Source organism: Vibrio ostreicida (assembly GCF_013074385.2).
Taxonomy (GTDB): Bacteria; Pseudomonadota; Gammaproteobacteria; order Enterobacterales; family Vibrionaceae; genus Vibrio; species Vibrio ostreicida.
Window position 1 is genome coordinate 57672 of the sequence record NZ_JABEYA020000004.1, and the last position, 57671, is coordinate 115342.

General features: G+C 46.6%; 55 protein-coding genes. 38 read left to right on the plus strand and 17 right to left on the minus strand.

The annotated features are described in order from the left end of the window. Positions 1–147: 147 nt before the first annotated feature. The 8 genes from HLM86_RS08380 to HLM86_RS08415 form a co-directional block, all read right to left on the minus strand. Positions 148–825: a hypothetical protein gene (locus tag HLM86_RS08380; RefSeq protein ID WP_170882592.1), complete on the minus strand. Its 678-nt coding sequence runs from the start codon at positions 823–825 to the stop codon at positions 148–150. Then, positions 812–1708, minus strand: coding sequence for a hypothetical protein (locus HLM86_RS08385; RefSeq protein ID WP_076589583.1), 897 nt, complete (start codon positions 1706–1708; stop codon positions 812–814). The genes HLM86_RS08380 and HLM86_RS08385 overlap by 14 nt, the downstream gene beginning before the upstream one ends. A 7-nt stretch (positions 1709–1715) precedes the next feature. After that, the gene (locus tag HLM86_RS08390; RefSeq protein ID WP_076589584.1) at positions 1716–2387 is read right to left on the minus strand and encodes a hypothetical protein; all 672 of its coding nucleotides are present in this window, start codon (positions 2385–2387) and stop codon (positions 1716–1718) included. A gap of 91 nt (positions 2388–2478) precedes the next feature. After that, positions 2479–3783, minus strand: a complete 1305-nt coding sequence (locus tag HLM86_RS08395) for an alpha/beta fold hydrolase (RefSeq protein ID WP_170882593.1) — start codon at positions 3781–3783, stop codon at positions 2479–2481. 155 nt (positions 3784–3938) lie between these two features. Then, on the minus strand, positions 3939–6134 hold the full coding sequence (locus HLM86_RS08400) for an ATP-binding protein (protein WP_245798224.1): 2196 nt from the start codon (positions 6132–6134) through the stop codon (positions 3939–3941). 15 nt (positions 6135–6149) lie between these two features. Next, the gene (locus HLM86_RS08405; protein ID WP_170882594.1) at positions 6150–8366 is read right to left on the minus strand and encodes a putative bifunctional diguanylate cyclase/phosphodiesterase; all 2217 of its coding nucleotides are present in this window, start codon (positions 8364–8366) and stop codon (positions 6150–6152) included. 226 nt (positions 8367–8592) lie between these two features. Next, positions 8593–10560, minus strand: a complete 1968-nt coding sequence (locus HLM86_RS08410; RefSeq protein WP_170882595.1) for an alkyl/aryl-sulfatase — start codon at positions 10558–10560, stop codon at positions 8593–8595. 135 nt (positions 10561–10695) lie between these two features. After that, a complete protein-coding gene (locus HLM86_RS08415) occupies positions 10696–11601 on the minus strand; it encodes a LysR substrate-binding domain-containing protein (RefSeq protein WP_076589588.1) in 906 nt (301 codons plus the stop codon). A 153-nt stretch (positions 11602–11754) separates the two neighbouring features. Here HLM86_RS08415 and catB point away from each other — a divergent pair, with 153 nt between their 5' ends. The 36 genes from catB (at position 11755) to HLM86_RS08595 (ending at position 44037) form a co-directional block, all read left to right on the plus strand. After that, positions 11755–12387 carry a type B chloramphenicol O-acetyltransferase gene (gene catB / locus HLM86_RS08420; RefSeq protein WP_076589589.1) on the plus strand — a complete coding sequence of 211 codons (633 nt, stop codon included), beginning with the start codon at positions 11755–11757 and terminating at the stop codon, positions 12385–12387. Positions 12388–13012: 625 nt separating this feature from the next. Then, positions 13013–13180 (plus strand): hypothetical protein, encoded by a 168-nt coding sequence (locus tag HLM86_RS08425; RefSeq protein WP_170882596.1) that lies wholly within the window; start codon positions 13013–13015, stop codon positions 13178–13180. Beyond that, positions 13165–14403, plus strand: coding sequence for a TcdA/TcdB catalytic glycosyltransferase domain-containing protein (locus HLM86_RS08430; RefSeq protein WP_170882597.1), 1239 nt, complete (start codon positions 13165–13167; stop codon positions 14401–14403). Before HLM86_RS08425 ends, HLM86_RS08430 begins: the two co-directional genes overlap by 16 nt. A 234-nt stretch (positions 14404–14637) precedes the next feature. After that, positions 14638–14886, plus strand: coding sequence for an EscI/YscI/HrpB family type III secretion system inner rod protein (locus HLM86_RS08435; protein ID WP_076589592.1), 249 nt, complete (start codon positions 14638–14640; stop codon positions 14884–14886). Next, the gene (locus tag HLM86_RS08440; protein WP_076589593.1) at positions 14886–15431 is read left to right on the plus strand and encodes a type III secretion protein; all 546 of its coding nucleotides are present in this window, start codon (positions 14886–14888) and stop codon (positions 15429–15431) included. The genes HLM86_RS08435 and HLM86_RS08440 overlap by 1 nt, the downstream gene beginning before the upstream one ends. Beyond that, positions 15418–15945, plus strand: coding sequence for a hypothetical protein (locus HLM86_RS08445; RefSeq protein WP_076589594.1), 528 nt, complete (start codon positions 15418–15420; stop codon positions 15943–15945). Before HLM86_RS08440 ends, HLM86_RS08445 begins: the two co-directional genes overlap by 14 nt. Then, positions 15926–16414 carry a tetratricopeptide repeat protein gene (locus HLM86_RS08450; protein ID WP_076589595.1) on the plus strand — a complete coding sequence of 163 codons (489 nt, stop codon included), beginning with the start codon at positions 15926–15928 and terminating at the stop codon, positions 16412–16414. Before HLM86_RS08445 ends, HLM86_RS08450 begins: the two co-directional genes overlap by 20 nt. 29 nt (positions 16415–16443) lie before the next feature. Next, positions 16444–17604, plus strand: coding sequence for a hypothetical protein (locus HLM86_RS08455; RefSeq protein ID WP_170882598.1), 1161 nt, complete (start codon positions 16444–16446; stop codon positions 17602–17604). Positions 17605–17612: 8 nt separating this feature from the next. Then, positions 17613–18800, plus strand: coding sequence for a hypothetical protein (locus HLM86_RS08460; RefSeq protein WP_076589597.1), 1188 nt, complete (start codon positions 17613–17615; stop codon positions 18798–18800). Positions 18801–18940: 140 nt separating this feature from the next. Then, the gene (locus HLM86_RS08465; RefSeq protein WP_170882599.1) at positions 18941–20413 is read left to right on the plus strand and encodes an MlaD family protein; all 1473 of its coding nucleotides are present in this window, start codon (positions 18941–18943) and stop codon (positions 20411–20413) included. Positions 20414–20427: 14 nt separating this feature from the next. Further along, a complete protein-coding gene (locus HLM86_RS08470) occupies positions 20428–21156 on the plus strand; it encodes a type III secretion system protein (RefSeq protein ID WP_076589599.1) in 729 nt (242 codons plus the stop codon). Positions 21157–21191: 35 nt separating this feature from the next. Then, entirely contained in the window at positions 21192–21779 is a 588-nt protein-coding gene (locus HLM86_RS08475) for a hypothetical protein (protein ID WP_076589600.1), read from the plus strand. Continuing rightward, on the plus strand, positions 21748–22158 hold the full coding sequence (locus tag HLM86_RS08480) for a hypothetical protein (RefSeq protein ID WP_076589601.1): 411 nt from the start codon (positions 21748–21750) through the stop codon (positions 22156–22158). The genes HLM86_RS08475 and HLM86_RS08480 overlap by 32 nt, the downstream gene beginning before the upstream one ends. A gap of 5 nt (positions 22159–22163) precedes the next feature. Next, positions 22164–22736: a hypothetical protein gene (locus tag HLM86_RS08485; RefSeq protein ID WP_170882600.1), complete on the plus strand. Its 573-nt coding sequence runs from the start codon at positions 22164–22166 to the stop codon at positions 22734–22736. Further along, on the plus strand, positions 22737–23033 hold the full coding sequence (locus tag HLM86_RS08490; RefSeq protein WP_076589602.1) for a hypothetical protein: 297 nt from the start codon (positions 22737–22739) through the stop codon (positions 23031–23033). Position 23034: 1 nt separating this feature from the next. Next, positions 23035–25956, plus strand: coding sequence for a hypothetical protein (locus HLM86_RS08495; RefSeq protein WP_170882601.1), 2922 nt, complete (start codon positions 23035–23037; stop codon positions 25954–25956). Between the two features lie 124 nt (positions 25957–26080). Beyond that, the gene (locus HLM86_RS08500; RefSeq protein ID WP_170882602.1) at positions 26081–26677 is read left to right on the plus strand and encodes a hypothetical protein; all 597 of its coding nucleotides are present in this window, start codon (positions 26081–26083) and stop codon (positions 26675–26677) included. Continuing rightward, positions 26674–28563 (plus strand): FHIPEP family type III secretion protein, encoded by a 1890-nt coding sequence (locus tag HLM86_RS08505; RefSeq protein ID WP_076589605.1) that lies wholly within the window; start codon positions 26674–26676, stop codon positions 28561–28563. The genes HLM86_RS08500 and HLM86_RS08505 overlap by 4 nt, the downstream gene beginning before the upstream one ends. A 10-nt stretch (positions 28564–28573) precedes the next feature. After that, a complete protein-coding gene (locus tag HLM86_RS08510) occupies positions 28574–29614 on the plus strand; it encodes an EscU/YscU/HrcU family type III secretion system export apparatus switch protein (RefSeq protein ID WP_076589606.1) in 1041 nt (346 codons plus the stop codon). After that, on the plus strand, positions 29601–30359 hold the full coding sequence (locus tag HLM86_RS08515) for an OmpA family protein (protein ID WP_076589607.1): 759 nt from the start codon (positions 29601–29603) through the stop codon (positions 30357–30359). Before HLM86_RS08510 ends, HLM86_RS08515 begins: the two co-directional genes overlap by 14 nt. Next, on the plus strand, positions 30349–30744 hold the full coding sequence (locus tag HLM86_RS08520; protein WP_076589608.1) for a hypothetical protein: 396 nt from the start codon (positions 30349–30351) through the stop codon (positions 30742–30744). The genes HLM86_RS08515 and HLM86_RS08520 overlap by 11 nt, the downstream gene beginning before the upstream one ends. Further along, on the plus strand, positions 30731–31735 hold the full coding sequence (locus HLM86_RS08525; RefSeq protein WP_076589609.1) for a hypothetical protein: 1005 nt from the start codon (positions 30731–30733) through the stop codon (positions 31733–31735). The genes HLM86_RS08520 and HLM86_RS08525 overlap by 14 nt, the downstream gene beginning before the upstream one ends. 14 nt (positions 31736–31749) lie before the next feature. Continuing rightward, positions 31750–32388: a hypothetical protein gene (locus HLM86_RS08530; protein ID WP_076589610.1), complete on the plus strand. Its 639-nt coding sequence runs from the start codon at positions 31750–31752 to the stop codon at positions 32386–32388. A gap of 3 nt (positions 32389–32391) precedes the next feature. Next, a complete protein-coding gene (locus HLM86_RS08535) occupies positions 32392–32607 on the plus strand; it encodes a FliM/FliN family flagellar motor C-terminal domain-containing protein (protein ID WP_076589611.1) in 216 nt (71 codons plus the stop codon). A gap of 319 nt (positions 32608–32926) precedes the next feature. Continuing rightward, a complete protein-coding gene (locus HLM86_RS08540) occupies positions 32927–33472 on the plus strand; it encodes a winged helix-turn-helix domain-containing protein (RefSeq protein WP_076589657.1) in 546 nt (181 codons plus the stop codon). A gap of 239 nt (positions 33473–33711) precedes the next feature. Continuing rightward, the gene (locus tag HLM86_RS08545; protein WP_170882603.1) at positions 33712–37170 is read left to right on the plus strand and encodes a hypothetical protein; all 3459 of its coding nucleotides are present in this window, start codon (positions 33712–33714) and stop codon (positions 37168–37170) included. Positions 37171–37312: 142 nt separating this feature from the next. Next, positions 37313–37588 carry a hypothetical protein gene (locus HLM86_RS08550; RefSeq protein ID WP_076589613.1) on the plus strand — a complete coding sequence of 92 codons (276 nt, stop codon included), beginning with the start codon at positions 37313–37315 and terminating at the stop codon, positions 37586–37588. A gap of 56 nt (positions 37589–37644) precedes the next feature. Next, positions 37645–38331 (plus strand): flagellar type III secretion system pore protein FliP, encoded by a 687-nt coding sequence (locus tag HLM86_RS08555; protein ID WP_076589614.1) that lies wholly within the window; start codon positions 37645–37647, stop codon positions 38329–38331. Between the two features lies 1 nt (position 38332). Further along, on the plus strand, positions 38333–39016 hold the full coding sequence (locus HLM86_RS08560; RefSeq protein ID WP_076589615.1) for a type III secretion system apparatus protein VscT2: 684 nt from the start codon (positions 38333–38335) through the stop codon (positions 39014–39016). Then, positions 39009–39263, plus strand: coding sequence for a hypothetical protein (locus HLM86_RS08565; protein WP_076589616.1), 255 nt, complete (start codon positions 39009–39011; stop codon positions 39261–39263). Before HLM86_RS08560 ends, HLM86_RS08565 begins: the two co-directional genes overlap by 8 nt. Beyond that, on the plus strand, positions 39253–40719 hold the full coding sequence (locus tag HLM86_RS08570) for a secretin GspD/PilQ domain-containing protein (RefSeq protein WP_076589617.1): 1467 nt from the start codon (positions 39253–39255) through the stop codon (positions 40717–40719). The genes HLM86_RS08565 and HLM86_RS08570 overlap by 11 nt, the downstream gene beginning before the upstream one ends. Next, a complete protein-coding gene (gene vscN2 / locus HLM86_RS08575; protein WP_076589618.1) occupies positions 40719–41981 on the plus strand; it encodes a type III secretion system ATPase VscN2 in 1263 nt (420 codons plus the stop codon). The genes HLM86_RS08570 and vscN2 overlap by 1 nt, the downstream gene beginning before the upstream one ends. Beyond that, positions 41935–42336, plus strand: coding sequence for a hypothetical protein (locus HLM86_RS08580; RefSeq protein WP_076589619.1), 402 nt, complete (start codon positions 41935–41937; stop codon positions 42334–42336). Before vscN2 ends, HLM86_RS08580 begins: the two co-directional genes overlap by 47 nt. Continuing rightward, positions 42333–43394, plus strand: a complete 1062-nt coding sequence (locus tag HLM86_RS20210) for a hypothetical protein (protein ID WP_076589620.1) — start codon at positions 42333–42335, stop codon at positions 43392–43394. The genes HLM86_RS08580 and HLM86_RS20210 overlap by 4 nt, the downstream gene beginning before the upstream one ends. Further along, positions 43381–43614: a flagellar biosynthetic protein FliQ gene (locus tag HLM86_RS08590; RefSeq protein ID WP_076589621.1), complete on the plus strand. Its 234-nt coding sequence runs from the start codon at positions 43381–43383 to the stop codon at positions 43612–43614. The genes HLM86_RS20210 and HLM86_RS08590 overlap by 14 nt, the downstream gene beginning before the upstream one ends. A gap of 48 nt (positions 43615–43662) precedes the next feature. Continuing rightward, complete coding sequence (locus HLM86_RS08595; RefSeq protein ID WP_076589622.1) at positions 43663–44037, plus strand: hypothetical protein; 375 nt, start codon at positions 43663–43665, stop codon at positions 44035–44037. 85 nt (positions 44038–44122) lie between these two features. Here the strand turns inward: HLM86_RS08595 and HLM86_RS08600 are convergent, their stop codons facing one another. Together HLM86_RS08600 and HLM86_RS08605 are read right to left on the minus strand one after the other, a co-directional pair. After that, complete coding sequence (locus HLM86_RS08600; RefSeq protein WP_076589623.1) at positions 44123–44599, minus strand: hypothetical protein; 477 nt, start codon at positions 44597–44599, stop codon at positions 44123–44125. Next, a complete protein-coding gene (locus HLM86_RS08605; RefSeq protein ID WP_076589624.1) occupies positions 44586–45419 on the minus strand; it encodes a transcriptional regulator in 834 nt (277 codons plus the stop codon). The genes HLM86_RS08600 and HLM86_RS08605 overlap by 14 nt, the downstream gene beginning before the upstream one ends. 434 nt (positions 45420–45853) lie before the next feature. Between HLM86_RS08605 and HLM86_RS08610 the strand changes: the two genes are divergently transcribed. After that, positions 45854–47206 (plus strand): aerolysin family beta-barrel pore-forming toxin, encoded by a 1353-nt coding sequence (locus HLM86_RS08610; protein ID WP_076589625.1) that lies wholly within the window; start codon positions 45854–45856, stop codon positions 47204–47206. Positions 47207–47342: 136 nt separating this feature from the next. On the opposite strand, the gene copI is transcribed toward HLM86_RS08610, so the two are convergent. From copI to HLM86_RS08640, 6 genes are all read right to left on the minus strand, one after another. Next, the gene (gene copI, locus HLM86_RS08615) at positions 47343–47870 is read right to left on the minus strand and encodes a copper-resistant cuproprotein CopI (RefSeq protein ID WP_170882604.1); all 528 of its coding nucleotides are present in this window, start codon (positions 47868–47870) and stop codon (positions 47343–47345) included. Next, positions 47867–51052: an efflux RND transporter permease subunit gene (locus HLM86_RS08620; RefSeq protein ID WP_170882605.1), complete on the minus strand. Its 3186-nt coding sequence runs from the start codon at positions 51050–51052 to the stop codon at positions 47867–47869. The genes copI and HLM86_RS08620 overlap by 4 nt, the downstream gene beginning before the upstream one ends. Further along, positions 51049–52752, minus strand: coding sequence for an efflux RND transporter periplasmic adaptor subunit (locus HLM86_RS08625; protein ID WP_170882606.1), 1704 nt, complete (start codon positions 52750–52752; stop codon positions 51049–51051). The genes HLM86_RS08620 and HLM86_RS08625 overlap by 4 nt, the downstream gene beginning before the upstream one ends. Positions 52753–52762: 10 nt before the next feature. After that, the gene (locus tag HLM86_RS08630) at positions 52763–54106 is read right to left on the minus strand and encodes a TolC family protein (RefSeq protein ID WP_390225354.1); all 1344 of its coding nucleotides are present in this window, start codon (positions 54104–54106) and stop codon (positions 52763–52765) included. A gap of 104 nt (positions 54107–54210) precedes the next feature. Beyond that, positions 54211–54579 (minus strand): hypothetical protein, encoded by a 369-nt coding sequence (locus HLM86_RS08635; protein WP_076589628.1) that lies wholly within the window; start codon positions 54577–54579, stop codon positions 54211–54213. A gap of 75 nt (positions 54580–54654) precedes the next feature. Continuing rightward, positions 54655–55086 (minus strand): acyl-CoA thioesterase, encoded by a 432-nt coding sequence (locus tag HLM86_RS08640; RefSeq protein WP_076589629.1) that lies wholly within the window; start codon positions 55084–55086, stop codon positions 54655–54657. Between the two features lie 167 nt (positions 55087–55253). On the opposite strand from HLM86_RS08640, the gene HLM86_RS08645 reads away from it, so the two are divergent. Next, the gene (locus tag HLM86_RS08645; RefSeq protein ID WP_076589630.1) at positions 55254–56018 is read left to right on the plus strand and encodes a ferredoxin--NADP reductase; all 765 of its coding nucleotides are present in this window, start codon (positions 55254–55256) and stop codon (positions 56016–56018) included. Between the two features lie 73 nt (positions 56019–56091). Here the strand turns inward: HLM86_RS08645 and HLM86_RS08650 are convergent, their stop codons facing one another. Beyond that, complete coding sequence (locus HLM86_RS08650; RefSeq protein WP_076589631.1) at positions 56092–57462, minus strand: YjiH family protein; 1371 nt, start codon at positions 57460–57462, stop codon at positions 56092–56094. Positions 57463–57671: the final 209 nt, after the last annotated feature.

Genomic DNA, 57671 nt, shown 5'->3' on the forward strand with positions numbered 1-57671 from the left:
TGCTATACCTGCGGCTCTGCTGGTGAGTTCTCAGTGGTCGTTCAGTCAATATGGATGGGTTGCTATTATCGCCGATACGAAAAGAATATGATCGGTTTGAGGATTACAACAGGGTGGGCCGCTCTTTGCTCGAGAGAAGCCCAGCTTTTATTCCCAAGAATAGGCGGTTGTTTTATTTGGCTTACGTTTTTTTTCGATGTTTGTTGCACATAGAAAATCTTCTCGAAAATCAGGGTTGTGCTGCATTTCCTGAGGAACAAGTAGTCGGATTTGGGTGCCCGCGACGACCACGGTTTTATGCCCCATCACGGCGATGTTACCTCGATGCAAACGTACCCCTTTCATTGTCTGAACCGCCTTTGGTGATGCACTGAGCACAATCGGATAACCAAACAGGGTTAAGGCTTGATCGAAGACAGTGACGGTTTCCTTAAAAGTGATCTGCAAGTACAAGGTGTCAGATTGAATAATACTCTCGAGTTCACGGACTTTGCTTTCTACCGAGCTAGAGAACACCCATTGCCCCAGTATTGTTTCCCATTTTCCGCCTAAACATAGGCACTTTTTATAGATGAATTGGTTTTTTTTACCACTGCTTAAGGTGCAGATATCAATTGAACTTTGTTGTTCAATAGGTAAGGTCAATTTAAAGATCGCTTCATTTGAGTAATATTGATACTTGTTGGACACCTCTTCCACATGCAGGTCTATTTCACCAAGAGCCAATTCACGGCTGTAATCGTCAATAATGATTTTGCAGTGACTACGGCCAGTGGAAGCAAGGAAGAAATCGCGCTCCCTTTTGAGTATGTTAAAGGTTCTCATTATCGCCGCTTGTTTGAGTTAAAATTTGTTTCATTAATGCCTGTTGCTCGCGTTCTATTTTTTGTTGGCTTTTGTCAGTCGCATTTTCCATGGGTTTGACCTCACTGGTGCGTAGTTGGTCAATTCGATTGAGCAAAGCGCCGACCTGTCCACCCGGACGGATGCCAAGCTCTGCGCGCCGAGCGACTTCTCGGTCCGTGTCTGTCTGTTTGACTTTAAGCACGTTTTGCTCAACGTCTTTTTCTCGTTGATCTAAGGTTTGATCAAGGTTGTTTTGCACTTCTTGGTAGGCGTTAATGTAGAGAACCTTAAACTCTTCGGCGAGGTTTCTTTCCGACAGGGATCTCAGGTAGCTGTTTTTACGATTAAAGATGTACTTTTCTACGCGGGTTTGTGGCTCTTTTTTGATCAGGATCCGGTGGCGAGCCTCGAGGATTTCATTATTGAGCGGTAAATCTTTGAGCATGGACAAGAGTGCCAACGCAGGCGGCCACTCTTTACCCGCGACTAAGCGCTCGCGCAGATGATGCACAATACGCTCGACGTCCTCAAGGGATAATTCGGCTGCGAATGCGGCAAATTCATCATCGGGCTCTGAACCGTACATATGCGTGAACTGTGTGGAGAAGTTCTCCTGCATTTTGCCAAAAAAAGCCATGATATGTTTGCGCTGTTCTACCGAATAGGGCCGCAGGACATCTTTGAGATTGCGGTTGAATTCATCGCCTTGCAGTGTGGAAGCGGCCGCCATCGGTTTTGGAGCAGCAGGGGGCTGATTGGTCGACACTGGCGCGACAGCGTTTGGTGCTGGCTGTGTCGGTGGGTTTTGATTTGTCTGATTTTTCTCCCTCCAAGAAGAGGTCAGTTGGTTTATATCTTTCATCGTTTACCTAATCATCAAAATCAAAGTTGAATTTTGCCATCTTATTTTTGAAGGCCTGATTGGGCGACATTTTGCTCGCCGTTTTGTGGGTGCTCAACCCTTTGTTATTGCCGTAGCTTTTTTCACTGTGTAAGTGGGCATGCAAGCGGCTATTGAGATCATCTTGGCTGAGTAAGGGTTGGCCTATCGCCTGAACTTTTTCAACAAACTTGGCCCAAATACTGGTTTGCCCCGCGAATCCGGTGCGAAACATGATCACTTCCGCCCATGGTTCAATGATATTGGCCGACAGCTCGACAACGTTGATCATTTTTCCGGTGGCCGCCTTGAGCGGTTTAACCTGAGTCTTGTGAAACTGTGGCACTCTGTCAATCGGCTCAGATTGCGTGGCGTAAACCGGTATAGCGTGTTGCGTCCCGACGTTGAGTTTACACTTGATGTTACCTTGCTTTCTGGTTTGAGTTTTATTGAGAGAGATCAGAGTCTGTTCAATGGCGAGCTTACCAAGAATATGCTCAATGGTTGATTCAGAGCCGTTAGTCATATCTCGAAGCTCACCCATGGTTGTAATGACGGCACCGCTCCGGTCGGCCAACTCTGCAAGCGCAAGCAAGACGAGTTTTTCTTCCATAGTGACACACGAATGAGACCAAGCTCGTTCAATAAACTTTGAGGACATATTCTGAATCCAGACAATTACAGGTCAATAAACAAATTATACGATTTGACAGGGCGAACACCAACATTTGATCGTCGTGTTTGCCCTGATTTCACGCTTCTTGATCGAGCGTTGCCGCGATTTGCTCTCCCATTGCGAACAGTTTGTCTAAAATTCGCTCGCCGTCAGCGCGCAACCCATTATGTTCATACTCATTCGTGATCCACGCTTTGGCGTGAGGAATCACTGCCAGCGTTTCGCGGCTGATGTCCATTTCTACAAACATATCGTCGGCATAGACGGCGCAGCTAACGGGAACCGTGTTGTTTTCTAGCTGATTGCGGTTGTAAAGTGGAGTCCAGTCTTGTTTGGTTGCCAGTAGTTCGGCGGCTTTTTGCAGCGGTTTCAGCGCCAAGTATTGGTCAAACATCCATGGAAAAACCATTTCACCAGTAAAGTAAAAATCCTGCCCCGGTTGGTAATTAAAGGCCTGATATGACTGACGCACCCGATGGGCACTCCAATTCGAAGCAAAGTCCTGACAATATATAGACTCGTGGAGAATGGCGTATATAGGATGGGTCTGGAAATTTTGTTCGGCCAGCATGGATTGTAAAAATTCATAGCGTAATTGGGGCTGACCATCGACATCAATCAGAGCGTTTTCGAGTAGGTAGTAAGTCGGCAAAAAAGTATCACTGACCCCAAAGTTAATTCCAATTTGTTGAAATTGCTCGACAGTAAAGCGCTGATCGTTGGGCAAGCGGACATCGTGTTCGAGTAAATGATTGGCGATGCGCTGACACAGCGGCTGTGCGCGTGGAAATTGGCCAAAAAAAGCCTGATTTTTTTCCAGTGTGCGTTGAAATGTCGCTTGATAGACATCGTCGGGGTGACGGGACAATGAAGGCACTCCGCCTGTGATGTAACTGCGCGTTAAGCTCTGCGGAAAAAGCGATAAATAAGTCAAAGAGCAAAAGCCGCCAAAACTCTGCCCCAGTATTGCCCATTGGTCGATTGAAAGTTGTTGGCGTATCTGTTCGGCGTCGCGCACGATATTGTCGGCGCGAAAATGGCTCAGATAATCGGCCTGCTGTTGGGGGGATAGGTGGGCTAGGGTCTGGTGGCTAATCACAGTGCTGTTCCCCGTTCCTCGCTGGTCAAGTAACAGCACGCGGTAGGTTTGTAACGCCCGTTTTATCCAGCCAGAGTGGCCATTTTGGCGCGGGGCAGGGAATCCTGGCCCTCCCTGAAAATAGACTAGCCAAGGCTTCTGGGACGGTTCATCTGTGACTAATGAGAGCTCTCGAGCAAAGACATCGATGTGGCCTTTGGTTGTATCGGAGTAGTCGAGAGGCACGGAAAATAGGTGGGGGACAAAGCGCATCCCTGCGTCAATAAATGCGTGAGCGTTCATTCTCGTTTCCTTTTGTGAAGTCGGGCTACTTTACTCCGGTTACAAGCGATAACCAAGTTTAATGATGGGTGAATCAAGTCTTCACTGAGGTGAGTCTCAGTCAACCATGCGTGACTGTGGTGGCGACGCCTTCAAGGTCAAGACCGCGGATAGGGTTAGCTTTCATCATTGGGGGCCTTAAGCGGAATAATAAGGGTAAAGCATGTCCCTGAATTCAGCGTGCTGGTGACGCGAATGTCACCTCCTAACAGCCCTGTTACTATGTTGTAGACGATATTGAGGCCCAATCCAGATCCCCCTTGGCCAAGTCGCGTGGTAAAAAACGGGTCAAACAACTTAGGCAGATGCTCCTCGGCGATCCCGTGGCCATTATCTGAGACTGAAATTGACGCGGAGTCGGGTTCTATGAATGCGCATTCTATGGTTATCTTGCGTTGCTGTTGGTCGGCAAAGGCGTGGATAACCGCATTTGATAGCAAATTCATGAGTACCTGTGTGAGAGGTCCAGGGTAGCTATCCATCATGATCGTGGTACTCAAGGTTTCCTCAAGTTGGATTTGATTGTGAGATAAACTTGGAGCCATGGTGACTCTGAGTTCATGCAGTATTTCAGGAAGATCGAAGGTGCGTCGTTGATAGCTGGATTGATCGACCGCCACTTGCTTAAAGCTCGAAATCAGCTCGGCTGCTCGATGTAGATTACGCGTCATACTTTCTGCTGACTCATTGCTCTGGTCGAGGTAACGATCGAGCACGGAACGCCGCAAACCGCTTTCTAATGAGAGTGCGAAGGATTGATTAAGATCTTTTAGCGTGGTGGAGACCATCAGAGCATTTCCTATTGGGGTATTGAGTTCATGAGCCACCCCCGCGACTAAGGAACCCAATCCGGCGAGTTTCTCTGATTGGATCAACTCGTCTTGGGTCGTCTTTAATACTTCCAGTGCCTGTTGCAGTTCTTGGGTTCGTTCTGCTACTCGTTTTTCCAGTTCTTGGTTCTGTTGATTTATGGTATTGAGGTATTCTCTGCGATCTGTTTCTGCTTTGGCGGCGTTGGTGAACCAATAGGTCCATTTTTCTGGGATGGCTGGGATCGTTACCTCTTTATTGTTGGGTAGCTCTTCGACAAACTTAGCCAGTTGCAATGCGGGTTGGCTGAAATTCCAATGCTGATACAGCACCACAAACACCAATAAGATAGAAAAGACGCCCCCCATCAACAGATACGGCAGTATGGCTTGAATTATATGGTGGCGAATGTTTGAGTTTGGTAGCTCAATGACAAGGTTCCATGGGGTGTGTTTCAATGAATAACTCGCCCAATAGCCTTGAGGGGTTTTCAGGAATACTCCTTCATTGGCTTGTTGAATGAGTTCGAGTTTGGTGATGGTGGCGACGTCTTGGTGTAAAACGGTGTCAGTTTTGTGTTTCAGCCCGCCGTTGCTGTCGCCAACCACCAGACCGCCGGAATCAATCAGTAACATTTGGCTAATATTGTCGGCTTTTTTGTTCAAAATACTGTCGAGAACTTTCAAGGTAATATCGGTGCCAACAGCTCCAACAAAAGTGTCTTTTTCGTATATCGGTGCCAACAGCGACACCATCATTCCTTTCCCCCCCGCATCCATGTAGGGGGTTGTCCAAACATTTTGACGGTCGGTATTATTTTCACTGCCGACAAGTTGCAATGGGTAGGTTCCCCCTGCCTCAAAGATAATCTCGATCGCATCATCCATGGTTGTGCTGTTTGTTGCCGCGAGAATATCCGCCTGCGAGAGCCAAGGATACAAAAGAGTCAGGTGCTTGTCCGCCGAATAGTAATAACTCCACTGGAACTCGGGATATCGCTGGTGTGTGACGCTGACGGCGGGCATCATAGTCAGTAAGGTCAGGACCTCTGTGCTGATGTCCTTGGGCTTAGATTGCAAAAAAATTTGGCCGATTTTTGTTTTTAGCTCGTCTGGGAGGTTTTCCCATGGTGCCCAAGCCGGAGATTTGGCCGCACTGCCATTGATAAACTCCAATGTCGCTTTGTCTTGAGCAAGAATGGGGGTTTCTATTGCTGATGTGATCGCTGAACGCATTTTTTCGATATGATGCAGAGAAACAGACACGGTTTGGTTCAGAGACAGTAGGGTTTGCCGTGCTTGGTGCAGTTCTTCCTTAATCAAATGCGATTCAATTTGTTCGCTCAAATAAAAGGCATTGCCAAGGGTAAGCACTATGATCAGTAGCAAGCCACCATAGATCATCAGTTTGTAACGACGGATAAGAGCGGTAGCACTGCTGTCTTTGTCTATTTGTTGGTTCCCCATTGGTGGGGCAACATGGTTTTTCTTGCCGCTGACCATATTAATATCGTCCTGTTATTGGCTGCAATGTTCTTGTTCTAACATGATGAGTAAATCACTCATCGTCATTGCTTTGGCAAACCACCAACCTTGCCCTTCCTCGCAATGATACTCTTGAAGCTTCTCTTTTTGGCTCAGTGTTTCAATGCCTTCGGCAGTCACCTCCATCCCTAGATTCTGCCCGAGTTCCACAATCATTTTGACGATACTGTCGCTGTGCTCTATGCCTGCAACAAAACTTCGGTCAATCTTGAGTCTTGTTGCCGGAAGTTTATTCAACACATTGAGCGACGAGAAACCCGTCCCAAAATCGTCGATGGCCACTTTACAGCCCAATTGTCGTACTTGCTCCAGAATCTGGCACATGAAGGTGAGATTGTGAGCGGCCATGGTTTCGGTGATCTCAATTTCTATGTGCGTTGCGGGAATACTGAACTCCGCCAATGTGCGTTTGAGCAAAGCGATAAAGTCAGATTCTTCCAGCTGTATTGGGGAGACGTTGATTGCCATGGATAGGTGTTGATAGCCTTGATCCCGCAGTTGTGAAAACTCCTGACAGGCTTTAGCCAGCACGAAATCACCGATTTTTAGGATCAAGCCCGAGCGTTCCGCTAAAGAGATAAACTGGTCTGGTGGTATCATATTCCCTTGTTTGTTTTCCCATCGAAGCAGCGCTTCTACTCCGGTAATACGCCCATCCGCTAGGTTGTATTTTGGTTGATACATTAAAAACAGTTGCTGACTGTCGACGGCCTCTTTTAAGTCATTAAGTAACTGAATTCTGTCGCGCGCAGACTGCCCCATACGTTCAGAAAAAAGAACGGCGCCGCCGCGATGATGAAGTTTGGCTTGTTTTAAGGCGACCTGTGCGTCTTTATAATAGCGTGTCAGCTTGCCGGTACCCTCATTGAGCGCGACCAGACCGATGCTGGCCATCACCTTAAACGTTTGTTTCTCTAAAATCAGTGGGCTTTTAAAAATCGCCATTAAGGAGTCAGCGTTCAGTTCACTGGTTAAGCCAACCAAAGCAAAGACGTCGCTGCCGACGCGGGCAAGAAAGTGGCGAGGAAATCCTTCAGCCAGACGCTGGCTAACGGCCTCAAGGAGGCTATCACCAAATGCGTGACCAAAACTGTCGTTGATGGCGGAGAAATCATCGATATCAATCAGCGCCAGAGTTCGTGTCTCAGAGGGGGGCGCGCGACGGCTTAGCAACTTAAACAGGCTGTTCAAATTGGGTATTTTTAGGACGGGGTCGACAAAGGCTTGTTCTTCCAGCCGACTATAAAGCAAGACGTTGTCAAAACCGACCGACAGATTAGCGCAAAACACCTCTAGTAAATGTTTGTCTACGCTTTCCAGTGGACGTTCAACTTCAACATAGGCGGCAAGACCGCGTCCCTGTTCGGTCGCAAAGTAAAGGGTGAGACCGTGTTCTAGCGAGCTACGTTTTTCGGTCAGACAGCGTATTAGGGAATCTTGTATATTGGGTAAGTTGAGACGATCTAAAGGGGTTTGAACTAAACGACTATATTTGCCAGCGGCGGCGATAATGTGAGCTGATGACACATCGGCCTCGGCGTTTTCTTGAACGCAAATCAAGCCTTCTGGGTCTATTTGTATGATGGCACTGATTTGTTTGACGGCACCTTCAGCGAATAATCTCATCCCATGAGTATTGGCAAGTTCGGTGCTTGCCCGAACGACTTTCTCTAACCCTTGACGCATTTCATGCTGATTGCGTATTTGTTGGTAGGCGCGAATCGCACTGGTTAATATAGTGAAGAGTTTGACTCGGGTCAGCTCAGACTTGGTACGATAATCGTTGATATCAAATCGACTGATGGTCTCCATTTCTGGTGCATAGCCGGGTTGCCCTGTGCGTAAAATAATCCGGAGTGCGTCAAGGTGGAGCGTATTTCGGATGGTTTTGACCAAAGTTAGTCCAGCGTCATCGGACTCCATAACGACATCTAACAGTGCGACATGTATGCAAGGCTCCGTGCGCAGTAAGTCTTCGGCCTGAGAAGCAGAGTAAGCGTGTATTAGGGCCAAATGCCGCTGTTCAATGATCAAGTCTTTCAATGCAAGGTTGGTCGCGTGATGGACTTCTTCATCGTCATCAACGACCAGTACTGTCCATTTAGGCTGACCTGGCTCTGTTGGGTTGAGCTCATCGGTGTCTTCTATAATGGTCAGGACATCATCGGATTGACTGTGGCTATCTTTCATTTTTGCTCCCGACTTTCAGCGCTCATCTCACGGTTATGCCTCTAAGCGTGTTTGAACGCCGACTTCCACCGCAAAGTATAGAGTGGCTTCGGCACAAGTGCGAACCGGCCATCATTGCAGTCGGCTTGTCTACACAGCCATCGGGCGTGCGGTTGCTTCACTCAAAAAAGCCAGTGTATTGACACTGGCTCCATGGGTGACGTGTTGGTTGTTCGTCGTAGGAGGTTTAAGGTGTGACGACACCGAACCACATATCGAACTTATCAAATACTGCCATTAAGGACTTCAATTGAGCGCGATTGCTGACCTTCACAGCACCAGATTGGATTTCATCACTGAGTGAGGTTTGCTTGGTAACCATTTTTTCGAACGCTTGTCGTGATAAAGCGATCGTTAGGTCTGGTTGGTCAAATTGTTGATCGCGATAAGATTTGAGGACGGAATTGCTCAGTAGCATCGAATATTGGCCATCGTTTTCTACGCTGATATTGACTCGCATCTCAAGACCCTTAGCGGCTTCTGGTTTGACTAAAACCCCAAGATATTTCATAAATTGATCAAAGGGCATGTGCTTGGCAATCGCGGCGGTATTTGGTGTGGCAACGGGTTTGATTCCGTCACGCAGCTCTTTGGCTCCGCCAAGGTAATAATTACGCCAAGGGCCAGATTCAGCTTGATAACCGAGCTGCTCCATGGCGTCAGCTTCGAGGTAGCGTGCATGGGTATTTTTCGGGTTGGCAAAGGTAACGTGATTCAGTAGGGTGACAGCCCAGCGATACTCTCCCTTGTCGATGGCGGTTTGAGCTAACTTAATGACGTTTTGTTCCCCACCCATGGCGTCGACGTACTTGGTGCCTTGTTGTGCTGGGGTCAAAGGGTTGAGGTTGGCAGGGTTGCCATCCCACCATGCGCCAAAGTAATAATCGTAGGTCGCTCTGGCATTATGGGAGACCGTGCCATAGTAGCCGCGGTTGTACCACTCTTTTCCTAGAGAGTCAGGTAGCGTGATTGAGGCGGAAATTTCGTTGGGAGTGTACCCTTTATTGGCGAGACGCAAAGTCTGATCATGAACGAATTTATACATATCACGTGTTTTTGCCAACTGTTGTTGAATCTTTTCTTTGCCAAAGGTCGGCCAGTGATGGGAAGCGATCATGGTATCGGCCTTATCTCCATACTGATGCAACACCTGATCGATATATTCTGCCCATGAAGAGGCATCTCGGGTTTTGGCACCACGGAGTGTCGATATGTTGTGAATGGTATGAGTCATCACCTCTGCACCCATCATGGTTTTGAACTGCGGGAAATAAAACATAAACTCGGATGGAGCCTCCGATTCCTGTGCCATGACGACTTCAAGTTCAACCCCATCCACCTTCATCTTTTGTCCCGTGATAGTGGCAATATGCGTGGGTTTGACGATTCCCGGCGCACCCGATGAAGTGGTTTTACCGAGCCCGCCATCGACCTGTCCTTGACTGCTGGCTTCGAGTAAATTCCCGTACATATAGGAAGCGCGGCGAGACATGGTATTCCCCGCCATCAGGTTTTCGGCGATTGAATGGTCAAAGAAACCTTCTGGGGCTAAGATATCAACCTTTCCGGCTTCAATGTCAGATTGGCTGGTGACACCCAAGACGCCCCCAAAGTGGTCGACATGTGAATGCGTAAAGATGACGCCTGTGACTGGCAGATCCTCGACATGCTCACGCAGTAATTGAAGTCCCGCGGCGGCGGTTTCTGGGGAAATTAAAGGGTCAATGACCACCCATCCTTTGTCACCTCGAATAAACGACATGACAGAAAGGTCAAAACCACGGACTTGGTAAATACCGTCTTTAATTTTAAAGAGGCCATCGATATTGTTGAGTTTCGCCTGACGTAACAGTGAAGGGTTAATGGTATCTACAGCCTGATTCTGGTCGATAAAATCGTATTGACTGAAGTCCCAAATTACCTTTCCCTGCTGGTCTTTGATGGTTTTTTCAGGCCAGGTGGCGATGAAACCATGAGACGCATCGTCAAAGTCACCGCGATTGGCAAAATCAAGATACTGTTTGAGTTGAGCATTTTTCTCTAAGGTAAAATCGGAGGCTGATTTCGGCTGATTGTTGGTCGACTGAGCGACGGAGATGGTCGGAGTGAGCATGGCGACAATAGCCAAGGATAGGATTGATTGTTGTAATTTCATCACTTATCTCTCTGTTTAGGGCGGCGAGGGAATTCGTCGGTCAGCAGAGAATAGAAAATTATTATTAAGCAATATATAGTCTAAAAGTTAAATGTAGATTAAGCATTGGTTAATATATAAATGATAAAAACCACATTATTCCCTGTTGATACGATACCGATTGGTTGATTCTAGGACCGCAGACTTAAGCCACTGATGGCCACTGTCCGATTGCTGAGAGTGATGCCAAGTCATGTACACGGGCAACCGGGACAACTCAAAAGGCATCGGCAGGATCTGTACGTTTTGTCCTAGCATTGCGGCATGCCATTCACTGGTGACGCAAATCCAATCTGTTTGGGCTGCCATCATGATGGCATTGCATATCGAATCCGTTCGATAGGCAATATCACGACTTGGCTGGGGTTCCACTGCTAAAGAGTCAACGATATCCTGATTGAGCCGTTTGGTGCCCCAGAGGAGGTGTCGTTCGTTGAAAAACTGTTGTGGGTTAATCTCACCGTGAATACGAGGGTGGTCTTTGCGGCATACCATCACTAATGGCACGTCGAATAAGCTCTGATTGTGATAGCCATGTTCATCGAGAGGGACGGTCGTAATGATTAAATCGGCCCGTCTCATTCTGAGATCCGTCTGGCGGTGGCTTTCGTCACTGTGCTCTTTATCGGCATTGAGGCGAACATTTGGGGCATAGCGGTCACGGTAGGTGACCAATGGCGGGACGATCATGAGATCGAGATCTTTATGGCTCGATAAGTGAAAGGTACGGCGACTGCTGTCGGGTTCAAAGAGCTGGCGGGAGCGACTGCCATTCAGCAGCAGTTGAAGTGGCGCCTGAATTTCAGCGTACAGCTCGATGGCGACGGTGGTGGGGGTAATGCCCCGTCCTTGACGAATAAACAGAGGATCTTGATATTGATCCCTCAAGCGATTCAAAGACTGACTAATGGCAGGGGCTGAAATGCCAAGTGCGTTGGCCGCTTGATTAACACTGCGCGTTTTCATGACCATATCAAAGGTTTTGAGTAAGTTTAAATCCATTGAAATTGCTGCTTGTTTTCACTATGTTAGGTGTCAATGTAGCACTGCCAATCTTGTGCATCCATTGTTAATTAATGATGCGATCTGTTGAGCTCTCATAGTGACATTCTATTTGAGCCATGTGTGAAAAATTAAGCGTTAAGGCCTAGGTCAATGAACAACACTTTTGATTCTCCCTTTGCAGGCAAGCCTATTTGTGAGCAAATTACCAACCCAAACATTGTTGTTGGGAGACACAGTTATTACTCAGGGTATTACCATCGGCATGATTTCGAACATTGTGTTCGCTACCTTAATCCAGATCGAGATGATGTCGACAAGCTGATCATCGGCAGTTTCTGCTCTATTGGTTCTGGAGCCGTATTTATGATGGCAGGCAATCAGGGACATCGTTCCGATTGGGTGAGTACGTTCCCTTTTCATTATCAGGACACGCCCGATTTTTCTGGAGCGCAAGATGGGTTTGTACGAGCAGGGAATACCGAGATTGGCAACGATGTGTGGATAGGTTCGGAGGCAATGATCATGGCGGGGGTCAGCATTGGAGATGGTGCGATAGTGGCGAGCCGTGCTGTGGTGACCAAAGATGTCGCCCCTTATCAAGTGGTCGGCTCTAACCCGGCCCGACATATTAAGTATCGGTTCACAGAACCTGAAATAGAACAACTCCAAACGATGCAATGGTGGCGGTGGAGTGATCAACAATTAGCAGGTGCAATGGATCTGATGTGTACCGGTCATATTTCTGCACTTTATCGCTACTGGCAGAAACACATCTTGGCCTAAACGTTGGATTGAAGCACGTGACGGTGCCCTTTTCTTCAGCAGGTAGGAACAGTGGGTAAAGACGAAAAAGACAACACTAAGGATTAGATAGTTTATCTATTTAGTCTAATCTTTAAGTATTAGCTCCTTTGATTGGGAGCTAGAAAACACAGAAAGCGAATAATCCACTGCCATTCACTTTTTGTTTTGCCACGCGTTGCTGATGCGTGGCTTTTTCTTGGTGCTGATTTTCTTGATAAGTAAGTTTGCCAATCTAGGCGATAAAACATGAAAATTGCTGAGAAGAACAGATCACTTCCCTTGAAATGATGATGACTCAGATCATCATCAGATGAACTTGCTGCGCCGATACTGGGCGCTATTATGTGGTTTTCTCTCTCCTAACGGGCTAAAAATAGGCACCGTTCGACGGTTTTGTCCTCTTTCTGCTGTTCTTTTACAGGCACTTGACGGGTGAATATGACTCACATGCTGAATATTGTTTGTCCCATCGATATCAATGTGCCAAGGATAATATTTCCATAAAAGTAGGGAATAATCTTTTGTGTCGAGCTAGGCATAGAATCACACTGACTGCGCAATAAAATCATGTACTTATAGTATGTTAGCTAGCTCAGGAGTCATTATGGGACCTTTAGTCGTTACGCAAAGCTACACATCTAAGCAGACGGCAGTGACGTTTTCTCACTCAGTCAAACCACAAGCGTTGACCTTTGCCAACGTCATTCTACCGTGTCTTACTGATGTTGATGTTGATGTTTGGGTGGGGCTTAGCCTATGTCATGGGGAGTGAGTCTCAACTACCCAAAGAAGCAATTTCGATCTCTTCCAAAGCAAGTCCATATGATTTGGGTCGCCTCTTTGCCAGAAGAGGCGCAACTGAATCCTGTCAGAGATTGGGCTCAGAAAAATCCAAGTGCAACCATCAATTTGTGGGTCGACTCAAAACATTTTGATGCCCATAGCCATTATATAAAAGCGCATCGAGTGGCTCGGTGTGAGGTTTCTGGGCTGGGTAAAAAGACGTTGCTGCGCACGCTGACTCATCACTTGAATGTGTCTTTGCAGCAGAAGAATTTGGCGGGTATTGTGCGCTCAATTCGGGCACTCAATAAAGCACTCGGAACCAGTTGCCGTGAATTTCGTCAAGCTGTATTGCGAGAGGATGAACAAATCTCCGTCAACAATGTTCATCAGGTCCTGAATGCGCTAACTCAGGTTATTGGCAATAATAGATCAAACGTAACCTCTGGTGCGAAGCCACTGCGTCATGGGTTACCGGTTTGGGACCCTTATTCATCAGGAGGGGTGATCAGCGACCTAAAGCGTCTGAGTATTTTACGAGATAGCCTTAAACTCTTGCGCAATGTTCAAGTCAGAGATTTATCTGATACGCGAGACATTAGGCTGAAAAACCCGCGTGCTTATCAATATGAGATGCTGCGCGGTGCAAGCGCGTATCCTCACGCATCCGGTATCGTTAAGTATGACATACTCTATCAGTACGGCGGTATCTATATTGACGTGGATTTAACGTGTCAGCGGCGTTTGGATTTTGGTTGTATTCAGAGTCATCCAGAGCTGATGTTGGTCGGGATCGTTGCGGCTAAAAAAGCACAAGCGGCGCATTCCACACCTTGTTTCTTTAACGCGTTGCTGGCCTGCCATCGCGGCAGTCATATGGTTAAGGAAGTGATTGATGATATTGGCCATGAATACGAGACCCTCAAAGGCAGTGACCTGTCCGGTACACACGTTGATGAACTTACCCATAGAGCCATGATTGGTGTTACAGATCCTGACCAACGTTCTCGGCCTGTTGTGAATGCATTCAACCAAACAAACCACAAGCACACGGCAACATTTCAACGATTATGGGATAAAGCTCGGCAGATCAATCCCGATGTCTGGCAAGCGGTTAACTCTCATCTGGCGTTTCCGGATGGCTGGGTTGAGTTTTCAATGCCAGAACAGGCAAAGCGTGTGACTGAAGTAATGGCAGACCCGATCCGTTAACTTGGCCACCTCATTGACACAAAAAACAGAGATCTTCACAACTTTTCCAACGCGACATGTCATCTCTCGTTGGTCTTTAGTGTGTTAAAAATTATCATAAGCAATTGAAATGTAAACTATTTGTAATTTTCACAATGATTCCGGATTATCCATTAGATTCGTGTATCTGTCGGCACTAAGATAGCGGCCAAATATCACCCAACCGATTGCGAACGATTGCCCGTAGGAGTTGAAATGCCCGGCTTAATGATTGAACAGATCCAACCTTCCGTTATGGAAGACACCTTCAACAATATCGGAGAAGGCTTCCAAGAAATTCTTGATAACCTCGACCGAATCAATGCGAGCGGTCAGACCATTGCCGTTCAAGATACCCTTGCTTTGCAGCAGTCGGTATTTCACTACAGCATGTATCAGGAAACGGTGACCAAAATTGCGTCAAAATCTGCAAACGCCATTAATGAAGTGATGAAGGCTCAGTAATGAAAAAGCTGTGGTGTTTATTGTTGGTGATACTGGTTGGATGTGATGAGCAAGGCTCAGTCCAGATCGCTAACTTCGAATCTCCCGATGTGGCCAATAAAGTCATTGTTTTATTAGCGCAACATCAGTTAGCGGCAACCTTGTCTACGGAGAAAGAAAGCTATCGAATTTATGTCGATAAACCCGCTGAGGCTGAAGCACGCCAATTACTAACCCAATTTAACTTCTATTTTCAGCGTGAAGACCTCAATGACTTGTTAGAGTCCAAATTTGCCAGTTTGAGTAAATTGGAAATGGTTAAAAGTAACCTACTTGAAAGCCGAGAAATCTATAACAAGCTGAGTGTGATCCCCAATGTATTGAGAGCCAGTGTGGTTGTTACGGGTGAGAAAAATAAACGTATCTCTGTTTTGATCATGAGTTTGAAAGAAATCGACCTCAACAAAAAGAGCAATATTGAGCGCTTCTTAAAAGGGTTAGTGGCTGAGCAGGATACCTTGACCGTCAGCTATTTTGTGCAGATGGCAGGTAATGAAAGCGTATAAAAAGCGGCATCAAAAGCTGCTTCATTATTGTTTGACCAAACGGACGCTTTCTGAACAGTCGTTCTCGGTTCTGACGTCGTTGACAGAGACAGAAAGCCAGCAATGGTTATCTTCCAGCCTCGGGCAAGTCAGAACGGCCGTCACGACTTTAGGACTAATGGCTCAGTATCAGAGGCATCGTCTCAACAAGGAAGGGGCTGCCTTGCTTAAGATCAGGCAATCGCTGACACAACATTTATATCTTTGGTCAGATACGGCTGGGCTAACTCAGATTCCTTCTGGGGTGAGTGCCGCGCAACTTGGGCTCATCATGCTTGCTCAATACGATACACGTATGGCGGTGATTTGGGCGACTCGTTTAGGCGCTGAGCTCCCCTCGGAGCGACTCAGTTTTCAAAGTAAACATCGATTAAGAGATGTGATCAGGCAGGTACTGACTCCATTAAACCTGAAGTCGGACTTAGATGCACGCAACCAGACAGGACTGAAAAAAAATGAAAAATCAGGCGATTAAATTTGGCAAAGCAGGCGAAGAATTTTTTACCTTGCTTGATGGGAAATTGGTTGAACAAGAGCTGGCGAACCTACGCAAATCAAAGAAAGTCACAATAACTCAATTAAAATCCATATTTGATCTTGGCGTCGAGTTCTATAATCAATTCCAGTTTAAGGAAGCCGAAATTGTCTTTTCTGCTTATACCTCGCTGAATCCATATGACCACCGAGGCCCTGGTTGTTTAGCGGCTATATATTTGGAAAAGGGCCAATTCAAACAAGCCTTAGATGTCTTAAGTGTGCTAAAGACTTACCCAACAAATGAGTTGGATGAAACCATTATTAATATCTCTCTATGTCATTACAAGCTGAATGAACATATACAGGCGGCTGCGACCTTGTTAATTGTTAAAGTGGAAAATCTCAATGATTTTTACACTCAGCGTTATGAATATTTGCAGCAGCAGTTGGCACCATATTTATCTTGATTTCCCTTTATAGTTAGGACGCCAAAAGAATGATTAGCAGCAACATCAACCATGTGTCTCCTGTGAGTGTTCAGGGGTTGTCTAGCGCGGATCCACAAGAAACGCAGGCTCAGCTTGCTTCTATTGATCTGGCCCAGTCACAACTCAAGACGATCGACACCACATTAGCGACTCCAACCACACAGCCTGTCAATGCAGAAACCTTGGCCATCATTGCCAACCAACAAAAACAAGTTGTGTTGACCATGGTCAGTGGCAATTCGGAACAAGCCATTGCAGTCGCACTGGCCCAAAGTATCGAATCCTACGGTAAACAGCTTGAGATCATACAGGGCTGGACTAATGGTGGCTTGGCAATGTTCGAAAGTGCAATGGCAGTGATGTTTGATGGTATCAAAGAGAGTGGTGAGGTTTCTGGCTACGCCATAGAGGATCTGTTCCAACTTGCCATTATGGATTTTATGTCTCATGGCTATGGTTCAGACATGGATGAAGCGATGAGGCACTTTCTCGAAAGTACAGGCTCTGGCTCTCATGGCTACCATGAAAACTGGGATGGGGAAAAGTTTGCCAGTGAATGTCAGGGCATTTTCAATTACATGATGGATAATGCGCCAGAAGACAGTTTATGCCATGACGTTTTGACCTATATGAATGAGAAGTGTGGCGGTGTCACTGAGCTGCAAAAACAATACCGGAACAGCTTCAATAATACGGGTGGGTTTGTTTGTGATTCTGGATACCCGAGCAGTGCGGGTCTCTCTCCGATGTTACGTATGGCCTTGATGGCTGGCTACCTCACTGCGAACCCTAAAGTAGAGCAATCGACGATAGAAATGTTTTTGACTGCTCCTATCGGTACTCTTGATACGTTTATTCAAACCAACACCGGTTACTCTTCTGCGATTGATTTTGTTTTCGATAATGACGGTTATCAGGATGATCCTACCCATGATGGGTGGCGGAAAGTGTCGCAAAATAATCATCAAGTCATTGATTGGGAGGGGCAAGGTTTAGGTTCGGAATATTTCGAGAACATGTACAAAGACTTCCCGCCAAGGGAGCTGACTGACGAAGATGTGGAAAAGATCAACCGCATTGGCGATCAGGTCAAAATGCTTCAGCAAACGCTCAAATACTGGCTGTCCATTTGTCGTGATGAACAAATGGCGATTGCGCGCAATATATAGGTAATATGATGAATATTAATAACCTCAATGCCCTTTCTATACCAAGTCCTTCTCCAGATAATGCGTCACTTAAGCAAGATGTGCAGGTGCAACTGGCAACGATTGATAAAGCGCAATCACAGCTGGATCAAGGTGATGCCGCGATTGCGACGCTGGATAAGCAGCCTGCCAGTGCAGACATGCTGGCGATGATCGCGGCTCAGCAAAAGCAAGTCGTTGTGACCATGGTCAGTGGTAATCCCGAACAGGCGATTGCCCTAGCGCTGGCGCAGAGTATAGAAGCGTATGGCAAGCAGCTAGAAACGATTCAACGTTGGACCAATGGGGGCAAAGATGCCTTCGAAGCCGCGATTTGGGAAATGTATACGGCAATGAATGGCGAAGATCTTGACGGTATTGATTACGAAAATATGTACCAGTTGGTTCTGTTGGATGTATTGATTAATGCCGATGAATATGGTCTGGGAGGTGATGATGATTTCCTTGAGGATGTTGGTCGTTTGCTTGAGAAGATAGGCAGTGGCAGTCACACCAATTGGGATTTTTCCCCAGAGGAAATTGGTGACATTGTGGAGAGCACTTGGTCGACCATTTACGGCAAAATTCAGTCAGGTGATATCCCTGAGAGCAGCTTGGCCTATCAGGCGATGTCCGATATTTGTGGTGGAAATATTACGCCTGCCCCACCCCAAGAGTTTCAGGATCAGTTTACCAGCGCTACTTACAACAACCCCCAAGCCGGAGGTTGGATTACAGACGATCTTGACACCCTGAGCCCAATGACCCGTATGGTTATTCTCAGTAATTTAATGGGAAGTTACCCACTATCTCAAGAACAAGTGGACGTGATTCTTACAGGAACAAAATCCGAAGTTGATCAAGCCGTTAAGGCGATTACAGGGACGGATAAAGGCGCTCTGGAGTTTTTATTTGACGATTGTGGTGCTTGGCAGAACTCTTCTGATCCCAACGAGAGTTTACCCAGTGGCGTGAGTCAAGCGTTGGATTATGACGGAACAATCAGTGTTTCGTATCTGGAGTCTTTATACACCAATTTTCCTCCGCGTGAGCTGACCGATGAAGAAATCGAAGAAATCAACCGCATTGGCGATCAGGTCAAGATGCTCCAGCAAACGCTCAAATACTGGTTGTCTATTTGTCGTGATGAGCAAATGGCGATTGCACGCAATATTTGATGGCCTGATCGTGGCGAAGACAGCACAGCATAAAAGCATAAAAGGGTATGACATTGCCGGGGACATACCGCTCGTGATTCGAGAGTTAAAGCACGCTTGATGGAGGCTTATTCCCGGTCCATTACATGAAGGGAAAACACATGAGTACATTCATGAATACCGTCTCAGCACCGACCTATGTCAGTGCTGTAGAGGAAGACAGCAAGCAATCTGTTTCTACAGAAAGCTCTGCTGTGGAATCGGCGTCGCCGAACCAACCACTTCCGGGTAGTTCTGTTTCACTCAGCGCTTTATGGCGTTTGGTTGAAGAACAGATGAAGGAAGTGGCGAATGCGGTTTCAGGTACGGGTAAAGAAAACTCAGAAGCAAAGAAATCACTGATTGAAGTGCAGAAAGAGTCTCAGATTAGCCAGTTGAAAGAGCGTGAAAGCCAAATCGAAGAGCAGAAAAAAGCTGAGAAGAAAAAAGGCTTTTGGGGCAAGTTGGGTATGGCACTTGGCTTTATCGCGGCGATTGTGATTGCACCATTTAACCCCGTTATGTCGGCGATCATGATCGGTACTATGGTGGCTGCCATTGTTGTTCCTATGGTTGCGGACGAAATAATGAAAGCGGTGGGCGTGCCTGAGGAAACCCGCGAAAAAGTTAAAATGGGGCTGGAAATCGGCATTGGCCTTGTTGGGATGCTACTCAGTTTTAATCCAGCCCAATTGGTGAAAAATGTCGCGAAAACGGCGGCAAATGCGGCGGCGAAAGCGGCGAGCATGGTTGATCGTGCGGTTGATGCCATGATGAGTCTGCGCAGTGTATTAGCCAATATGAATCCGGCGAAACTAGCGGGATTATTGGGTAAATCAGCGGCGAACAGCGCGTCTAAAGCGACTAAGCTACTCGATACCGCGGTAGATGCGCTAAAGGCGTTTAAAACCACTTTGGTTAACGCAACCAAGCAAGCATTGCAAAAAGCGGCGGATACCGTGACCAAAGTGATGAATCAGGCGCTGGAAGCAATCAATCAGCTTAAAGCGAGCTTTATCAAAGCGCTAGATACGGCTTCTGATGCGATTAAGTCAGCGGGTACGGCTTTAAAAGAGCAGTTAGCCAGTTTGACCAAAGCCGTCGACAAGGTGTCATCTGTGATGGATGACTTTGCCAATAGCCTGAAAAATATCAATCCTGCCAATATGTTAAATAAGCTGTCTGATATTGCAGATAAAGCGTCTGACATGCTTAAAGCCATTAAGGCGATGCGACCGAGTCAGCTTGTCAATAAAGCCAAGCAAATGCTTGACGATGTGGTTGAATCCCTCAAAGACTTGATGACCAACAGCGAGAAAGCCTCGCTGCGTGCGACTCGAGTTAATCAAGTGGTGGAGGTGAGCTCGAATGCTTCTTCTATTGTGAGTACAGGCTATGGGGTTAAATCGGCTGATATTTCGAAAGATTTGGAGATTGCACAGGCCAAGCAGGAAGAATTAGAAACCCGAATTCAGCAAATCCTGACCATGCTTTCTCAGGCAATGCGCGCTGTGACCCATGCGTTTGAGTCTCTGTATAAAACCAACAGTGATTATCGTGAATTTAACGACAAGATGGTTTCTATCCACATGTAATCCGGAGAAATAACATGACTACAGTAACAATGAACACACAGCCTTCGGATTTGACCACGGTTGAAGGTAAAAACACGTCTAGCCCTGTTGTTGTCAATGATAAAGAGTGGAATAGCTATTCCAGTTCACTCGATAAAGCTGACTCAGGCACGGTTTCGATGAGCGATCTTTTGGCGCTGTTGGCTGAGATCATTGAATCGTCTCAGCGATTACGTGCTCAGGTAATGCAAAACCGTATTGGTGAAGCGGTAGCAACCAGTGATTTAGCGGTAAAGATTGCAGGCGACAAATGCGGTGATGCACAACGTAAATTTGGTATTACTTTAGCGGCTTCAGTCGCCACTATGGCCTTATCTACGGCTGCAACTGTGCGTATGGGTCAAACCAAAACGCTGCAAGATAAGCATGTCACCGATATGACGGGCGGTAAATCAACGTCAGTCAAGTCACTGGATTCTAAGTCTGTTAATGATTTCAGCGCTCGTTTACAAGAAGGCCGAACGGGTAAGTACCGTGCGGTGTCTCAAATGGGTGAGATGGGCAACAGCATGGTGGGTAATGTCAACGAGATGCAGCACGCCGCGGAAGTTAGAACTCAGGAAGAGACTCAAGCGACCAAAGAGCTTAAAGAGAAGTTTGATGCGCAGCTTGATCAGTATATCCAAGATTTAACGCAGGAAGCCGTTAAGTTGAATGAAATACTCGATGCTGTCGCCAAAGCAAGCTTGGTGACTAACCGATAAGGAGTCTGAGCGGGTTCGCCCGCTCTTTTTAGCTTATGCGAAGTGTATCGTTTTCAATGCCTCAGAGGATGGAGCGTGTCTCAGATGTCACGCCGGCCAAACAAACTCGGGAAGAAAGTCAAACAAAACGGGTTCGTGATGTTAAACAAGCGGAAAAGCGAACCAAAAAAAATCCGCGTTTGTTTCGTATAAGACGAAAACCAATGACACCTCAGCATCAGCGTCAGTTTGCGAAAATGCTCAACAGTTACCAGCTCAAAGCACTGAGAGACTGGCACGGATTTAGCGAGTCGTTGCCGGAAAAAGCCTCACTCAATGAGGCTCAGTTGTTTATCTTGCAGGCTGCGAACCATTGCCAACATCTTTATCCCGCTTCTTTGCGCAAAAAAATGAAGCAGTATCTGGAATCATTGGGTGAGTTGGCTGAGGGCATGGAAGCCGATAGTGAAGCACTCCAACAGTTGGTCGCTTATGAACATTATCTGGAAGGGCTACTTTCCATGTTGGTTCTGTGCCGCAAGTACGACGCTCGTGAACGCAGATATCAGCGCAACACACAACATCTGAATCACTCAACTAGAGAACACAGCGATGACCAATCAAACCCGAATAGCCCATTGTGATATCCAGGAGAGGGCGCTTGATCCGTATCAGATGATCATCAATAAATCACAGCGTATGAGTTGGAACCCGATCTCTGATGCCGATATCTACCTAGATAAGCGCGCTGTGATCGAGTGGTTCGAACGTCTGCGTGATTACTCAGAGCAGACGGTAAAGGCGATCGTTGTTGATGGGATTCTAGATAATGAGTTTCATAATATTACGTTTATTCTGCGTCTGGTTCAGGATGCAGATTTTCGTACCATGACATCAAAAAATACCTATCAGATGTTGTACGACTTTGTGTGTGAAACCCCTCAAGGGATTAGAGACTGGGTTGACGAAAAGGATTACTTAATGAGCCGCGACGTTTTGGCGCTACTTTCTCGAAATCGGTGAATATCATGAATCAAGACACCTTCTCTCTTATTCCTCGCCGTCACCTCAGTCGTGAAGTGGTGGCTCAGATTAACCTAGTCGCAGGACATTTGTTTGATAATCAAGCGATACATCTTGATTTTAGTCACTTGGTCCTTGCCCCTGACTTTGATGATGAGTTAGTCGAAATAAGCCTGACTCACTTGGGCGTTGAAACAAAAGGGTATCTCAGGCTGAAAGAGGTTGAGCGTTTACTCGGTTTGCCAGTGAAGCATCTCGACAAGGAGTACCTTTCCTACTTGATCGCTCAGAATTTGGCCGAGTATGGGGTGCAGTACGTGAGTTTTGTCACCAGAGAAAATGTTGAGAGCTTACCAGCGTTGATGGCGTGTGTTTTTGTTTGCCAGCGCATCAAAACGACCCTCTATCTTAATGTTGAGTCTTTGGATGTTGATGCAGAATATCTTGAGGCTAAAGCGCAATCTTTGTCGGGAAACCTCAAGCTGTCAGTGAGTTGGAGTCCCTTTGAAACCTATTTGAGTAGTGATGAGTTGACGGCGTTGTCCAGTGACGATGTTGTTTTAGTGTATCCCAAATAAATGCAGCCAGAATTAAATCAAATAGAGCAGTTCTTGCTCGATCTTGAGCAAAGTGAGCAGGCGGTATTCAGTCGATACCAAGATTATGTTATTTATCCAATTGTCCCATTTTTTCAGTTAGTTCATGTGTCCAACATCGAGCAGGTCATGGAACAGCTGAGCCAGTTTGCATCGGTATCGAGTGGTTACTTGATACGGGTGGATGGGTATTTAACACTTGCCTGCGCTGAGTTTAGCATCCGCGAAGATGATCTTCGGCGGTTGACTCTTCAATTGTTAGAAAGAATGAGGTTCTAATATGTCACCCCCAATTTCACCCGTCAGCAGTGTTTCTGCTCCGACGTCTTTAGGTAGGCCGGAAAATGGCCCCAATAGTTTGAGCTCGGAAGCGTCGCAGCTTACGCCCGTTAGCGTGGAGAATACGCCTGCCACCGTTGATGGCCGCCCTGAAGAGCTGATAGCGGCTGTTTCTGCTTTTGCGTCCGATGATGTCGATAGACGGGAGGACGAATCTGAGCACAATCCGGCGGGTAAAGGCACGAAAGAAAAAACCAAAAACAAAAAGGTTGAGCGCAAGTCTAATCGCTATCACGATAAGACCAAAGCTAAAGTCCACCTTGGTGCTTGTGTCACAGGGGGGATTGCCATGGGCGTGCTTGCGGGTCCTATTGGCCTCGTGTTTGCGGCTGTCTATATTAATGCAATGTGTATGACAATGTATGGAGGCAGTGAGTTTTTTACCGGAGATAAAAAAGAGGATAAAAAGCCGGATCAGGAACCGCCTCAAGCTGAGACGCCGCCTCACTCAGGACCTAGCCCAGAGCATTTGGGACCGGCGCCCACCCCAGATGCTGAGTCAGAGTCAACAACAGATGGTGACAGTGATGAAGGCAAAAAATATTACAATAAAGTCAATAGTGACAACTTGACGTTTGCGCCAGTGACAAACATTGGCGACAACTACACCATAAATGGCAATGTTTATCTCTATCCGGGTGCAGAACACCCCCCGACAGCTGAGGCCGGTGACGTGTCGACAGACGCAGCAGAGCCAGCGCCTCAACAAGGGGAGCAATCTCCGACGAGTGAGGCATCTAATGACATACACGTGACCAATGTGGTCAATGTTTCTCCACAAAGTGTGGAGGAGCATGATGGTATGAGTTCGGAAGTGTTGGAGACGCTGAATCATCCATCCGATGATAGCCAATTGTTTCACGTGACGTTTAGTGATGGAATGCGCGCTTATTTACGCACCGATCCCGATCTTGTGTCTGCAGTGGTCACTCCGTCGGCTTCAGATAGTGAAGTGCCTTCGACGCCAACCGGCATGTTGGGTTGGGTCTGGGACGAAACCAGTCAACGCTGGGAAGAGACGGTGAAACAGACACCGGTGCAAACGACGGAAGGCCCGATTAAACTGAGCAATTATCGCAACACCCCTGAGTCGAGCGTGGACGCTGGTCGGGCGAGTTCTCAAGCCTCATCGGCCTCAGCCGACGTTCATCAAGCCGCAGAGACGACCCCACCACCGCCAAAGGGTCGTACAAACGACCCGCAACGCGTTGATGCTCGAGGCGAGCAGGGGTCGAGGGCTGGAATGGACAGTCAAGATGGCCCTTCGACGCCAACCGGTATGTTGGGTTGGGTCTGGGAAGAAACCAGTCAACGCTGGGTAGAGACGGTGAAACAGACACCGGTGCAAACGACGGAAGGCCCGATTAAACTGAGCAATTATCGCAACCCCCCTAAGTCGAGCGTGGACGCTGGTCGGGCGAGTTCTCAAGCCTCATCGGCCTCAGCCGACGTTCATCAAGCCGCAGAGACGACCCCACCACCGCCAAAGGGTCGTACAAACGACCCGCAACGCGTTGATGCTCAAGGCGAGCAGGGGTCGAGGGCTGGAATGGACAGTCAAGATGGCCCTTCGACGCCAACCGGCATGTTGGGCGGGGTCCGGGACAAAACCAGTCAACGCTCGGTAGAGACGGTGAAACAGACACCGGTGCAAACGACGGAAGTCCCGATTAAACCGAGCAATTATCGCAACACCCCTAAGTCGAGCGTGGACGTTGGTCGGGCGAGTTCTCAAGCCTCATCGGCTTCAGCCGACGTTCATCAAGCCGCAGAGACGACCCCACCATCGCCAAAGGGTCGTACAAAGGACCCGCAACGCGTTGATGCTCGAGGCGAGCAGGGGGCGAGGGCTGGAATGGACAGTCAAGATGGCCCTTCGACGCCAACCGGTATGTTGGGTTGGGGCTGGGAAAAAACCAGTCAACGCTGGGTAGAGACGGTGAAACAGACACCGGTGCAAACGACGGAAGGCCCGATTAAACTGAGCAATTATCGCAACCCCCCTAAGTCGAGCGTGGACGTTGGTCGGGCGAGTTCTCAAGCCTCATCGGCTTCAGCCGACGTTCATCAAGCCGCAGAGACGACCCCACCACCGCCAAAGGGTCGTACAAAGGACCCGCAACGCGTTGATGCTCGAGGCGAGCAGGGGTCGAGGGCTGGAATGGACAGTCAAGATGGCCCTTCGACGCCAACCGGCATGTTGGGCGGGGTCCGGGACAAAACCAGTCAACGCTGGGTAGAGACGGTGAAACAGACACCGGTGCAAACGACGGAAGTCCCGATTAAACCGAGCAATTATCGCAACCCCCCTAAGTCGAGCGTGGACGTTGGTCAGGCGAGTTCTCAAGCCTCATCGGCTTCAGCCGACGTTCATCAAGCCGCAGAGACGACCCCACCACCGCCAAAGGGTCGTACAAACGACCCGCAACGCGTTATTTTCAGTGCAGACCAAGAAAGAGCAGTACGGGATAATGCTCGACTTGTCCAAGCGGCTGAAACAGACACACTATCTATGAACGATTCAACGGCTGAGACGGTTCAACAGACACAGATTGCCGTCGATGCAAAAAAGGCAATCAGTGGTTGGGTCGCTGAAAAGGGGCTGGATGGCACAGTGCGCTGGGTTAATCTCAATCGGTCGACGCCTGTTATCTTGAGTGTTGGTTCTTCTATCAGTGGTGCCGCTCGTAATTACACAAAAGGTGTTTTTGCCAACCTTAAGGATCTCGACAAGAGCCGATTAGGTCATTTGGCGGCGATGCAGGGTTCGTTGTCCAAATCGCAGTATACTGGATTTAATGTCTTCAATGGCCAAGCCTCATGGCCAGTGAACAGACAAAATCTCTCTTATGTTGCTTCATGAATAAATCTGCCAAAAGCGGAGGTTTGGTAACAAAAGACTAAGTTCAGATTTAGTCTTTTTTTTTCTTTTGAGCTCAGGGAACCTCATTGGGTAAAGTACGCCCAGCAGAAGAATGAGGTGTCCCTTGTACATTGAAATTGAACCAGAAGAGCGCGCGATTCCACAGATCATAGTTAAACGTGATCGCAGTTCTAATGTGATTAAAAAATCAGAACTGCGTTGCTTTCATGAAACTCAGGCTTTGCTGATGGCGATGGAGGAGCGAGTGGCTGAGTACCAAGGTATTCTTGAACAGCAAGTCGTGCAAATGATTGAAGATAAAGAGCAATCCCTAAACGACCATGTTGAACGAGCTTACAATGACGTTGTCGACAGTTGGATGAGCCAGCAAAATCAGTGGTTTGAACACGCCCAATCAGAACTTAATGAACTCCTCAATACGCAACAAAGCAATCTCAACGGGCTCAAACAAGAGCTGAAAGAGACAATCGCGACGGCCGTGACATCGCGCTTAACCAAACTTAATCAGAGTGAACATCTTATCAGCCACTTGGTCGAAGTTTTGCATGCCGAAATGGACGATGAGGCCAAGGTACTCAAGGTTGAAAAAACCCATCAGGCAGACGGAATCACACTGACGATTGAAAATGAAGACAGCATTGTTAGCATTGATACGGCTACCCTAATCGCTGAGCTTCGTGCCAGTTTGGAGCAAGTATGAAAGCGCGCCTGAAACGCTATTCTTTGTTGTTTAATCCGGGCAGTGTGATCATTGCACTTTTACTGCCAACCATTATTTTGGTGACCTTGCCCGGCGGTGTGATCGATGCCTTCATTTTAGTCAGTTTTATTAGCTCAGCGCTGCTGTTGGTGATCATGCTGGAAAATGATGAACCATTAAAAGTCACATTTCTTCCGACGGTAGTCCTTTTACTGACAACGTTTCGCTTATTGCTGTCGATTGCCACCACACGAAATATTATTGCTAACGAAGATGTTGGGGATGTCATCGAAACGGTCGGTGAGTTTGTCATGGGCGGCAACTTAATTTCCGGCCTGCTGATTTTCGTCATCATTACCATTGTTCAGTTTTTGGTGGTGACCAAAGGGGGAGAACGGGTCGCTGAAGTGGGCGCTCGATTTTCTCTTGATGCGCTGCCTGGCCGACAAATGACGATAGATGGTGATTTAAAAAGTGGTCTTATTAGTGGTGAACAAGCCCAGAAACTGAGGGCGGATCTCAGTACCGAAAACAAACTGTTTGGTTCTCTGGATGGTGCCATGAAGTTTGTTAAAGGGGATTCGATAGCCGGCATTTTGATAAGCTTAGTTAACTTGTTTGGTGGGATCTATGTCGGCATTAATCAATTTGATTTGTCGCTTTCAGAGAGTGTCAGTCGTTTTTCTGTTCTCACTATCGGTGATGGTCTGGTCTCCCAGATCCCGAGTTTACTTCTCTCCATGGCTTGCGGTGTCTATTTGACCCGAATTAAAGGGTCTGAAGAAAAATCAAGCCCGTTTATTGGCCAATTAATGGACCAAATAGGTGGGTTCTGGAAAAGCCTATTGATCATTGGTTTAGTGATTTTTGCGATTGGTCTTTCCAACAGCAATCTGTTGTATGTTTGTGCTCCGCTCGCATTTGCGTGTGCTTTACTGGCCTTTGTGTTGTGGCGTAAGCAAGGGCAACCAGCGGTTGCAATAGGATTTGAATTGACCGGCAGCGGATTATATGAATCTCTCAAGTTTGTGATTCGAGAAGAAAGCCATCAAGGTGTCATTCAACGAAAGCTCACGGATATCGAGCAGGTATTGTGGGGGCAAACGCTAGGTGCACCAGCGATTGAGATTGACGCTCAGCTTGGTCGTGATCTTGAGGTCTATGTCTCAGATATTTGTGTCTTCCGTTTTAACCACAGCGATGCGCCGCCGGTGATTGAAGTGATGGGAGATGACGTCTTTGTGCGTCATCAGGATGTTGTTCAGAATGTTGCTATGGTCACGGACTATTTTCTTCGTAAGCGTTTAGTGGAGAAATACAACCTCCAGTACACCAGTAATATTATTGATGGTCTGGCCGCGCAAAGTGAAGTGATGAAAAACGAAATTGATTCCGCGATTGGTCTCAACCGAGTTCACGATGTCTTGAAGGAAATGATTCGTTCGCCTGAATTCTATTTGGATCGGATCAGCTTTTTTGAAGCCCTGATTTATTGGTCACGGGTTGAGAGTGAACCGAAAAACTGGTTGATACGGATCCGCAGTCAGGCCCGTTATGAAATAACCGCTCGCCTGCTCAACAACGAAGATAAGCTTCATGTCGCTCTGCTTGATCCGCCCCTCACTGAGATGATTGAGTCTTTTGTTATGGGGGAAGTGGAAGATGTTGATCGGTTGATTGAAATACAACAAGGGTTGCGTCAAGAAGTCATGCGCCTAACCACACAATATGGTCGAAAACCCATTCTAGTGGTGAATGATAATGAAATTAACCCAGTGAAAGCCTTCTTCCAACAAGTTATATCAACCGTTTCAATATGCAGTCACAGTGATATTGCAGATGCGTCTTATGTGGCGACATCAGAGCCCCTTCAGGTTACTCATTAAGGGGCATTAAATGGAATCTACTGAACCTAAAAAGTATCCGCCAACTGAAAAGAAGTTGCGTGATCTAAAAAAGAAGGGGCAATTTCCCAAAACCGAGTTGGCCGAACCCACGTTGGAGCTAGTGGTGTTTGCTCTGGTGTTTATCGGTGTTATCTACTTATTGTTTGAGAACGCTGGCGACTGGATGGAAGAGATGTTGTATTCCGATATCAGCGTCGGCTTTCATCTGATGCTCGCTTTGGTTTCGACGGTGGTCGGCTCGTTGGTGCTGGTTAAGATGCTCATGGCTGTGATTGACTGGGTGTTGATCAATAAAACCGTCATCAACACCGAATCATTGGGTTTCAAAATTGAAAAAATTCATCCGGTTACCGGTTTTAAGAACATATTTGGTGTTGAGGCGATGTCTCGCTCATTACGCAAAGTGTTGGAGTTGTTGTTTCTCCTCTTTTTGCTCAAATACGTCTTTGATATTGCGGGTGATGAACTGAGTACATTGAAAGAAATCAATAACCGAAGTTACTTTCTGTACAACCTTGTTTTCTGCATGCTTTTGGTTTCATTGATATTTTTCATTTACGGCGTGTGTGTGGGTTGCGTGGATTTCTTGGTCGAACGTTATCACTTTGAGCGAAAAAATCGCATGACGTTTACCGAAATGAAAAACGAAATGAAAGAAACGGAAGGCTCACCTGAAATCAAATCTGAGCGTAAAAGAAAAATGCGTGAGGTGATGGAAGCCCCGATCACCAAGGGCAGAACGCCGACTTTTGCTTTGGCTAACCCAACTCATATTTTGGTGCCCGTCTGCTATGACAGAGCAATTGATAAAGCGCCTGTCGTGCTGCAGATTTGTACTGATTTACTGGCACAGGAAGAGAAGAAACGCTTAAAAGCGATGAATGTGCCGATTATTGAACATAAACCGCTGGCCCAAGCCTTCTATCGTAAGATGAAAAATGGCGAGGACTTTATTCCCAAAGAGTTCTATCGCGACGTGGCCATGATCCTTTCTGCCCTTAAAAAGCATCAAAAGAATGAAAAAAAATAATCACTTAAGCGCTGCAATCGCCATGATGACACTGATCAGTGGGTGCAGTAATCAAATTAAAGATGACAATTTGATTCTCGACTATGACTGGAAACCAGATGTCTACAATCTGGTGATCGCCAACGTTGCGGATGCGGACAATCTGCGTTTTTGGGTTCGCCAAGCACCAGAGTACGCCGAAGGTTCTCCACATCACAAGGCTTGTGTTGAAGTGGCACAACCCACAGAGCCAAATCGGTTTTATATTGCCAACCTTAATACGTATGGCCTGACCGCTGTAAAAAGCTGTGAAGGCGATTACCTCGCGGTGAGTAACCTTGTCGAACCTGAAAAAAGTCAGGCATTTGATGGTGATCAGTGGCGCACGATTTATGGTATCTCCAAAAGTAAGCTGGGTGAGTCGAACCTGCTACTTAAGTTTGAAAACCTGTTCTTGGTCAACGAGTACCGCTTGACCAGTGAAGGTCGCAGTACTTTGATCGCAATGATTGCCGAGTTACAAAAGTGGCCGTTGGAAAGTGTCATCGTTTATGGTGTTGCCGATTCATCAGGGGCTTATTCGAAGAACCGCACATTGGCCGATCAGCGTGCGAAAGTGGTACGAGAATTTTTAATTGAAGAAGGACTGAGAAACGTGCCCGTTACTGTGAGGGGCAGCGTTGAAAATGGACTACCGACAGCGCAACAGCGCGTCAACCAGAGACGTTTTATGATAGAGGTGAAGCTTAAAAGCCATGAAAAATAGAAAACTCTCTTTGTTACTCAATGAATTCGTCCAGTTGAATCAGGGAGGAAACCTTAAGCTTGAAGCCAACGATGCCCTAGTCTGCCAATTTGGAGCGCGTCAAATCAAGATTGAAGACGGTGCGCGGCTTGGTTTAGACGGTCAGATGGTGCTCGTCACTGAGTTAACTTCATCAAGTTTATCTGCGGAACAGGCACTCAAGCTTAACGCCGATTTTCGCCTTACCGCAGACGGCTATATTGCGCGTATTGCGGATCAAGGGTATGACTACTTGCGCACGATCACCTTACCGGAACATCCGCAGGAGTTACTTCGACTGTTGAATGAGTTTGTTGCTCAAGCCACCCTATTGGACAATGAGATAGTGCATCATGTGGCTGATTGAATTTGTAGATGGTCATCTTAGGGGGGTGACTCTGCCATTGCAGCCGTCCCTTTCCCTTACTGGCAATCGAGACGTTGCAAGTGATAACCAACTTTCGGTGCCAGAGTACTTCCCTAGTGGTACCGAGCTGGGTTTTGACATCGAAGACAAGAAGCTGGTGGTTAAAGGTTTCCGCCGAGGAAATAAGCGTAAAACACTGGCTGCAAACCGAGTCTATCGTTTCAAAGGGTTGAGTTTTTTCCTCTATCAAGAAGGCGAGAGAAACCCGAGACTTCGCCGTTTTCGTTTCAGGCAATATCAGCCAATGATCGCCATTACCTTGTTGCTGAATATAGCGTTGGCAGCGGCAGCATTGGTGATTTTCCACAATCAGCAGCAAAGCTTGATGGCTGGATACTTAAATACGCTGGGCTCTGGCTTCATCAAGGACGGAAAAATCCATGTGTTTAATCAGGCCGCTTTGGGATCACTACCAACATACTGGCAAGAGAACCTTAAATTGGTTGAATCAGACCAATACTTGAGAGCGACTCAACTGGATGTAGAACTGATCTCGTCTCAGACGGGGAAACGGCTTGAGGGTAAAGTGGTGTCGAAACCCGGCAGAGATCAAATTCAGGTCGACACTTTTGAACTGGACAATCAGATTATGCGTTTGTTTGGCGCATACGGACTGAATTTCACTAAGGAAGGCGACGACTGGTTAGTGTCAGATCGCGCCAGAGCGACTCAGTTACTTAAAACAGCAGGTTTAGACTCGGTCATTGATCAGTTGAAATCACGGCACGACCAAGCGCAAGCCATTACTAGCAACGAATTCCCGTACTCCATTTTTTACTCTACCACATCCGGTGGTTATATTTACGACCAACAAGGACGTTACTGGGAAGGCAGTTCTGTCCCTCGTCTAGGGGTCATTCAATCGATAACGCGTGACAAAGTAGTATTCAAAAATGCTCAGCAGACCCGTGTTTACCTTATTCAACCTTAAATAGGAAAAAAAGTATGTCAGACATTAATCTTGGATTGTCACGCCCGGTCAATACACTGGACTCGGGTACGGAAGCGGCGAAAACCATTGTTGAAAATAGCCCCATCATTCAGCGAGCGATCGATGCGACGGAAACATCGACCTCATCAAAATATCTCTTTACCCCCGGTTTCTCAGACCCATTAGACTTAATTGATCAACTGCTGTCGAAATACATTGAAGATCAAACCGCCAAAGCGGATAAAATGGCAGAAGAGATAGAAGTAAAGTCGAGCGCGATCGCTGAGATCAACCGCTTATGGGGGCTGACTATGTCCGAGACGCTTCCATACACGGACCCAAATAATAACGACAAGACGACACTAAGTTCTACACAATTAGAGGAAATAGACAGACTCATAAGAGAAGATTTGGGTGAACCTGATGGCATTAAAATGATCACAGGTTCGAACCTTGAAGACTCAGAAAAACTGCAGGTCTCATACGGAACGTTACAAGAATACAATGCCACAATGACGGCTTATTGTGACACGGTTCAGGTCGATCTCGATACCATGCAGCAAGAATTTAAAAACACCATGACCGAAATCTCATCGGCTCAGGAAGAAATCCGCGATGTGCGCCGTGCCATTGTTGCTATTACCCAGGGGTAACCGATGAAAATTGCCGTTGATGTTGTCATTGGCCACACGACCATGACGTTAAATGAATTAAACCAGTTGCACAAAGGTCAGGTCAAACCTATTGCCGATTTTATTCAATCTGAGGTGATGCTGAAAAGTGGTAATGAATTAATTGCAACGGGAACGCTGATCAAAGTTGATGAACAGTACTGTGTGTCAATTGACAAAATTAACGTCTCCGAAGATTAACCATATGATTAATCATGATTAAAGCAGCTCAATGAGCTGCTTTTTTTGAATTTTTTATATTTATACATTTTTTATTTTTTTTTACTTGACGAGTTCACGGCTTTTTCACGACTTTTTTATCCTTTTTTTTTCAAACTAGTACATTCTCTCTCGGCGATGTCATGTCCAACTAGTACGCAATTCTTAATCAATATTGAATTTGCTCAAACTAGTGTGATGTGGTGCTGTAGAGGTATCCATAACAACGGCTTGTATTACCGCAGTCTGTTTGGGTTTTGTAACACTGAGCAATAACAATAAGTGGAAGTAGGGTTCAATGATGGAAAGAAATTACGTACTGGGAAATCAGGTGATTTTTGACATTCTAAAACGCGAGATAGTCGCAACCGACCAAATGGTCAACCTAGGTGGACGGGAGGCGGCGATACTTAAACTGCTGTGTGAACGTAGCAATAAGGTTATCAGCAAAGATGAGATTCATGAGCAGGTTTGGGGAAAAGTATTGGTGAGTGAAACTTCGCTAACCAAGGCGATTTCGAACCTTCGCAAATCGCTAGCTTTGTTTATCGATCTGGCTTGCGAGATAAAAACAGTGCCCAAAGAAGGCTACATGCTGATTATTGATGATGATGCCGTGGCGGAATTTTCGGCTGAAGAAATGCCGACACTGGCAATCAAGAGCATTACTAGCAGTACGAAACCGGTGAATCATTCACCTTATTTTAACCCTTCTGCTCCTCAAATTTTGCTCGATAATGCGTCGGCGGCGGCCCCAGTTAAAGGAACGTTTTGGTTTACGATGGTTTTCTCCGCTTCACTGCTGGCCTCAGCCCTGACGACCGGAATTTTACTGATAATGAGATGAAAGTCATACATTAGAGAACGGCAAAAGGTTCACTGTTGCTGTTCTCTTGTGTGATTGTGTTTTTTCGGACGTGATATGCTGGGAGAAAGTGGTTAAAAATCATCCCTGTTCAAGTAATGTCAATCTGTATGGATTCCTTGGCGCTGACTTTTTCCAATATTATCACTTTTAACAACTACGTTTATTTGTGGTTGCAAGCGTAGATTGGACCTGTTCGGTTAAAACTAACAGGGAAGCTTATGAATGCAACATTAACGTCTGTTTCTTACCTAGCGAATCCTCAAGGATCGGGTCCAGCACAGTCAGGGCTAACTTTCACTCCCGTGACACGTGAAGAGATTGACGCAAAACATTTTGTTGACTTAACGAGTGTCGATGACAATCGCGGTCTCAAAATGATGGCGTCGCTTAAGGGAGGCAAATTAGTTCTTGTTTCAGGAAAGAACAAAGGCTTGCTGCGAGAGATTTGGCATCATCGTTCTTCCTCTAAGCCTAACTATTACCAAGCGGAAGTTGACACGCCGGATACTCAGTTTACTCGATTGTGGATTGGCCGTGATCTTAAGCTTCATGCCCGTTATAAAGACACAAAAACAGGCAATGAGCACCACTGCATTTTAAAGCTCAATGGCCAATTTACTGAGAATATGTCAGCAGACTTCAATGTGCGTGTAGACAAAACACCCGTTCAAGGTGGCGACAATGTTTGCGTAGATGAGGCGTCCGATGAGGCGGCGTCTACGATAACCTTAAAAGACCAAATTCCAGCCAAAGTGTTTCTGTTGGACTCAAGGCACCTTGTCATTGGGGAAGAGAAAAAAGTGAGGCTTAATCTTCGATTGTCGAGCGACGATGTTATTGAGAGTATTAAACCTTGCGGCCCATACCTTCAAGTGGCGATTGAGCGCACAAATAAGACGCAGCGGATTGTGTATCTTGATGCGCAACACCTCTCCGTATCGGAAGCTACCGATTGCGTATCTCCGAGAGTGTCCGAGATCCCGCCAGCATCTTTTGCTCATTATAACATCAATAACAGTAGCCATTTTTCTAACGCAAATCCTTTTGTCGGCTACAAAGCGAAGCATATTGGCCACCAATACGTACCGCTCTCCGGTTGGATAGATGGAATCAAGCACCGCCTATCTCGGGGTAACGAAAAATGGAGTAAAGGACGAAAAGCCGCCGCGATGAAATCATACGCAAAGGCCGCCGATCCTGGGCTGCAAACCACCGCTCATTGGATAAAAGATAAGATTGCTCATCGTAAACCTTCGCCAGTGATCACGTCGGTCGCGCAGCGAATCGGCGACGAACTCAGGCTCCAAGAGCAACTAAAATCCAAATGGGAACAGGGAGTGCTGCGTCAATGGGTGAATAACCCTGCCAGAGTTCACGCTAAAGTTGATCAGGAAATGCGGGTTGCAATGGCGGTGTATGCTGGCTCAAGTCCCCGCTCAGAATCCAGTCCTGAGCCCGTCGAACAGGGCTTGAAAAAGCAACTGGCGAGTTGCACCGTCATTTTGAACCATCTTGTTCCGGGTTTTACTCGAGGTGATGGGCCGTATGATGAGCGTTTAAAGAAACAACTCGATTCACTGCAACAACGGATGGACGATTTAACTGAGCATCCTTTGTTCGATAAGCTGAATGAATTTTCGGATCTTGCTGTCATCAAGAGTTCGCTGCGCACGTTAGCGAGTGCGAGCGCAACCCCTTTTACTTTCAAGGACCTCGATTTGTATGTGCCTTATATCGAGCGTACGTTAACCAATGCTCGTCTCTATCTTGCCATTTGTGATGAGGGACAGTTTAAATTTGGTCAAACACTTTCAAATGATACATTGGCTAAAAAGGTGTCTACCGAAAATCACGCTGACTTGCAGCAAGCGATTACACAAGGGCTTGCGTCTAGGAAAGCGTTGCGACAAGCACAAAAACCTGGGGTCAGATTGGGTGAGTCTTTGCGTAATCGCCACAATGGGCTTGGAAACGTGGTCAATAAATGGATGGGGTGGCACCATCCTGCACAGCAGATTAATGCACAAATTACACAACGAGTTAGTGCGTTGCCTCAAGGGGATTCATTGACCTTGAGTGCTCATGACGGTGTGAGTGGCTTTGCAGGAATCGCCCATTTCGGTTTGCCTTTTGCGGGCGGTTATTTTGCGGGCATTGTGGCGAATTATGAAAAGCACTACGACTGTAAATTGGTCTCCTTGGGGGACAATAAAACTCAGGTTCAATTGGTTCGCAAAGGTGAAAAAGGGGCAAGTGCTTTAGTCGGTACGGGGGGAGGGTTGGAAGACCTGACTAAATTGGTCAAATATCGCCATGGTTCGCTAGTGACGATTATGCCTTTTGAAGCCACTCTTGCCTTAACGGCAATGCAAGACAGCGAGCAGAGCTTTGCCTTTGACGTCAGTAATGATGATCTGCAAAAAACCTTGGGTTACTTATTCCGAACGGAAGATTGGCCGAGTGAGCTTGAAGCGAAGCTCGATAAAACCCAGTTTAGTAGTCGCGAGACAAAAAAAACGCAGCTCAGTGGTTCGGCGAATAGTCAGCTTAGGCTCCAGCTTGGGATAGACGCCTCACCCAATTTTTCGATGGTCATGCCGAGAACCTATGCAAAGGCTGGCGTTGAAATTGCCGTCACTCGAGAAGAAACGAGGGAGTTTAACGTGGGTGAACAAACCAGCGCCACTCAACGTCTCGACTACATCACCAGTGTTGATCTGGAAGCCAGCAGTGGGGCCAGTGTGATGTTGTTTCCTCTTTCATCTACCCATGCTTTCCCGACGGCAATTGACGAAAAGACATTTGTCTCTGTCAAACCTTTTGGGGACAGATTGGCGGCGAGCCATACAGCAAAACATCACACAACAGAAACGGTCGAAAAGCGGATCGCGGAATCAAAGTCAGTCAGCCTTGATATGGATCCGGAACCATTAGATCGGCTTGATACGGTCATCACGGACTTCAGACAATGCCTAGAAAGTCACCCAGAATGGAGCTTGGATATGAAAAGCCGAGCGTCAGCTCAGCTCATGGCGTTGGTCAATGCAAGGACAAATGGCTTTCACGAAGTGACTAAGGCCATCGCGGCGGAAAATATCCCGCATTTAAAAGTTGAATACCAGCAGCAGATTCATTGGCGTTCTCGTTGGGCGGACAATATGCGACGCACGGTTCATCTTACGCCCAAACATTCACAGTCGTTGGGTCAGTTAATGCAAGGCAACCCTTCTGCTCGAAAGATGTTGAAGGCTTTACGGGCCTCCAGCCAAAGTCAAAGCCAGAGGTTAAACATGAATAAAGCATCCGCTGTGATGGCGGAGGCAAAGTATCAGCTGCCTATGGAGCGTTTGATTGATGTCTCGACAACGGTGGTGAATCAGCTTAAGGAGGCTGAAAACCACAAGCAGGCGTCGGCCCTGCTAAACCGTTTGAATGAACAGCTGTCTAGAAAGGGCGATACAGCTCGTAGCCAGTATCGTTTGATGAAGATCGAATGTACGCGAGCATCTTCATTATGTCGTCATCCAGCCGGTATACTACCCATGGTCCAAGTCAAAAAGCTTAGTCAGGTGACGTTAAATGAGTCTCTGGGTGAAATCAGTTTCCGTTATCCAGATGGGGAAAAGCCTGAGATGGTCAATCGCCTTGATGGGACCTTATACAGCGTGCCGCGCTAAGCATATAGGCAGGCAGAAGTGGCAAAATCTGAGCTTTTGTGAGAGTGGTTGACTACGACATTTATCAGGAATTTTCACTGGTGACGCTATGGCGGGTTAGTGATAATGCGCTGAACACAATTTGAACAGCGAGAGATGACAAATGTCCAATTTAAGTACAGGTTATATATCAGGTGTTTTTGGTGGTCTAGTTGATAATGCCGATGACGCAGTATCCGATTTTATTACCCAGCATACCGGCAGTACTGATGACGAGGGTACCTTCACCCAAAATGACGATGGCACCTTGATCCTCAGCGCATCAGAGTCGCTCCAGCTTCAACAATTGATGGCAGATCAGAGTATTGCTGCGCAGACTGCGACATCAACATTGAAATCAGTTAAAGATTCTATTTCAGCGTCGGCTCGAAATATCTAATAAAGTCAGGGTCGTCGTTCGACCCTGCTATTTCAAGTGGTTAGCGATTAGAACTTATGATTCAGTTACTCAGCCCGGACAACGCATTTTCTGGTGCAAACCTGATTGTTTTGTTGACGTTGGCGTTATTGTCAACGGTATTTTTTATCTGTTTTTCCGGTTTTGTTAAATACAATATCGTACTTAACATTATAAAAAATGCGGTTGGAACCCAACAAATACCACCCACGATTGTGGTCAACTTACTCGCTGCCTTAATGGCGTTAAATAGCTTATGGCCTGACATTAAACCCGGTATTGACCGTGTAAAACCCTATTTTTCAGAGCAGCAGCAAGAATCGACGAACTTACCTTTGGACCTCACGCTCGAAGAAGAGAAACCACAAGATATTACCATGTACTATTTGGCGAGTAATGTCTTTGACTTTTTCCCAGAGTTACTGGAACGCGCAGAGCGTAAGACTGATCAGCTCACTAACATGATCGATATTCCGCTGAATTTCGATGAAGACAATGACACGTTCAAGTTTTTTCTCGGCAATCTGATTCTGGATTTATATCAGGGGTTTGAGCTTGGCCTTAAGCTATATATGGTGTTTGTCAGTATCGATTTCTTGATTGCGGTGATCTTAAGTGGCGTTGGGATGACCATGTTGTCACCGACGGTCATTTCTACACCGGTGAAACTGGCGGTTTTTTACTTCTCGGATAGCTGGACTTTGCTGTTTAGAGCGCTTGGCTAGTATGGGTGAATTACTTTTTCCAAACTGGATGTTGTTTGCGGGTTTTTTCCTCTTTCTTAAAATTTATAACCCCACAAGGCTTTATCTGGACAATATCACCTGCTTGGCCATCGCGGCGGCCATGGCCATTTTTGTCGATGTCAGCGAACTGCAGCAGGTCCCCACGTTTGGCTGGGTGCTGGCGGTACTGATTTTTGCAATGTTTTCGTCAGTTCCTTACTGGCTGAGCGGAACGGTGGGTAGTGTGATTCAGCAATTATTGTTGCTCAATGAACAATCGGTACAGGATAAGCGCTTTACGGATGAATCAGAGGCACTGGCTAAACTCAGTAGCCTGACATTCCTAATTTATGCACTGGAAAGTGGCACGCTGTTTCGCCCTATTATTGATGTCATCACGCAGGGTAATGAGCCCAATGTGGATCTGGATTTTGAGGCTCTGTTTTTCCTTATTACTGACAGTCTCAAGATGATGGTGATTGTCGCCGGTAAGTACATCATTATCATGCTCGCGATCACAGTGTGTTGTGGGTATGTCGATCTGTTTTTTAAAAAGGCGTCTTTGTCGCTGTTCGTTACGCCGAATATTAAAGCGATTGTGGTGATTGTTTTACTTAATCTCTGGTTATTACATGACCAGTTTTACGTGTTTAAGCAAATGATGCAAAAGGTAGGTTATGACTAAAGTTGAAATGCCAAATCCCGTTTCTATCGCTGGGCTTTCAGAGATTCAATCTGATTTTGAGTCTGTCGCCCAAGAGATGACTCAGGCGCAAAAAATCCAAGGTGATGAGGCGTCAAAAAGTGAAGGGACGGTTATGACCGAACAAGATTTCGTCGATATGGTCATTGAACAAAGTTTAATTAATGAATCTGTACGTCGGATGAAAGCGGATCAACAACGTTTAGAAGAGATTATTAATGAAGTATAAAATTGCGCTACTGTGTCTTGTCTTTTTGTCGACCTTTGTTCAGGCAGAAGTGTTTATCAAACAGCAGGACATTAACCTGCAAGGAGCACTCAAAGCCATTGCCAAAGAGATGCAAGTCAAATTGGTTGATGACATTGATAATAAAACCGAACGTCAGCTGATCACTCAGACTTTATCGGGCAGTGGGCCTGAGTTGTTGGCTCAGTTGTCAGAAGTGTATGACTTTGATTGGTATGTTTACGGGGGGACTCTAACAGTCCAATCGGGTCAGGCTTACATCAATTACGCGTACAAACCGCGAAATATTGCGCCTAAAACGCTATTAAGAGAACTGAAACAAACCTTTAATGTCAGCGCGACAACCAAAGTGAAATTGGTTGAACGCGGCAACTCCATTTTGTTCTCTGGTACGCGAAAGTTTGTCAATGATGCGGTTGGTTATGCGACCATGGTTGACAAAAACCAATTTCTTGAAAACGGCAATGATCTTGAGTTGGCAAGGATCAACTTCCATTACATTTCGGTCGTTGACCGACAGATCAATACCTTCGATGGTAATGTGCTCTTTCCAGGAGCCACTTCTTTAATTTCATCGGCGATCATTAATATTGGGCAGTTCCAGAATGTCAGCGATGGTGAAATCGTCCAGCGTGCTTACAAAGTGAAACTAAGTAATGGGGATAAACAGGAGCTGGATGAGAAAGAAAAAACCTCGAAAGTCCAACCTTTACCGGGTTCTAACGCACTGCTGATCCGAGGTACGCCAGCGGAAGTGAAACTGGCCAAACGTATCGCGGCTCTTATTGATATTAAGCGCCAGCAGCTGCTATTTTCTCTTAAAGTTTACGATATTGCGGTGTCCCGTGGTGAAAATCTGGGCATAGACAGCTCTTGGTTAAATGGCAGCCGTGGGATTTACGATATTGTGGTGCCTCCATTTACTGAAACCAAAAATTTTCTGCAAAACTTTCAGGCCTTGTCATCGAATGGCGTCGCACGCGGTGTTTATGAGACCAACCTGCTCGTACTTGAGAACCAACAGGGCCACTTTGGTAAAAAAGACACGGCAACGATTACCCTGATTTCGGAAAAACAGGTTCAAACTCAGGAAATTGAAGCTGACAACAGCCTCTATGTGACTGGGCGATTGCTGCCTTCTGGTAATGTTCAGGCCAAAGTCGAATACATTGAAGAGTCTTTGGACGATGATGAAAGTGAAACAAGTTCTTCTCAGCCTCCAAGAGTCAGCTCTCAGTCGCTGGAGTCAGAAGTGTATATTCAGCCTCAACAAACCATTATTTTGGGTGGCTTTGACAATACGGTGACTCAGTCGACAGTGACTGGGGTGCCTGTACTTTCAAGCATTCCGTTGCTGGGTGAGTTGTTCAAGAACACCAATGAAACTAAGCGAAAGTACAAACGCTACGTGTCGATCTCTTTCAAGGTTATTGAGTAATGTTGAACCATTTCTTTAAGGTGAAAGAGTCTTATCAGGATACGGTGATCTGCCACGTCTCTATGAATACTTTTGTTGGCCAAGAGTGTTTCGTTGAGACGGTAACCGGGGAACGTATTCGCGGTGAAGTGGTGAAAGTCGCCGGCCCTAGGGTTGAAATAAAATTGCTTCAACCGGGCGCAGTGCAGCGCGGGGGTAAGGTTGAAATTACGCCGCGTCGTTTTTGTTTTCCGCTCAATGAGCAGGCGTTGGTTGGTAAAGTGATTAACTGCTATGGACAGTCTATCTATGGCGATGACTATCTAAATAAACCGGGAAACTTTACGGATTTGCCGATTGCGGTAGAACCCATTCCGCTTAATATTCGTGCACCTATTGAATCGGTCTTTCCCACCAAGTTAAAAATTATTGATGGTCTGTTTACGATCGGAGAAGGCCAGCGTGTCGGTTTATTTGCCCCCGCGGGAGCGGGGAAAACAACCACTGTGTCAATTATGGCCAACAACATGGACGCAGACGTTGTGATTTTTGCCATGATTGGTGAGCGGGCACGTGAGGTGGTCGAGTTTCTTGAAGGAGAGATTGGCCCAGAAGTGATTCAGAAATCAATCACCATTGTCTCTACCTCGGAAGCGAACCCTTTGGAAAAAGTACGCTCAGGGTTGGTCGCGGTCTCGATTGCACGCCACTATATGGAGCAGGGCAAAAAAGTGGTGTTGTATTTTGACTCGCTGACCCGTTTTGCCCGCGCGCAGGCGATGTTGGATAACACGCCAATCAAAGGCGGCATTCCTATTGGTGTCTCTCTCGCTTTGTCCCGTTTAGTCGAAAGTTGTGGTAACTCAATTCACGGGTCTGTTACGGGGATTTTCACCGTCTTGATTGAGAAAGAAATTGATGATGATCCTATCGCGCATGAAGTCAAATCTCTGATTGATGGCCACCTAGTGTATTCCACCACCATCGCATCAACGGGACGTTACCCAGCGATCGATGTATTGAAAAGTAAGAGCCGCTTGCAGAACAAAGTTCAAAGTCATGATTACGTCCGTTTGTCTGAGCGAATAAAAGATATGGTTTACCGTTATTTCAATGTCGAGTTATTAATTCGAGTCGGAGAATACGAGAAAGGTAATGATCTTGAAACCGATGAGGCGATCGATCGTTATCCTCACATCATGTCGTTCCTGAAACAAGGGTTCGATGGAGTTGAATATGAACAAACCCTCGAAGCGATGGAAGGAATTTGGACAGCTTATTGACATTGTTGATATTCGTATTGGAAAGCAGCAGAGAAAGTTAGTCAAACTAAGGAAAGAACATCAAGAGTTGCTCAAGCTCATTGACGATAAATGGCGTCAGATTGAGGAACAACAGCAACAGTTAAAAGGTTTTAACGTTGTCCACGAACCTAACGCGTTGAGTCGACTATTTATGCGCAGAGAAAGTACAAAATCGATGATCGAGTCACTGTTTTTTGATGCCTCTGTTAGTCGTCAGGACGCGCAGGAACTGGCGTTGGAAATCACAGAGGTCGAATCAGAAAAGCGAAGATTGGAAAAGCGTAAAGATGCGCTCGGTGAACTTCGTGAGCAAATGAGGTATGAAAAGTCATGATCAATCTATTTGAGAGTATGGTGAGCGGAAAGCTGCCCCTTTCTGACAATGAGTTTGAACATATCCTTAATCAGGATGGGGGCGCTGAGTCTCACCCCGACTCTATTTTGACTTCTGGTGACAAAGAGCAGCAACCCCCATTGAACGTACCTGATACCCAATTTAAGGTGGAAAGTGGGACTTGTTTTACGCCTCACCCTCAGGGTCAACCTGTGGTATCCAACCAGAGTATTGCAGCTTTCACTAGGGTTCAACCCAAGACTCATGTTGAAGACATGCCCGTTGGAAAAACCGCTCTTCATGTTCGCTCTGCGAGTGATGTTGGATTGACGGCAAGCTATGGTCAGACAAGATTAACCAAAGCGAGGTTGCAGAACGTCAACCTACCGATAAACAGTCAGGCAGGGCAAACACATCAAGGACTCTCCCTTTCTGTAGTGAAAGAGTTTGGCCGTATTGCCAGTCGCCCTTCACACACGGAGATCTCACCACGGAGCAAAACGGGAGAGATAGGCTCTTGGATGACAGCGCACCAGCGCGGTTCGGACATGCACCGCAGCCAAGGAATCAGTGCTGAGAGCGCGCGAGTGAGTTATTTGGGGCCCAAGGTGGCTAACCGAAAACTGATGGTGTCCACCTCAGTGATCCACAAAGGTCATGATACTCGTTATTCTGAACAAAGTCGGGGACCATTGGCGTTACATTCACTCTCGTTCAAAAATGGTGTGGTTTCGCCTAGCGTTGTCGGTCAGCCGTTGCTCGCGGTGGATGCGTTAGGACGACTGGAAAATGGCCGAGAGAACGTCGAGAGAAAATCGGCTGCTCACAGTTCAGACAGCAGTGTGATGGTTCAGGCAGTACCTTCTGCGATGGCTCTTCAAAAACTGGTCCCTGTGGCGGGCATGACCCTCTCTCACTACGAACTTGCACCAGAGATGTTCTGGCAGTATCCGCAGGTGAATAGCTACCGAGTTCTGTTTCGAAATAAATATTATCTGTTTGAGTTTGATGAACACAAAGTGACCAGTTTTTTGGAGGAGAACTATGACCGTTCTTGATGTGACTGCCGCCTGTCTGGATATTGTAAAAGACGCGATCATTATTTTTTCTTTGAGTTTTGTGATTACGGGTGTCGTGGTGGGCTTGCTGCAAACGGTATTTAGTGTTCAGGACCCCGGCTTACCGATGGCGGCAAAGCTGGTTGTTTTTATTGTATTGCTAACTCAGGTAGGGGGCAATATTTATGACCAGTTTCATCTACTGTTCCGGCAGTTGTAATTGTTGTTTGATTTATGTGCAGGAGATGCACCTTCCCAGGAGTTTACATTGAAAAAGTTGCGAGAAATAGTATTCAAAACCTTGGTGGATAATCTGGGTGTGCCAGCCAATCTACTGTCAAGAATTGAGGGTGATGAGCCGATTGGAATAGAATTGGTTGATGGCGAAGAAATTTTTATCTCTTTGCATGAAAAAACCATTCAAGCGTTTGTTGAGATCCCGTTGCGAGATCGACGGGTGTTGGCGATCAAGGCCCCTAAGTTGGTCGAATTGATGATGTCTGATGAACAGGTGTTTATGAACATCACAAAAGACAAATTAATTTTGGTCTCAGAGTGGGAACTGAGCACCACGAGCGTCGAAAGGCAACTAGCGGATAAGCTGATGTTGTTTAACAAGGCTGTTCATTGCGTTAAAGCTTAGATGTCATCACTTTTAACGCTCCCAATCAAGGGCGGTCTAATACGGCCTTTGATTGGTTCGTTTATCGAGTCTCTTGTTCAGGCATTTAGTAACGTTTCATGGCTAAGATTTGACCTCCATTTATGAAGGTTGCCGCCACAATATAGTCATCGCTTCGGTGTTTGACTTCCACTGTATTCCGGTTCGAAAGATAGCGTTCGGCACTATAAAAACTGCTGATAATGGGCAATGTGGGCAAACGTTCGTTGTCAAGAAAATTGGAGGTATGTTCGGTAAAAGCGATATTGTATAGATCTGGGCTATACGATTGATAATCACCTTTACTATGCACCTCGAAATACTGCTTGCCTTGACCTTCCTGAGCTTCTTCCACTACAGAGGTCATCTCAAATTCGCCGTTATTGAAATAAATTTGAACCTTGCTGTGGCCATGATAGTTGCTTGCATTACTTTCAACGTGATATTCCACCCCATAAGCCACACCAGGATCATCACTGAAGCCGTAAATGACCAGAAGCAAGATATTTAGGGACGCGACAAGAAACAAACTAGCGGATAGCATCACTGACCTCTTTAATCATAAGTTTGGCGATTTGGTCATTCTCTATTGTTTTATCTAACAGTATTAGTTTATTCAATATTTCACCGTCTTTAGCAACAATAGCAAATGAAAGATTCTTATTTAACAGCATGACCGCAACTCTTTTGGGTTTGACGGTAAGTTTGTCGATCAACGCGCTCATGGCTTCACCAGCTTGGTCCGCAACCTGCTGCCTATCAGAGTAGATTTCGATGACGCCTTTGGTGTAGCTGACTTCCGGGTATTGTGTGGCTCTTTGCTTATTTAAAACCAGATGATAAATCTTATATGAGACATTGACAGTGAACGCGAGCAGGGCAAAGAGAATAACCAGCTTTAGCGCACAGTGAAAATCCCTAGTGCAGTTAAGCAATTGATACAGGGGAGAGCGCTGAGGCGCGTCCGTGTTCTCGCTGGTGGTAGACAGCATCTGGGTTACGTTTTTTCTCATTGCGCTATTAGGTAAAGCATCACCGTTGACCTCGCTGACGATGGATGCATCCAACACATAGCCCACTTTAGCCACCGTTTTTAGCCATTTTTGTTCTTTGCCATTATCACCCAATAGGGTTCTGATGTTGCGTATAGATTGTGTGAGAGAACTGTCTGACACAATCTTTCCCGGCCACCCCTTTTCCAAAAGGCTTTCTTTTGAAACTACTTGACCTGCATGTGCGCATAACTCGTGGAGAGTCAGTAAGTCATGAGTACCCATTCGTAGTTGTTGGTTAGTTTTTGAGTCGAGGATGAACAAAGAGTTCTCAACCAAAACGAATTGCCTAACTTTAAACGACCTCGTCATTTTTTTTTCGCTTCATTTATAGAATTAGAGATTCAACATGCCAAGTATCGAATGACCCGTTGTAGACGTTGTTTTTGCCATTGCTTAGATTGCGTCGTGCATCAAAGTGATGATTATCAATAGATTATACCTGCAACTTTTCATTTGTTAACCTAATAAATATTAGTCTATAAAAAACAAGTATTTTCACTACCTAGGTTCGATAGGGAGGAACGATGGCAAATAGGGTATTTCTTATCGTTGATTATCTTTTGAGGACCGATAAAACCAAGGACAACGGTCTTTGGCAACCCTAGCCGATGGCTTTCGATTCACTCATCGTCGCCAGATGGCCCCAAAATAAAGGTCAAAAGTGCATCCAGTTGAGTAATTTTTTCGTCTATTGAGTACGTGATTACAAAAGATCACGCAATAGGACATAGAGAAGGCACCCAATGAAATACACATTACCAATTTTGGCAACAGCGATGACATTGACATCTTTGAGTCTCCACGCCTCAACCCCCCCTCACGTCTATGGTGATAAGGTCTTTCGGGCCGCACCTGGCACAACCATTGATGGCGCTGAAGTCATCGTCAATCACTACAGCTTTTACAAGCCATTGTATCGATTCGGACATGGTTTAGGCTTTGCTTGGGCTGGGGCCAAAGGGTTTGATAGACAAATTGGTAGCCTGATATTGAACGATAAAGTCGGCAGCGATTACCACCTCTACCCCAATCCTAAATACTCAGATCCGGACGTCGCAGGCACTGGGCCCTATACCGACAATCGATTGGAGATTTTTATTGAGAATATTCGTTTCTATATGACAGGTGAGGACTTGACTCTCTATGACGCTGAGCTTTTAGAGCAGGAGCCAAAAGCTTTCCAAAAAGCGGTAATGTATAACTGTGACAGCCAATTGTCAGATTCCTCTACGGCGGTAATACGGCATACGGAAGGCGAAAGCTGGAGTAAAGGCAAAACCAATGGAATTTCCGCAGATATCGGTGTTAAAAGTTCTTTCTCGGTTAACGTTAAGGTGCCGCTGACGGCCGAATATACGGCGACGTCTGAGTTTTCTGCCTCATTTGGCACGGACAACTCTTGGTCTTCATCCAATGGCGGCGATGAACAAATTGCTCATGAGCAGCGATACACGACCACCATCCCGCCAAGAAGTAAAAAAACGTTAAATCTCACCTACGTGAAATCTAAGTCACGTATTCCTTACAAGAATAAAATCGTGATGTCTTATGATATTAAGCTGAAAGGTTTTCTCAGAGAACGCGATTATTTCACTGACCAGTTACCTGAGTATTTACACACAAATTTGCCGTATTACCCGCTTTATAATGATTGGAAGGGCAATGCTTATAGACCCACGGATATAGGACGATATGATGAGCTTAGTTATCGCTTTGGCAGCGGTGTATTGGATGCCCAGCAGGATATTAAAAGCCAGTACGTCAACTTCTTTGCGGGTAATCAATATGCTGGGCCTTGGGATTGGAATAAATACATTACCTCCATGGTTCAGTCAACGAATCAAACCTGCAGGGATGATAGCTGTGTGAGTGACATGGATGTTTGGCAACATTGGAGAAACCAACCCTTGGCCGAAGTCTTGCGCCGGTATGTGGTTGAGGAAGAGGGGGCATTTGAAATCGAAGCCACAGGGCTGTTTCATGTTACGTCGAGCCAAGCAGAGCCGATGACCGCTGAAGAGTTTGCTGTCCAATGCCGTGTCGCCCGTGATGGCAAAGCAAGAAGCAACATAGAATACATGAACCTAGAGCTTTAGCATTTATTCCATCCCCAACCTAACGATGAAGCGATAGAGCCATACCGGGTGGTATGGCTTTTGGGGAAACGTGACTACGTCTTGCATGTCTCTGCTGAGGCGCGGTTGGGTTGAGTCTTATTTGCGTGCAGTGAGACTAAAGTGAGATTGATTTCACCATGCCGGACTCTGCATGGCCTGCAATATTGCAGGCCAACTCGACATTATTGTCACCGTGAAAGTGCCAAACTAGTTGCTTTGCCTTGCCCGGCGCAACGGTAACCGTGCTGCCAGAGTCGTGGGCATGGGCGCCCTTTTGTTTCATCATATTTCTATGTTCGATCTGTTCTTGCGCCGATCCGATAGAAAATTCATGTTCTATGTTCCCTTGATTGAGCACAACAAATTGAACAATATCGTTCGGGTTGATATCGATGTCTTGTTTAAATTTTATGCTCATGTCGTCATCGAGCATGACATAAACGACTTTGTCTGGCTTTGCGCCTTTAGCTGGCATACCTACTGCGGACATCCCGTCCATATTCATCTTCATTTCGGATGTTCCCATCTTACTATGATCCATCCCTTGCATATTCATTTTAGAATGATCCATCGCCTTGTCAGTTTGTGCATATAGGTAGGGGCTGAATAGCGCCAGTGCGCATGTCATGATTGTGTTTTTCATTGCGGTTTCCTTGTTGAGTGAGATGTCCCGAGACTCATTGAGGACGGGGTTACTTGTGGGGAACGAGAGACTTCTGTTTGTTTCCAAAGTTTGAAAATGGCTGGAATGACCAATAATGTCAGCATCAGCGCCGATGCCATTCCACCGATCATCGGTGCGGCAATACGTTGCATCACTGCTGATCCAGTTCCTTCACCATACATGATCGGTACTAGCCCAATGATCACGGTGAGTACTGTCATCATGATGGGGCGGACCCTGAGTCCAGCGCCTTCACGGATGGCAAGCGTCAAGTCATCCAAGGTAAGGTGAAGCCTTTTCTCTTGCGCCTCGAGTTTTTTGTAATGCCAAGCCTGATTGAGATAAACCAGCATGATGACGCCAATTTCAACGGCAACGCCAGCAAGGGCAATAAACCCGACTCCAACGGCAATAGAGAAGTTATAGTTCAGGTAGTGCATCAGCCATAAACCGCCAACCATAGCCAATGGCAGGGTCATCATGATGATCAAGACTTCACCAAGTCGGCGAAAGCTCAGGTAGAGCATCAGTATGATGATGGTGAGGGTGATAGGGACGACGACACTGAGTCTTTGTTTGGCACGTTCCATATACTCGTATTGCCCTGACCATGTCAAAGAGTAGCCCGCAGGTAGTGAGATTTGGTCAGCGACCACCTGTCGAGCCTCAGAGACGTAAGAGCCTAGATCGCGTTCATCAATATCAACGAATACCCATCCATTAGGACGCGCATTTTCTGTTTTGATCATTGGAGGGCCGTCTTCGTAACGGATATCAGCGACATCAGCAAGCGCAATTCGAGCTCCGTTAGGCGTCACCAGAGGTAAATTTTGCAGTTTGACCACAGAATCACGGTAGCTTTGTGGGTAGCGTACATTGATGGGGTAACGTTCCAGTCCTTCGACGGTTTCCCCGACATTCACTCCCCCAATCGCCGTTGAAATCACCCTTTGTACGTCTTTAATGTTGAGACCATAACGAGCCGCAGCGCGACGCTCAATATCAATTGTGACATAACGGCCGCCAGCAACACGCTCAGCATAGACAGAAGCCGTCCCTGAGACATTATTTAAAATAGGTTCAAGTTGAGCCCCTATTTGCTCAATGACCTTGAGATCAGGGCCTGCTATTTTAATGCCTATTGGTGTTTTAATCCCAGTGGCTAGCATATCGATGCGTGTTTTGATCGGCATTACCCATGCATTAGTTAATCCGGGAAATTGCACTAACTTATCAAATTCTTTGCGCAGTGATTCCGGTGTCATGCCTTCTCGCCACACATCACGAGGTTTAAGTTGAATCACGGTTTCGATCATTGTTAGAGGGGCGGGGTCGGTCGCGCTTTCTGCACGTCCAATTTTACCCCAGACGGATTCTACTTCTGGGACACTTTTGATCAGTTTATTGGTCTGTTGAAGTAATTCACGCGCCTTGCCTATTGAAATACCGGGATAAGTGGTCGGCATGTACATTAGGTCGCCCTCATCGAGAGGTGGAATAAACTCACTGCCGAGTTTACTGGCCGGGTAGTAGGCTGATGCCATCAGTACCAGAGCCAGTACTATTATGCGTTTAGGGTGCTTAAGGCTGAGTGTGAGTAGCGGTTTGTAAAGAGCAACCAGCCCTTTGTTTACTGGGTTCTTATTTTCTGGCAGGACGTTTCCACGAATAAAATAGCCCATTAATACTGGCACCAGAGTAATCGCCAAGCCAGCTGAAGCCGCCATTGCATAGGTTTTAGTAAACGCCAGCGGTGAGAACATCTTGCCTTCTTGGCCTTCGAGAGCGAAAACCGGAACAAAACTGAGGGTGATAATAAGCAGTGAGAAAAATAACGGAGCGCCAACTTCCTCAGCAGCTTTGCCTATAACCTGCCAGCGATTGTTCTCTGTTAGGGGAGTTCGTTCTATATGCTTATGAACATTCTCGATCATCACAATTGCCCCATCAACCATCGCGCCGATCGCGATCGCGATACCTCCGAGTGACATAATGTTGGCATTGATCCCTTGCCAGCGCATCACCACAAACGCTGTCAGGATACCGATAGGAAGGCTTAATACGATCACCAGTGATGAACGAACGTGGAACAAGAACAACGCACAAACAATCGCGACGACGATAAATTCTTCTGCCAACTTCTTCCATAGGTTCTCAACGGCAGAGTCAATCAGAGTTGAACGGTCATAAGTGGTGACGATTTCAACCCCGTTGGGGAGGCTGCGTTGCAGATCCGCCAGCTTGGCTTTGGTTTGAGCGATCACTTGGCTCGCATTTTCACCAAAACGCATCACTATGACTCCTCCGACGGCTTCTCCTTCGCCGTTGAGTTCAGATATTCCGCGGCGCATTTGTGGGCCCAAGTTAATATCAGCGATATCCCCCAGTAGCAGTGGCGTCCCCTGTTCGGTGACTTTTAGTGGCAATGAGCGAATGTCTTCAATGCTGGTCAGGTAGCCGGTAGTGCGAACCATATGTTCCGCTTCGGCAACCTCGATAACTGAAGCGCCAGTCTCCTGATTACCGTTTTGGATAGCACGATTGACCTGTTGCAGGGTGAGGTTGTAAGCGCGTAGTTTTGCGGGATCAATTTGCACCTGATATTGTTTGACCATCCCACCAACGGTAGCGACTTCAGAGACACCATCGACGGTTTGCAGCTCATATTTAAGGAACCAGTCCTGTAGGCTGCGTAGTTGAGCCAGATCGTGTTGCCCCGTTTTGTCCTGAAGGACGTAACTGAATACCCAACCGACTCCTGTGGCGTCGGGCCCTAACGTCGGTTTAGCGCTTGAAGGAAGATTGGGGGCGACTTGGCTTAAGTATTCAAGCACACGGGAACGAGCCCAATACATATCGGTGTCATCATTAAAAATGATGTACACGTAAGAGTCACCAAAGAACGAATATCCTCTGACCGTTTCTGCTCCCGGCACGGCCAGCATGGCGGTAGTCAACGGGAAGGTGACCTGATCCTCAACCACTTGTGGGGCCTGACCTGGATAACTGGTTTTTATGATGACTTGCACATCAGACAGATCAGGAATGGCATCTACGGGTGTTTCTTTTACACTGTAAAGCCCCCCCACAACAAGCGCTAATGTGGCAATAACAACCAAGAGTCGATTGTTGATTGACCAGCGAATAATGGCATTAATCATAACGAGTCACCATTCTTGGCTATGTCTTTAAGTAAGTAATCCGTGCCTTGTTTTTCCACTAAAAAACGCACAGTTATGCCTTGCGTGAATGGCGACAAGTCGACGTTGTCGTCGACCGAGAAATTCATTTCACCGCTATTCCAGCCCCAGTCGGGAACGGGCTGGTGTCGGATCGTGATCATGCCAAAATCTGCCATGATCACCGAGATATCACCGTCTAACCACAGGGTGTTGGCGATGGCCTTCTCGTCGATTTTGTAGTCGACGATTTGGTATTGGCCTGAGTCGGTTGGCTGGATTTCAAATTGGATGTTTTGGCCTTTGCTGAGTGAGGCAATGTTCACGTTGTGTGCAAGATTGAAGTTCATCACCATACCTGGCCAATCCCACTCAGGAATAGGCTGATGGTTGATGGTGATCATGCTCTGGTCGGCCATGACTTCTGTAATTTCACCGGTGCCCCACACGGTTGTAACGTGAGGCTGGAGCCCGTTAATACGAGAAAGATCGGCAGACTGGCTGGATTCAGAATCAAGCATAAAGTGTGCGGAAGTAACAACGCTGTCGGCCTCGGTTAGGCCTTGCAACACTTCAATTTTGTCCGCCGCTTCACGCCCTGTCTCTATGCGTGCAGAACGGTATTTGCCTTGTCCTTTTGACAGGACGACGCGGGTCATCCCGCCCGAGCGGATCACGGCGGACCTTGGAATGGTCAGCACCGAATCCTGACTGACGGGCTCTAGGGCTATGTTTGCAAACATATTGGGTTTGAGCTTTCCATCTGGGTTGGGGAATTTGAGGCGGACTCTGAGCGTACGAGTTTTTGGATCGAGAATCGGGTAGATATAGTCAACCGTCCCTTGCCACTGTTCTCCGGGAAGTGAATCCAAGGTCATAGAGGCATTACTGCCAGCCTGTATCCATTGTGATTGACGTTCAAAGACTTCGGCGTCGACCCAAACATGATCAAGGGGCCCTGCGCTGATTGCGGTTTGTGCTGGTGACAGATAACCGCCTTCTCTGATACCTAAACTCGCGATCACCCCACTGGCAGGCGCCTTGATATCAATGGTTTGTGAGGCTTTGCCCGTAGTGGTAATGGTTTTTATTTGTTCTCTGTCTACCCCGAGTGCGACCAGACGCTCGGTGGCGCCTTTGACCAAGCTTGCGCGGCCAGTTTGATAAGCATTGATCAGCTCTTCTTGTGCTTTGACCAGTTCTGGAGAGTAAAGCGTAAATAACACGTCCCCTTCGCCAATGGTTTCTCCAGCGGCGTTGATATTGAGTTTTTCGACCCAACCTGCAACGCGCACATTGGTTTGCCACAATTGGCTTTCGTCAAATGCGACGTAGCCTACGGTTTCAATGCGGGGTGATAAGGGTTCACGGGTAACCTGTTGTCGCTTCACACCAAGATTATTTTCGACCGATGGATCAATCTTGATGGTACCGGGAGGTTCGCTTGATGTAGACATGTCCTCGGCGTAAATAGGAATAAGGTCCATCCCCATCGGGGACTTGCCCGGTTTATCACGCTGATAATTAGGATCCATCGGCGCGACCCAATATAGAGGTTGGTCAGCGTCTCCAGCGATCGTTTCACCCGTGTTGGATGCTGAACCTGAAAGGTAAGGGTAGGTGGTATAGCCTAGTGCACCACCGACCAGTAGAGCGATAGAAGCTAAGGTGAATGTTTTCATATCAAGGTCCTTATTGTTGTTGGCGGCGAGATAACCGTGGTGACGTGACTTGATAGTCAAAACCGCCCAGCAATGAGGCCAAATTGCTATTCACAATGTTTAAATCGGTTATAAGACGTTGCTGCTCTAACTGCAAAGCAAGTTTGTCGGCGGAAGCGTCAATCACATCGTTGAATTGCGAGGTATTGTTTTGATAGCCTCTTTCAACAGCGCGGATCCTTGCGTTCGCTTGTGGTACTAGGCTTGAGGTATAACGGTCTAGGCGCTCCGTGATCTTGGCTCTATCAACGAGCAAGGTATTGACCTTGCCATTCATTTGCGCGAGTAGTGCTTCTTTCTGAGATCTTGCGGCACCCACTTGATATTGCGCTGCTGAAAGGTTTCGGTCCTGCCTATTACCAGTAAACAGAGGGATATCCATGGTGAGATACGCGCTGACTAGATCTGAGGCGGGCTCTCCGCTCATACTTTTGGCTTGACGAGTGGCGTACATGACTTCGACACCGAATTGAGGTTTATAAGTTTGTTTGACAATCTCGGTTTGAGTTTCAGAACTCGTAATCGTTTGGTTGGCCACTTGTATCATCGGGTGTTGGTTGAGTAACGTGTAGTACTGATCTGTTGCCGTATTTTGGGCCAGTTTTTGGTTGAGCGTATTCCAGTCAAGTTGATTGGACGCTTTCACAGTGCTGGTGTTTGCTAACCAGTCAGTGCCAAGCCATTCGGAAAGGCGGGCCAATATTCGACGTTGAATTTGATGATTCGCTTGAATCTTTTCACTCAGCTTACTAACTTGTAGCTGAGCATTGAGCAGATCTTGAGCTTCACTTTTTCCAATCGAATAATTGGTCTGAATAAAGCTTTCCATTTCTTCGAGTAACTGACGGTTTTCGGAAAGGATAATATGAGCTTGTTGTTGATAGCCCAATTCAAGCCATAACTGAGTCATACTATTGATGATATCCAGTTCACGATTGGCAATTTTCCGCTCCATGGCATCAGCCTGCTGAGCGTATTTTTTCTGCGTGAGTTGTAAGGTTGAACCTCGAGAAAACTGTTGTGCCAGCCCCATGGATATATTGGTCATAGGGTCATCGTCAAACTCAAAACTGTCGACGGGCACGCCACCAAAGCCGATTTTGAGTTTGGGGTCTAGCAGGGTGCTACTGGCAACCCCCATCTCGCGCATAGCTTGAGATTGAGCGTAGAATTGTTGGCGATTACCGTCATTGTTGAGTGCAGTGATGATCCACTGAGACAGTATGGACGGCTTTGAGTGCTCGGTTTGAGATGGGGCTGAATTTGCGACCGCAGGGCCGAACCACACAGAAGCGCAGATGGAAAGCGCAAACATTTTGGGTATCATTTTCACTGTAATTATCCGTTTCTAGGTGCCGCTAAGCACAAAAATACTTCTCCCTAGCCAATGGGCGGGGGAGTTAAAAAGTAGGGAACGGATTACGCGATAGGAGGGCGGTAGAGAGAACTTGAACGACTGAAGGCGAAGCTTTTTTTGTCGGAACGTTTCAATATGATTTGTGTCGACCTTGGCGTTGGGAAGATCGTCGGGGGGATCAGCGCAAACACATTGGCACAGACCGAGTCACAACTGCGATGGTCCCCATCACTCATCTGACAATCATTAGTGACAAGAGTAAGAGCCATCGTTGTTTTGTCTGCATTGGTCCCACAATGGTGCTGCTGAGACGCGCTGCCACTGATCATATTGAACGTCATCATTGTTTGGCTAGAGGCAACACTGGCGGTCAGCATGACACTGATGCTGATCAAAAGAATCCAGTATTTGCGAAGCGAAACAAAGCTCATACGATACCTAAAAAGACGAAACTATCATGATCATAGAGCTTACCCTAAGGGTAAGGTCAAGCCCATTGGGCTAAATTATGCGGGGTTTTCCACATCAAAAATAGCTTGTTTGAGTGATTCGGGCAATTGGGCTTTGACGTTATTCTTAAAATCGAACATGACACAAGTCGCTTTACCCAGCGTACTGACCTTACCCAACTTTTTACTCACGATTTGATACTCCATAGTGAATCTATCCTCCTGCAGTTCTGAAATTCTTGAACCAATGAATAAGGTGTCAGGATAAGTAATGGGCAATTTGTAACGGCATTGGGTCTCGCTAAGAACCGGGCCCACTTGACTGGTGGTTAAGTTAACGGTTAGCTCGATGCGTTCGAAATATTCCAGTCTCGCGGCTTCAAAATAGCGAAAATACACGGCATTATTGACATGTTGCAGTGCGTCCATTTCTGCCCATGCAACCGAGACTTCAGTAATGACTGGGAAATGGTCTAATCGTGACGTCATAACCCCTCCTTGGTAGAGTTTAAAGAGCGTTTATTCTAATCACGACTCGCATTTATGTGTGAAAACTTCATCAAAGTGTGATCTTAAATTATTAAGTTTACGCGCCGCTTTACTTATTTAGTGCCCAGAGGTAGCTTCTAAAAAGGCTCACTGACGCAGGTTTTGTTATGACAGTACCCAAAGGTTTTATATTGGCTCAGGTGGAAAAGCGCACAGACTGGACCTCGGATTTGTTCAGTTTGTGTATTTCAGGCGCCCCCCTTGATTTTAAGGCAGGGCAATTCACCAAGCTGGCTCTGTATAATGAAGAAGGAAAACTCATTAGCCGAGCGTACTCTATTGTCAATGCTCCTCAAACGGACAATAAACACGTCGATTTTCTAATTGTGTCGAACCCAAAGGGGCAATTAACGCCCAAATTACACCAGTTGTGTCAGGGGGACTCAGTGTTGGTCGGTGATACTGCTCACGGTGATTTAATACAGAGTTCGGTGCCACAATCGACCAAAGACTTGTGGCTACTTTCAACAGGGACGGGTATTGGCCCTTTCTTGTCCTTACTTGATGCCCTTGATGACCATACTCGCTATGAGAAAATAATCCTTGTTCATGGTGTGCGTCATCAAAAAGACTTGGTGTATCGTGGTTTGATTGATGAGTTAGTTGAGCGGTATCAAGGGGGGCTCGACTATGTGCCAATCATATCCAGACAGCAACCCGCCAATCTGTTGCATGGACGTATTCCTCAGTTGTTGATTGAGAATAAAATTCAACATCAAGTACAGACACAACTGACTCCGGAAAAGAGTTTTGTGATGTTGTGTGGCAACCCAGACATGATCAAAGAAACCACCATGACTCTGCAAGGATTTGGCTTAGAAAAGTTTCGCCGAGCGACGGGCGGCAATATTATTTTTGAACGTTATTGGTAGGGCAATCTTGAGGTTCGCGTCAAATCAGAGACAGTAAAGGCCCATTTCGGGCCTTTACTGTCTTGGTTCGAACTTAGAAAATCAGATGAGCGACACCTGCGATTACAGGCAGGGTAATCAGCGTGCGTATGATGAAAATAGCAAACAGCTCAAAGATGTTGACGGGGATGCGGCTACCGAGTAACAGCGCCCCGACTTCGGACATATAAATTAACTGAGTTACGGACATCGCGGCAATCACAAAGCGAGTCATTTCGTTGTCAATCGATGACGCCAAAATCGCAGGGATGAACATGTCAGCGAACCCGACGACAATGGTCTCAGACGCGGCGGCGGCTTCGGGTACACCTAAAAGTTCTAAGAATGGGATAAATGGCAGACCAAGGAAAGTGAATACCTGAGTATATTCTGCAATCAATAGGGCAATGGTCCCAAGCCCCATTACTACGGGAAGCACACCAAATACCATATCAATGGCGTTGCGAAGGCCTTCAGCAAAGACACTCTTTACCGATTTCACTTGGCTGGCTTTTTCAAGTGCCAACGCCATACCCCATGACATGCTGGTATAACCTTGTGGGATGGCATCTGCATCTTTGTCTGGTTCAGTGCCGTCAATATACTGATCTTTTTTCCGGCTGAGTGGGGGTAGGCGAGGAACAATAATTGCCGCGATAATACCCGCTAAGCAAATCGCCCCATAGAAGGGCAAGAACAAGTGTTCAAGTTCGACTTGAGCGAGTACAACAAGGCTAAAAGTAATGGATACTGCAGAGAAGGTGGTCCCGACAACGGCGGCTTCACGTTGGGTGTAGAACTTCTTTTCGTATTGTTTACTGGTTAGGAGAATGCCGACTGAACCATCCCCTAGCCAAGATGCCATACAATCGATAGCGCTACGTCCTGGTAAATTGAATACTGGACGCATTACGATACTTAGCAAGGTCCCAAATAGTTCCAACAGACCAAAATTGAGGAGTAACGGTAACAGCAAGCCCGCAAAAATAAATACAGAAAACAGGGTGGGCAGCAAGCCCTCTAAGACCAGCCCGCCTGTGTTTTCTTCCCAGATGGCTTGCGGACCGACTTCAAAGTAAGTCATCGCTACAGCGAAGCCACCGAGAACGCGGACTGTTAACCAGAGTGGACTTGGGTTACACAGACTGTTTAAAAATGAGTTGTTGGCGATAAAGGCGGGTGTCTTAACGCGACACAACAGTGATGTCACTGACATAAACACTATGATAGCGGTGATAATATCAACCAGATAGTCACCAAGTAGTGCTTGTATTGACTTGGCCAATATGGCCACTGGAATCGTGATTTCATCGTTGAACGTGACTGGCGCCATGAATAGGAACAAACCCATTAGGGAAGGGATCAAAAACACCCAGAAGTTGCCCTTTGAGTTGGTTTGTTTAATAGATTGAGCATTATTCTGCATTACAATTCTCGTGTTACAACTAGTCAATATGATAAGCCAATCCGCTTGACATATATATTCACTAAACATCCGTATTTAATCAGTCGCACAAGGTTACTGACTTTTGAGTATTTACGCAATACTATTCAATAAATTTCGCTAAATATTCATGATTAAATACTTAGAATAGATTTACGATTAGTTTTTTGTTTTGAAGATGTTAATTAGAT

Coding starts and splice junctions, on each gene's coding strand:
- HLM86_RS08380 (WP_170882592.1), bottom strand. CDS start 825: ATGAGAACCTTTAACATACTCAAAAGGGAGCGCGATTTCTTCCTTGCT.
- HLM86_RS08385 (WP_076589583.1), bottom strand. CDS start 1,708: ATGAAAGATATAAACCAACTGACCTCTTCTTGGAGGGAGAAAAATCAG.
- HLM86_RS08390 (WP_076589584.1), bottom strand. CDS start 2,387: ATGTCCTCAAAGTTTATTGAACGAGCTTGGTCTCATTCGTGTGTCACT.
- HLM86_RS08395 (WP_170882593.1), bottom strand. CDS start 3,783: ATGAACGCTCACGCATTTATTGACGCAGGGATGCGCTTTGTCCCCCAC.
- HLM86_RS08400 (WP_245798224.1), bottom strand. CDS start 6,134: ATGGTCAGCGGCAAGAAAAACCATGTTGCCCCACCAATGGGGAACCAA.
- HLM86_RS08405 (WP_170882594.1), bottom strand. CDS start 8,366: ATGAAAGATAGCCACAGTCAATCCGATGATGTCCTGACCATTATAGAA.
- HLM86_RS08410 (WP_170882595.1), bottom strand. CDS start 10,560: ATGAAATTACAACAATCAATCCTATCCTTGGCTATTGTCGCCATGCTC.
- HLM86_RS08415 (WP_076589588.1), bottom strand. CDS start 11,601: ATGGATTTAAACTTACTCAAAACCTTTGATATGGTCATGAAAACGCGC.
- catB (WP_076589589.1), top strand. CDS start 11,755: ATGAACAACACTTTTGATTCTCCCTTTGCAGGCAAGCCTATTTGTGAG.
- HLM86_RS08425 (WP_170882596.1), top strand. CDS start 13,013: ATGGGACCTTTAGTCGTTACGCAAAGCTACACATCTAAGCAGACGGCA.
- HLM86_RS08430 (WP_170882597.1), top strand. CDS start 13,165: ATGTCATGGGGAGTGAGTCTCAACTACCCAAAGAAGCAATTTCGATCT.
- HLM86_RS08435 (WP_076589592.1), top strand. CDS start 14,638: ATGCCCGGCTTAATGATTGAACAGATCCAACCTTCCGTTATGGAAGAC.
- HLM86_RS08440 (WP_076589593.1), top strand. CDS start 14,886: ATGAAAAAGCTGTGGTGTTTATTGTTGGTGATACTGGTTGGATGTGAT.
- HLM86_RS08445 (WP_076589594.1), top strand. CDS start 15,418: ATGAAAGCGTATAAAAAGCGGCATCAAAAGCTGCTTCATTATTGTTTG.
- HLM86_RS08450 (WP_076589595.1), top strand. CDS start 15,926: ATGAAAAATCAGGCGATTAAATTTGGCAAAGCAGGCGAAGAATTTTTT.
- HLM86_RS08455 (WP_170882598.1), top strand. CDS start 16,444: ATGATTAGCAGCAACATCAACCATGTGTCTCCTGTGAGTGTTCAGGGG.
- HLM86_RS08460 (WP_076589597.1), top strand. CDS start 17,613: ATGAATATTAATAACCTCAATGCCCTTTCTATACCAAGTCCTTCTCCA.
- HLM86_RS08465 (WP_170882599.1), top strand. CDS start 18,941: ATGAGTACATTCATGAATACCGTCTCAGCACCGACCTATGTCAGTGCT.
- HLM86_RS08470 (WP_076589599.1), top strand. CDS start 20,428: ATGACTACAGTAACAATGAACACACAGCCTTCGGATTTGACCACGGTT.
- HLM86_RS08475 (WP_076589600.1), top strand. CDS start 21,192: ATGCGAAGTGTATCGTTTTCAATGCCTCAGAGGATGGAGCGTGTCTCA.
- HLM86_RS08480 (WP_076589601.1), top strand. CDS start 21,748: ATGACCAATCAAACCCGAATAGCCCATTGTGATATCCAGGAGAGGGCG.
- HLM86_RS08485 (WP_170882600.1), top strand. CDS start 22,164: ATGAATCAAGACACCTTCTCTCTTATTCCTCGCCGTCACCTCAGTCGT.
- HLM86_RS08490 (WP_076589602.1), top strand. CDS start 22,737: ATGCAGCCAGAATTAAATCAAATAGAGCAGTTCTTGCTCGATCTTGAG.
- HLM86_RS08495 (WP_170882601.1), top strand. CDS start 23,035: ATGTCACCCCCAATTTCACCCGTCAGCAGTGTTTCTGCTCCGACGTCT.
- HLM86_RS08505 (WP_076589605.1), top strand. CDS start 26,674: ATGAAAGCGCGCCTGAAACGCTATTCTTTGTTGTTTAATCCGGGCAGT.
- HLM86_RS08510 (WP_076589606.1), top strand. CDS start 28,574: ATGGAATCTACTGAACCTAAAAAGTATCCGCCAACTGAAAAGAAGTTG.
- HLM86_RS08515 (WP_076589607.1), top strand. CDS start 29,601: ATGAAAAAAAATAATCACTTAAGCGCTGCAATCGCCATGATGACACTG.
- HLM86_RS08520 (WP_076589608.1), top strand. CDS start 30,349: ATGAAAAATAGAAAACTCTCTTTGTTACTCAATGAATTCGTCCAGTTG.
- HLM86_RS08525 (WP_076589609.1), top strand. CDS start 30,731: ATGTGGCTGATTGAATTTGTAGATGGTCATCTTAGGGGGGTGACTCTG.
- HLM86_RS08530 (WP_076589610.1), top strand. CDS start 31,750: ATGTCAGACATTAATCTTGGATTGTCACGCCCGGTCAATACACTGGAC.
- HLM86_RS08535 (WP_076589611.1), top strand. CDS start 32,392: ATGAAAATTGCCGTTGATGTTGTCATTGGCCACACGACCATGACGTTA.
- HLM86_RS08540 (WP_076589657.1), top strand. CDS start 32,927: ATGGAAAGAAATTACGTACTGGGAAATCAGGTGATTTTTGACATTCTA.
- HLM86_RS08545 (WP_170882603.1), top strand. CDS start 33,712: ATGAATGCAACATTAACGTCTGTTTCTTACCTAGCGAATCCTCAAGGA.
- HLM86_RS08550 (WP_076589613.1), top strand. CDS start 37,313: ATGTCCAATTTAAGTACAGGTTATATATCAGGTGTTTTTGGTGGTCTA.
- HLM86_RS08555 (WP_076589614.1), top strand. CDS start 37,645: ATGATTCAGTTACTCAGCCCGGACAACGCATTTTCTGGTGCAAACCTG.
- HLM86_RS08560 (WP_076589615.1), top strand. CDS start 38,333: ATGGGTGAATTACTTTTTCCAAACTGGATGTTGTTTGCGGGTTTTTTC.
- HLM86_RS08565 (WP_076589616.1), top strand. CDS start 39,009: ATGACTAAAGTTGAAATGCCAAATCCCGTTTCTATCGCTGGGCTTTCA.
- HLM86_RS08570 (WP_076589617.1), top strand. CDS start 39,253: ATGAAGTATAAAATTGCGCTACTGTGTCTTGTCTTTTTGTCGACCTTT.
- vscN2 (WP_076589618.1), top strand. CDS start 40,719: ATGTTGAACCATTTCTTTAAGGTGAAAGAGTCTTATCAGGATACGGTG.
- HLM86_RS08580 (WP_076589619.1), top strand. CDS start 41,935: ATGAACAAACCCTCGAAGCGATGGAAGGAATTTGGACAGCTTATTGAC.
- HLM86_RS20210 (WP_076589620.1), top strand. CDS start 42,333: ATGATCAATCTATTTGAGAGTATGGTGAGCGGAAAGCTGCCCCTTTCT.
- HLM86_RS08590 (WP_076589621.1), top strand. CDS start 43,381: ATGACCGTTCTTGATGTGACTGCCGCCTGTCTGGATATTGTAAAAGAC.
- HLM86_RS08600 (WP_076589623.1), bottom strand. CDS start 44,599: ATGCTATCCGCTAGTTTGTTTCTTGTCGCGTCCCTAAATATCTTGCTT.
- HLM86_RS08605 (WP_076589624.1), bottom strand. CDS start 45,419: ATGACGAGGTCGTTTAAAGTTAGGCAATTCGTTTTGGTTGAGAACTCT.
- HLM86_RS08610 (WP_076589625.1), top strand. CDS start 45,854: ATGAAATACACATTACCAATTTTGGCAACAGCGATGACATTGACATCT.
- copI (WP_170882604.1), bottom strand. CDS start 47,870: ATGAAAAACACAATCATGACATGCGCACTGGCGCTATTCAGCCCCTAC.
- HLM86_RS08620 (WP_170882605.1), bottom strand. CDS start 51,052: ATGATTAATGCCATTATTCGCTGGTCAATCAACAATCGACTCTTGGTT.
- HLM86_RS08625 (WP_170882606.1), bottom strand. CDS start 52,752: ATGAAAACATTCACCTTAGCTTCTATCGCTCTACTGGTCGGTGGTGCA.
- HLM86_RS08630 (WP_390225354.1), bottom strand. CDS start 54,106: ATGTTTGCGCTTTCCATCTGCGCTTCTGTGTGGTTCGGCCCTGCGGTC.
- HLM86_RS08635 (WP_076589628.1), bottom strand. CDS start 54,579: ATGAGCTTTGTTTCGCTTCGCAAATACTGGATTCTTTTGATCAGCATC.
- HLM86_RS08640 (WP_076589629.1), bottom strand. CDS start 55,086: ATGACGTCACGATTAGACCATTTCCCAGTCATTACTGAAGTCTCGGTT.
- HLM86_RS08645 (WP_076589630.1), top strand. CDS start 55,254: ATGACAGTACCCAAAGGTTTTATATTGGCTCAGGTGGAAAAGCGCACA.
- HLM86_RS08650 (WP_076589631.1), bottom strand. CDS start 57,462: ATGCAGAATAATGCTCAATCTATTAAACAAACCAACTCAAAGGGCAAC.